The 56,575-nt window shown below is 71.5% G+C and carries 56 protein-coding genes (2 of these 56 only partly in view); 13 read left to right on the forward strand and 43 right to left on the reverse strand.

Annotation, left to right across the window (positions count from 1 at the left end; genetic code table 11):
- The 9 genes from ftsX to EDF21_RS03690 form a co-directional block, all read right to left on the reverse strand.
- On the reverse strand, positions 1–396 hold the 5' portion of the coding sequence (gene ftsX / locus EDF21_RS03650; protein WP_123570322.1) for a permease-like cell division protein FtsX. Its footprint begins 519 nt before the window's first position; 396 of the gene's 915 nt are visible here — the first part of the coding sequence; its start codon is at positions 394–396; the stop codon falls past the left edge of the window.
- The gene (gene ftsE / locus EDF21_RS03655) at positions 393–1,136 is read right to left on the reverse strand and encodes a cell division ATP-binding protein FtsE (protein ID WP_043593759.1); all 744 of its coding nucleotides are present in this window, start codon (positions 1,134–1,136) and stop codon (positions 393–395) included. Before ftsE ends, ftsX begins: the two co-directional genes overlap by 4 nt.
- A 103-nt stretch (positions 1,137–1,239) precedes the next feature.
- Complete coding sequence (gene prfB, locus EDF21_RS03660; protein WP_056046106.1) at positions 1,240–2,349, reverse strand: peptide chain release factor 2; 1,110 nt, start codon at positions 2,347–2,349, stop codon at positions 1,240–1,242.
- 70 nt (positions 2,350–2,419) lie between these two features.
- The gene (locus EDF21_RS03665; RefSeq protein WP_123570323.1) at positions 2,420–3,022 is read right to left on the reverse strand and encodes a hypothetical protein; all 603 of its coding nucleotides are present in this window, start codon (positions 3,020–3,022) and stop codon (positions 2,420–2,422) included.
- Between the two features lie 66 nt (positions 3,023–3,088).
- Positions 3,089–4,915: a choice-of-anchor G family protein gene (locus tag EDF21_RS03670; protein ID WP_123570324.1), complete on the reverse strand. Its 1,827-nt coding sequence runs from the start codon at positions 4,913–4,915 to the stop codon at positions 3,089–3,091.
- Positions 4,912–5,895, reverse strand: a complete 984-nt coding sequence (locus EDF21_RS03675; RefSeq protein WP_123570325.1) for a hypothetical protein — start codon at positions 5,893–5,895, stop codon at positions 4,912–4,914. Before EDF21_RS03675 ends, EDF21_RS03670 begins: the two co-directional genes overlap by 4 nt.
- An 8-nt stretch (positions 5,896–5,903) precedes the next feature.
- Positions 5,904–6,512 (reverse strand): signal peptidase I, encoded by a 609-nt coding sequence (locus EDF21_RS03680; RefSeq protein WP_148053623.1) that lies wholly within the window; start codon positions 6,510–6,512, stop codon positions 5,904–5,906.
- Between the two features lie 11 nt (positions 6,513–6,523).
- Complete coding sequence (locus tag EDF21_RS03685) at positions 6,524–7,279, reverse strand: acyl-CoA dehydrogenase (protein WP_199736204.1); 756 nt, start codon at positions 7,277–7,279, stop codon at positions 6,524–6,526.
- A gap of 228 nt (positions 7,280–7,507) precedes the next feature.
- Positions 7,508–8,674, reverse strand: coding sequence for a cysteine desulfurase family protein (locus tag EDF21_RS03690; protein ID WP_056046118.1), 1,167 nt, complete (start codon positions 8,672–8,674; stop codon positions 7,508–7,510).
- Positions 8,675–8,752: 78 nt separating this feature from the next.
- Here EDF21_RS03690 and glgX point away from each other — a divergent pair, with 78 nt between their 5' ends.
- The 3 genes from glgX (at position 8,753) to EDF21_RS03705 (ending at position 12,085) form a co-directional block, all read left to right on the forward strand.
- Complete coding sequence (gene glgX / locus EDF21_RS03695) at positions 8,753–10,798, forward strand: glycogen debranching protein GlgX (protein ID WP_123570327.1); 2,046 nt, start codon at positions 8,753–8,755, stop codon at positions 10,796–10,798.
- A complete protein-coding gene (gene ybaK, locus EDF21_RS03700) occupies positions 10,795–11,298 on the forward strand; it encodes a Cys-tRNA(Pro) deacylase (RefSeq protein WP_056046122.1) in 504 nt (167 codons plus the stop codon). The genes glgX and ybaK overlap by 4 nt, the downstream gene beginning before the upstream one ends.
- 145 nt (positions 11,299–11,443) lie before the next feature.
- Complete coding sequence (locus tag EDF21_RS03705; protein WP_123570328.1) at positions 11,444–12,085, forward strand: DUF1294 domain-containing protein; 642 nt, start codon at positions 11,444–11,446, stop codon at positions 12,083–12,085.
- Positions 12,086–12,095: 10 nt separating this feature from the next.
- On the opposite strand, the gene EDF21_RS03710 is transcribed toward EDF21_RS03705, so the two are convergent.
- Genes EDF21_RS03710 through EDF21_RS03720 form a run of 3 tightly spaced genes read right to left on the reverse strand, consistent with a single transcriptional unit; the run spans position 12,096 to position 16,303 of the window.
- Complete coding sequence (locus tag EDF21_RS03710) at positions 12,096–14,213, reverse strand: ABC transporter ATP-binding protein (RefSeq protein ID WP_123570329.1); 2,118 nt, start codon at positions 14,211–14,213, stop codon at positions 12,096–12,098.
- Entirely contained in the window at positions 14,210–15,307 is a 1,098-nt protein-coding gene (locus EDF21_RS03715) for an ABC transporter permease (RefSeq protein WP_123570330.1), read from the reverse strand. The genes EDF21_RS03710 and EDF21_RS03715 overlap by 4 nt, the downstream gene beginning before the upstream one ends.
- A gap of 9 nt (positions 15,308–15,316) precedes the next feature.
- Positions 15,317–16,303: an ABC transporter permease gene (locus EDF21_RS03720; RefSeq protein WP_056046129.1), complete on the reverse strand. Its 987-nt coding sequence runs from the start codon at positions 16,301–16,303 to the stop codon at positions 15,317–15,319.
- Positions 16,304–16,522: 219 nt separating this feature from the next.
- Here EDF21_RS03720 and EDF21_RS03725 point away from each other — a divergent pair, with 219 nt between their 5' ends.
- A complete protein-coding gene (locus tag EDF21_RS03725; RefSeq protein ID WP_158612847.1) occupies positions 16,523–18,196 on the forward strand; it encodes an ABC transporter family substrate-binding protein in 1,674 nt (557 codons plus the stop codon).
- A 30-nt stretch (positions 18,197–18,226) separates the two neighbouring features.
- Here EDF21_RS03725 and EDF21_RS03730 read toward each other — a convergent pair whose 3' ends face one another.
- From EDF21_RS03730 to EDF21_RS03750, 5 genes are all read right to left on the reverse strand, one after another.
- Positions 18,227–18,832 (reverse strand): signal peptidase I, encoded by a 606-nt coding sequence (locus EDF21_RS03730; RefSeq protein WP_233568348.1) that lies wholly within the window; start codon positions 18,830–18,832, stop codon positions 18,227–18,229.
- Complete coding sequence (locus EDF21_RS03735; RefSeq protein ID WP_123570332.1) at positions 18,829–19,737, reverse strand: hypothetical protein; 909 nt, start codon at positions 19,735–19,737, stop codon at positions 18,829–18,831. Before EDF21_RS03735 ends, EDF21_RS03730 begins: the two co-directional genes overlap by 4 nt.
- Positions 19,728–20,687: a hypothetical protein gene (locus EDF21_RS03740; protein ID WP_123570333.1), complete on the reverse strand. Its 960-nt coding sequence runs from the start codon at positions 20,685–20,687 to the stop codon at positions 19,728–19,730. The genes EDF21_RS03735 and EDF21_RS03740 overlap by 10 nt, the downstream gene beginning before the upstream one ends.
- Positions 20,684–21,283 (reverse strand): TasA family protein, encoded by a 600-nt coding sequence (locus EDF21_RS03745; protein ID WP_158612848.1) that lies wholly within the window; start codon positions 21,281–21,283, stop codon positions 20,684–20,686. The genes EDF21_RS03740 and EDF21_RS03745 overlap by 4 nt, the downstream gene beginning before the upstream one ends.
- Positions 21,284–21,436: 153 nt before the next feature.
- On the reverse strand, positions 21,437–22,015 hold the full coding sequence (locus EDF21_RS03750) for an alternate-type signal peptide domain-containing protein (RefSeq protein ID WP_123570335.1): 579 nt from the start codon (positions 22,013–22,015) through the stop codon (positions 21,437–21,439).
- A gap of 401 nt (positions 22,016–22,416) precedes the next feature.
- Here EDF21_RS03750 and EDF21_RS03755 point away from each other — a divergent pair, with 401 nt between their 5' ends.
- Together EDF21_RS03755 and glgB are read left to right on the forward strand one after the other, a co-directional pair.
- Positions 22,417–24,417, forward strand: coding sequence for an alpha-1,4-glucan--maltose-1-phosphate maltosyltransferase (locus tag EDF21_RS03755; RefSeq protein WP_233568349.1), 2,001 nt, complete (start codon positions 22,417–22,419; stop codon positions 24,415–24,417).
- A gap of 10 nt (positions 24,418–24,427) precedes the next feature.
- A complete protein-coding gene (gene glgB, locus EDF21_RS03760) occupies positions 24,428–26,608 on the forward strand; it encodes a 1,4-alpha-glucan branching protein GlgB (protein ID WP_123570336.1) in 2,181 nt (726 codons plus the stop codon).
- 78 nt (positions 26,609–26,686) lie between these two features.
- Here the strand turns inward: glgB and EDF21_RS03765 are convergent, their stop codons facing one another.
- A complete protein-coding gene (locus EDF21_RS03765) occupies positions 26,687–27,694 on the reverse strand; it encodes a tetratricopeptide repeat protein (RefSeq protein ID WP_123570337.1) in 1,008 nt (335 codons plus the stop codon).
- Complete coding sequence (locus EDF21_RS03770; protein WP_123570338.1) at positions 27,691–29,493, reverse strand: hypothetical protein; 1,803 nt, start codon at positions 29,491–29,493, stop codon at positions 27,691–27,693. The genes EDF21_RS03765 and EDF21_RS03770 overlap by 4 nt, the downstream gene beginning before the upstream one ends.
- Before the next feature lie 241 nt (positions 29,494–29,734).
- On the opposite strand from EDF21_RS03770, the gene EDF21_RS03775 reads away from it, so the two are divergent.
- Both EDF21_RS03775 and EDF21_RS03780 read left to right on the forward strand, forming a co-directional pair.
- A complete protein-coding gene (locus EDF21_RS03775) occupies positions 29,735–31,618 on the forward strand; it encodes a hypothetical protein (protein ID WP_148053624.1) in 1,884 nt (627 codons plus the stop codon).
- Positions 31,619–31,691: 73 nt separating this feature from the next.
- Positions 31,692–32,750 carry an AI-2E family transporter gene (locus EDF21_RS03780; protein WP_123570340.1) on the forward strand — a complete coding sequence of 353 codons (1,059 nt, stop codon included), beginning with the start codon at positions 31,692–31,694 and terminating at the stop codon, positions 32,748–32,750.
- 67 nt (positions 32,751–32,817) lie between these two features.
- Here the strand turns inward: EDF21_RS03780 and EDF21_RS03785 are convergent, their stop codons facing one another.
- The 10 genes from EDF21_RS03785 to EDF21_RS03830 form a co-directional block, all read right to left on the reverse strand.
- Positions 32,818–33,561, reverse strand: a complete 744-nt coding sequence (locus EDF21_RS03785) for an alpha/beta hydrolase (RefSeq protein ID WP_233568350.1) — start codon at positions 33,559–33,561, stop codon at positions 32,818–32,820.
- Positions 33,558–33,857 (reverse strand): hypothetical protein, encoded by a 300-nt coding sequence (locus EDF21_RS03790; RefSeq protein ID WP_056046157.1) that lies wholly within the window; start codon positions 33,855–33,857, stop codon positions 33,558–33,560. Before EDF21_RS03790 ends, EDF21_RS03785 begins: the two co-directional genes overlap by 4 nt.
- A 48-nt stretch (positions 33,858–33,905) precedes the next feature.
- Positions 33,906–34,526, reverse strand: coding sequence for a lytic transglycosylase domain-containing protein (locus EDF21_RS03795; protein WP_233568351.1), 621 nt, complete (start codon positions 34,524–34,526; stop codon positions 33,906–33,908).
- Positions 34,527–34,828: 302 nt separating this feature from the next.
- On the reverse strand, positions 34,829–35,383 hold the full coding sequence (locus tag EDF21_RS03800) for a DivIVA domain-containing protein (protein WP_056047652.1): 555 nt from the start codon (positions 35,381–35,383) through the stop codon (positions 34,829–34,831).
- Positions 35,384–35,446: 63 nt separating this feature from the next.
- On the reverse strand, positions 35,447–36,445 hold the full coding sequence (locus EDF21_RS03805) for a phosphatidate cytidylyltransferase (RefSeq protein ID WP_123570341.1): 999 nt from the start codon (positions 36,443–36,445) through the stop codon (positions 35,447–35,449).
- The gene (frr, locus tag EDF21_RS03810; protein ID WP_054145670.1) at positions 36,445–36,963 is read right to left on the reverse strand and encodes a ribosome recycling factor; all 519 of its coding nucleotides are present in this window, start codon (positions 36,961–36,963) and stop codon (positions 36,445–36,447) included. The genes EDF21_RS03805 and frr overlap by 1 nt, the downstream gene beginning before the upstream one ends.
- Positions 36,964–37,040: 77 nt before the next feature.
- Positions 37,041–37,760: a UMP kinase gene (pyrH, locus tag EDF21_RS03815; protein WP_056046162.1), complete on the reverse strand. Its 720-nt coding sequence runs from the start codon at positions 37,758–37,760 to the stop codon at positions 37,041–37,043.
- 151 nt (positions 37,761–37,911) lie between these two features.
- The gene (gene tsf / locus EDF21_RS03820) at positions 37,912–38,739 is read right to left on the reverse strand and encodes a translation elongation factor Ts (protein WP_123570342.1); all 828 of its coding nucleotides are present in this window, start codon (positions 38,737–38,739) and stop codon (positions 37,912–37,914) included.
- Positions 38,740–38,783: 44 nt separating this feature from the next.
- A complete protein-coding gene (gene rpsB, locus EDF21_RS03825) occupies positions 38,784–39,731 on the reverse strand; it encodes a 30S ribosomal protein S2 (RefSeq protein ID WP_123570343.1) in 948 nt (315 codons plus the stop codon).
- A gap of 356 nt (positions 39,732–40,087) precedes the next feature.
- Positions 40,088–41,536: a sugar porter family MFS transporter gene (locus tag EDF21_RS03830; protein WP_056046168.1), complete on the reverse strand. Its 1,449-nt coding sequence runs from the start codon at positions 41,534–41,536 to the stop codon at positions 40,088–40,090.
- Positions 41,537–41,669: 133 nt separating this feature from the next.
- On the opposite strand from EDF21_RS03830, the gene EDF21_RS03835 reads away from it, so the two are divergent.
- Entirely contained in the window at positions 41,670–42,230 is a 561-nt protein-coding gene (locus EDF21_RS03835; protein ID WP_158612849.1) for a murein hydrolase activator EnvC, read from the forward strand.
- Positions 42,231–42,353: 123 nt separating this feature from the next.
- Here EDF21_RS03835 and EDF21_RS03840 read toward each other — a convergent pair whose 3' ends face one another.
- The 9 genes from EDF21_RS03840 to EDF21_RS03880 all read right to left on the reverse strand — a co-directional run bounded on the left by EDF21_RS03840 (position 42,354) and on the right by EDF21_RS03880 (position 49,549).
- A complete protein-coding gene (locus tag EDF21_RS03840) occupies positions 42,354–43,268 on the reverse strand; it encodes a tyrosine recombinase XerC (protein ID WP_123570345.1) in 915 nt (304 codons plus the stop codon).
- A gap of 50 nt (positions 43,269–43,318) precedes the next feature.
- The gene (gene dprA / locus EDF21_RS03845; RefSeq protein ID WP_199736206.1) at positions 43,319–44,581 is read right to left on the reverse strand and encodes a DNA-processing protein DprA; all 1,263 of its coding nucleotides are present in this window, start codon (positions 44,579–44,581) and stop codon (positions 43,319–43,321) included.
- Positions 44,578–46,107, reverse strand: coding sequence for a YifB family Mg chelatase-like AAA ATPase (locus EDF21_RS03850; protein ID WP_123570346.1), 1,530 nt, complete (start codon positions 46,105–46,107; stop codon positions 44,578–44,580). The genes dprA and EDF21_RS03850 overlap by 4 nt, the downstream gene beginning before the upstream one ends.
- Entirely contained in the window at positions 46,104–46,469 is a 366-nt protein-coding gene (locus tag EDF21_RS03855; RefSeq protein WP_123570347.1) for a YraN family protein, read from the reverse strand. The genes EDF21_RS03850 and EDF21_RS03855 overlap by 4 nt, the downstream gene beginning before the upstream one ends.
- 153 nt (positions 46,470–46,622) lie before the next feature.
- Complete coding sequence (locus EDF21_RS03860; protein ID WP_056046179.1) at positions 46,623–46,946, reverse strand: DUF2469 domain-containing protein; 324 nt, start codon at positions 46,944–46,946, stop codon at positions 46,623–46,625.
- Positions 46,947–47,019: 73 nt separating this feature from the next.
- A complete protein-coding gene (locus EDF21_RS03865; RefSeq protein ID WP_123570348.1) occupies positions 47,020–47,658 on the reverse strand; it encodes a ribonuclease HII in 639 nt (212 codons plus the stop codon).
- Positions 47,655–48,404, reverse strand: a complete 750-nt coding sequence (lepB, locus tag EDF21_RS03870; protein WP_123570349.1) for a signal peptidase I — start codon at positions 48,402–48,404, stop codon at positions 47,655–47,657. The genes EDF21_RS03865 and lepB overlap by 4 nt, the downstream gene beginning before the upstream one ends.
- A 67-nt stretch (positions 48,405–48,471) precedes the next feature.
- Positions 48,472–48,819, reverse strand: coding sequence for a 50S ribosomal protein L19 (rplS, locus tag EDF21_RS03875; RefSeq protein ID WP_043596315.1), 348 nt, complete (start codon positions 48,817–48,819; stop codon positions 48,472–48,474).
- 160 nt (positions 48,820–48,979) lie between these two features.
- Positions 48,980–49,549: a hypothetical protein gene (locus tag EDF21_RS03880; RefSeq protein ID WP_056046186.1), complete on the reverse strand. Its 570-nt coding sequence runs from the start codon at positions 49,547–49,549 to the stop codon at positions 48,980–48,982.
- 38 nt (positions 49,550–49,587) lie between these two features.
- Between EDF21_RS03880 and map the strand changes: the two genes are divergently transcribed.
- Positions 49,588–50,358 carry a type I methionyl aminopeptidase gene (map, locus tag EDF21_RS03885; RefSeq protein WP_123570350.1) on the forward strand — a complete coding sequence of 257 codons (771 nt, stop codon included), beginning with the start codon at positions 49,588–49,590 and terminating at the stop codon, positions 50,356–50,358.
- A 76-nt stretch (positions 50,359–50,434) separates the two neighbouring features.
- On the opposite strand, the gene trmD is transcribed toward map, so the two are convergent.
- From trmD to rpsP, 4 genes are read right to left on the reverse strand one after another with little or no spacing between them, the layout of a single operon-like run.
- The gene (gene trmD / locus EDF21_RS03890) at positions 50,435–51,127 is read right to left on the reverse strand and encodes a tRNA (guanosine(37)-N1)-methyltransferase TrmD (protein ID WP_054145618.1); all 693 of its coding nucleotides are present in this window, start codon (positions 51,125–51,127) and stop codon (positions 50,435–50,437) included.
- A 3-nt stretch (positions 51,128–51,130) separates the two neighbouring features.
- Positions 51,131–51,778 carry a ribosome maturation factor RimM gene (gene rimM / locus EDF21_RS03895; RefSeq protein WP_233568352.1) on the reverse strand — a complete coding sequence of 216 codons (648 nt, stop codon included), beginning with the start codon at positions 51,776–51,778 and terminating at the stop codon, positions 51,131–51,133.
- A 4-nt stretch (positions 51,779–51,782) separates the two neighbouring features.
- Positions 51,783–52,019 (reverse strand): RNA-binding protein, encoded by a 237-nt coding sequence (locus tag EDF21_RS03900; protein WP_043596309.1) that lies wholly within the window; start codon positions 52,017–52,019, stop codon positions 51,783–51,785.
- 3 nt (positions 52,020–52,022) lie between these two features.
- Positions 52,023–52,439 (reverse strand): 30S ribosomal protein S16, encoded by a 417-nt coding sequence (rpsP, locus tag EDF21_RS03905; protein ID WP_123570351.1) that lies wholly within the window; start codon positions 52,437–52,439, stop codon positions 52,023–52,025.
- Between the two features lie 303 nt (positions 52,440–52,742).
- Here rpsP and EDF21_RS03910 point away from each other — a divergent pair, with 303 nt between their 5' ends.
- Positions 52,743–53,888 (forward strand): glutamate--cysteine ligase, encoded by a 1,146-nt coding sequence (locus EDF21_RS03910; protein ID WP_123570352.1) that lies wholly within the window; start codon positions 52,743–52,745, stop codon positions 53,886–53,888.
- A gap of 91 nt (positions 53,889–53,979) precedes the next feature.
- On the opposite strand, the gene ffh is transcribed toward EDF21_RS03910, so the two are convergent.
- Positions 53,980–55,551, reverse strand: a complete 1,572-nt coding sequence (gene ffh / locus EDF21_RS03915; RefSeq protein WP_123570353.1) for a signal recognition particle protein — start codon at positions 55,549–55,551, stop codon at positions 53,980–53,982.
- A 104-nt stretch (positions 55,552–55,655) separates the two neighbouring features.
- Between ffh and lipB the strand changes: the two genes are divergently transcribed.
- The gene (gene lipB, locus EDF21_RS03920; protein ID WP_123570354.1) at positions 55,656–56,339 is read left to right on the forward strand and encodes a lipoyl(octanoyl) transferase LipB; all 684 of its coding nucleotides are present in this window, start codon (positions 55,656–55,658) and stop codon (positions 56,337–56,339) included.
- Positions 56,336–56,575, forward strand: the beginning of a protein-coding gene (gene lipA / locus EDF21_RS03925; protein ID WP_123570355.1) for a lipoyl synthase. The gene runs 747 nt beyond the window's last position; 240 of the gene's 987 nt are visible here — the first part of the coding sequence; the start codon lies at positions 56,336–56,338; its stop codon lies off the right edge, out of view. Before lipB ends, lipA begins: the two co-directional genes overlap by 4 nt.

Genomic DNA, 56,575 nt, shown 5'->3' on the forward strand with positions numbered 1-56,575 from the left:
GTTGAGGTAGGCCGGCTGCACGAACTCGGTGGCCGGGCTGTCGGCGAACTGCTGCTTGAAGCGGTCGTAGGCCTGGGTCTGGTCCTCGAAGTAGAACTTGTCGACGTAGGGCGTCAGGACGTCGCTGTCGAGCTGGGCGCGGACGCCGCCGATCTGGTCCTTGGTCGCCATCGCCCCGGTGCAGTTGCCGGTCGTGTCGGTGTCGGTGCAGAGGTAGACGGCGACCTGGGCCTTGTCGTACCAGTAGCCCTTCATCTGCGTGATCTGCATCTGCAGCAGGGCCGCGGTGCCGACGAAGGTCAGCGAGATGAACGTGACGAGCACGACGGAGATGACCATCGAGGCGTTGCGACGGAGGCCGCTGCCGACCTCGCTCATGACGAGTCCGAGTCTCATGCGTCGGCCCCTCTCGTGCTGAGGTCCTCGACCCCGATGGCCTGGATGGGCACCGCCTGGGTCTGGTAGCCGCCGTGACGCTCGTCGCGGAGGATGTTGCCCGCGCTGAGCTCGATCACCCGTCGTTGCATCTGGTCGACGATGCCCGCGTCGTGGGTCGCCATGATGACCGTCGTGCCGCCGGCGTTGATGCGCTCGAGCAGGGTCATGATGCCGGCGCTGGTCGACGGGTCGAGGTTGCCGGTGGGCTCGTCGGCCAGCAGGATCGCCGGCTTGTTGACGATCGCACGGGCGATGGCGACGCGCTGCTGCTCGCCGCCCGAGAGCTCGTGCGGCAGACGGTGCTGCTTGCCGACCAGCCCGACCATCTTGAGGACGTCGGGCACGGCCTCCTGGATGAAGCCCTTGCTCTTGCCGATGACCTGGAGGCTGAACGCGACGTTGTCGAACACGTTCTTCTGCGGCAGCAGCCGGAAGTCCTGGAACACGACGCCGAGGTTGCGCCGGAAGTACGGCACCTTGCGGCTCGAGAGCGTGCCCAGACGCTGCCCGAGGACGTGGATCTGGCCCTGGGACGGCTTCTCTTCCTTCAGCACGAGCCGCAGGAAGCTCGACTTGCCGGAGCCGCTCGCCCCGACGAGGAACACGAACTCGCCCTTGAGGATCTCGAGGGTGACGGCGTTCAGCGCGGGCCGGGGGTTGCCGACGTAGACCTTGGTGACTTCATCAAACCGAATCATGACGGGGATCACCCTAAGTGCGGCCGGCGACGATCGTCGCAGCGACTCGCTGCGGCGGGGCGGCTATGGATGTGCTGGGAGCCGCCGGGCGGGCGACGCCCGGTCAGTCCTGGTCGTCGCGCTTGCGCCAGCGGATGCCCGCCGAGATGAAGCCGTCGAGATCGCCGTCGAAGACGTTCGAGGGGTTGTTGACCTCGTGCTCGCTGCGCAGGTCTTTGACCATCTGGTAGGGCGCCAGCACGTAGCTGCGGATCTGGTCGCCCCAGCTGGCGGTGATGTTGCCCGCCAGCTCTTTCTTCTTGGCGTTCTCGGCTTCTTTCTGCAGCAGCAGGAGGCGCGACTGCAGCACGCGCATGGCGGCGGCGCGGTTCTGGATCTGGCTCTTCTCGTTCTGCATCGAGACGACGGTGCCGGTCGGGATGTGCGTCAGCCGCACGGCCGAGTCGGTCGTGTTGACGCTCTGACCGCCGGGGCCCGAGGACCGGAAGACGTCGACGCGGATGTCGTTCTCGGGGATGTCTATCGACTCGGTCTCTTCCATCAGCGGGATGACCTCGACCGCGGCGAAGCTGGTCTGGCGCTTGCCGGCGGCGCCGAAGGGGCTCATGCGCACGAGCCGGTGCGTGCCGGCCTCGACGCTGAGCGTGCCGAAGGCGTAGGGGGCGTCGATCTCGAAGGTGGCGCTCTTGATGCCGGCCTCTTCGGCGTAGCTGGTGTCCATGACGGTGGCGGACATGCCGTGCTTCTCGGCGTAGCGCAGGTACATGCGCAGCAGCATCTCGGCGAAGTCGGCGGCGTCGACCCCGCCGGCCCCGGCGCGGATCGTGATGACGGCCGGGCGCGGGTCGTACTCGCCGTCGAGCAGCGTCTGCACCTCGAGGACGTCCATCATCTTCTGCAGGGCCCTGAGCTCGGCCTGGGCCTCGTCGGCGCTCTCTTGGTCGTCGCCGTCGTTCGCCATCTCGACGAGCACCTCGAGGTCGTCGAGCCGCGCCTCGGTGGTCTCGAGCTTCTCGAGCTCGGACTGCCGGTGGCTGAGGGCGCTGGTGACCTTCTGGGCGTTGTCGGTGTCGTCCCACAGGTCGGGGGCCGAGGCCTGTTCGCTGAGTTCGGCGATCTCGGCGACGAGACGGTCTTGCCCGATCACCGCACGGATGTCTTCGAACGTGGCCCGGAGGGCGGCAATCTGCTCAGAGAAATCCAGTGCGATCATGGTCCCCGAGCTTACCCGGCCCGCGTGGGCCGGGCCTGCCCGTGCCCCGCTCCGATCGCTCGCCCGCTCGTCAGCGCCGGGCGACGCCCGCTTCCCTCAGGGCCACGTCGGCGAGGCGGCGGACGACCGCGGCATCCCCCGCGCGCCAGGCGGCCACCGGGTCGGGAGACACGGCGAGGGCGGCCTTCGCGTCGCGGCCGGTGAGTGCCCGCAACGCGAGCAGGTCCTCGCCGCCCGGCAGGGCGAGCAGCGCACGGACCGAGGAGGCGCGGCGCACGAACGCGATCCGCCCGCGCAGCCAGACCCACAGAACCACGAGGCTCGGCACCCCGGCGACGACGAGTCCTGCGACCAGCGCGGCCCGGGCCACGCCGTCCTGCTGCTGCCGTCCGGCGTCGGCGAGGGATTCTCCGGCCCCGCTGGCCCCGTCGAACGGGGCGCTGGCCGCACCGCCCACCAGGGGCAGCCCTTCCAGCGCGCGCGACGCGTCCTGCATGGTGCCCTGGAAGCCGGCCCCCGCCTCCTCGAGTTGCCTCCCGAGGTCGGCGAAGGTGCCGATGAAGGTCGCGATGCTCACCCCGAGCACGACGAAGAGGACGACGAGGCCGACGGCCACGACGTCTCCGGTCACCTGGCGGGTCCGGACGAGGGGCGAGGCCGAGTAGAGCTGCATGGCCCCAGTCTGACGCGAGGCGGCCCGCGAGGCGCGACCCGCGCCTCCTCGGGTCGGAGACGACGACTACCGGGGCACGGTGCTGACGGGTCCCACCCGCGAGGTCGCGAGGTCGAGCGAGGTGACCGTCGTCGCTCCGGCCGACAGGGCCACCCGCAACGCCCCCACCTGGTAGGGGACGGTCGTCCACTTGTCGGGCGGGACGCCGGTCACGACGCCGCCCGGGTAGCCGGCCTGGTCGGGGCGCAGGTTCACCCTCAGCGACAGGACGGACGGCAGGCGCGTGGTCAGGGTGCCGAGCGCCGTGAGCACCGGGGCGAGCGTGGTCGAGAGGGTGCTGCCGAGGGTGGTGACCGGGGTGACGAGCGTGGAGCGGACGAGCGTGGCCACCGACGCGAGCAGCGACCCGGCCGAGCCCGTCAACGCGGCGAGCAGCGGGTTCAGCACGTTGCCGAGCAGGGTGGAGAGCGCCCCGCTCAGCACCCGCGTGGTGACCACCGCCGTCGCGGTGGACGGGGACGCGAGCAACTGGCCGAGCGTTCCCCCCATCGCGACGTCGACGGCGAGCACGTCGACGGGGACGCCGAGCACCGTCGCCCGCAACGTCACCGTCAACGCCACCGACAGCTGCGCCGCCGACACCGCGGACTGCAGCGCCGCCACGACCCGTTGGGTCAGGCCGTCGAGCATCGACCCGACCGTGGTCGTGATCGAGGCCATCGCCGCCGCGCTCAGCACGAGTTCGGTGTTCGGGGCGAGCCCGTTCAGCCCGCCGGGCTGGCCGACCAGCGTGGCCAGGTCGACCGACACCACACCGGTCGACGGGGTGATGGTGACCGTGCCGTCCGTGCTGGTGACCGACCCCGCGAGCACCGGGTCCACCGCCGACTGCAGGGCCAGGCCGGTGAGGGTGACCGAACCCGTGACCCCGCCCAGGCTCAGCAGGTTCGTGAGGCCGTTCACGGTGGCGAGCACGCCGTCCCGGACGGTCCTCGAGATCGTGCCGTTGACGCCCGTCAGGCCGGCGGCGGCCGTGTTCAGGCTCGTGACCGTGCTCGACACCTGACCCGACAGTCCCGCCACCGCCGGGCTGTGCAGCTCGAGGGCGAGACCGGCGATGCCGTAGTCGCGGGTCACCCCCGTCACGCTGCCGTCGCCCCAGATGCGGCTCTCGAGCGCTCGGCAGCCGTCGAGGGTCGCCGTGGACGCCACCGCGCCCACGGTCAGGTCGGCCCGGTCGAGGGCGGTCGAGGCGGGCAGCACCGAGGTGAGGCCGATGCGGGCGGGACCGGGCAGTGACGAGGCGGGGGTCGTCGGCGTCACGCCGAGCCCGCCCGAGTCGCTCACCAGACCCGCGGCGGCGGCCGCCGTGCCGGTCGGGGCGACCCGCGTGAACTGGTTGAGGGCTCCGGCCGACCCCGCCGGCAGGTTCGTGCCGAGCCCGGTCAGGTCGAGGCCGACGAGACCCGACCCCGCGCTCGCCGACAGGGGATTGCGGAACGTCGTCGTGCCTCCCGCGTCCGTGGTCGGGGCGGGCGACGCCGGCACCGCGGTGACGACGCCGGAGCGGGTGCGCGTCAGGTCCGCCCCACGCACGGCCGCGACGGTGTCGAGGTCGGTGCCGGCCAGGCTGCCGCGCACGAACCGGCTGGACGCGGCGGCGGCGTACCCGGTGTCGGTGCCGCAGGTGAACCTCGTGGTGCCGACGAGCCCGTACGTGCGCTCGGAGTCGGTCCAGGCGGCGGTCGTCACGGGCGGCGGGGGCACGATGACGGCACCCACGACGGCGACGACGGCCGCCACGGCGACGACGGCCCGTCGCGCGGTGAGCGCCGCGACGAGGCGGGCGACACCCGTGGGGCGACGGCGACGGCGGCCGTGCGTGCCGGTCACGACGTCACCGCCCGGCGTCGTCCGCGGAGGTGCAGCGAGAGGCCGACGACCAGGGCACCGGCACCCGCGATGGCCGGGCCGGACGAGAGGCCGCCGGTGAAGGCGAGCGCCCGCGGGGCGTCCACGCCGCTGAGGGTCACGTCGACGGGGCGCCCGTCGCCGGCGGAGTCGATGACGGGGGCGACGCCGCCGGGGCCGGTGCCGGTGCCGCCGGTGCCGGGCGCCGCCGGGTCCGCCCCGCCCGGGCCGGGACCGGCCGGGTCGCCGGGCACGGCGGTCGTGACGGTCGGCTCGGGCTCGGGCTCGGGCTCGGGCTCGGCTGGGAGGGTCGCGACGGGGTCCAGCGCCGTCGCCGTGATGCCGACGCCGACCCGGGCGCTCCGGCCCATGGACGAGGCGTCGTCGCCGCGCCCACCGGCGAGACCGAGGCTGACGAGCACGAAGACCCGGCCCGAGCCCCCGACCGAGCGCACCGGCCACGAGGGACTGCCGTCGACGAACGCGGAGGCGCGGGTCGGGGCGGTCACGGTCCGTGCCCCGGTCGCGCAGAGCGGCGTCGTCTCGACCCGCTGCCACTCGACGTCGCAGGTCTCGACCCCCAGCGTGAATCCGGCCTCGTCGTCGACGAGCGACCCCGAGCTGACGAGCTCGAGGCCGAGTGCCACCCGGTCGCCGGTCGTGACGTCGGTCGCGATCTGCCAGCGGCCCGGGGCCGCGGGCGCGATGTCCTCGGTGCCGGTCAGTTCGTCGGCCAGCACGAGGTGGCCGTCGAGGCCGGTCTCGGGCACGGGTTCGAGGGCACGGGCGGTGCCGGCCTGGACGGTGAGGGCCCCGCCGAGCACGAACGCGGCCGTCCCCACGACGGCCAGGAGCGTCGTCGCGGCGCGGTGCCCGCGGGTCGTGGGTCCGCGGTGCGCACCGCGGCCGTGGTGCTCGCCGCTCGGCCCGCCGGGCGCGCCGCCACTCGACTCCCCGTCCACGGTCGTCCTCACCCTCGGCGGACGGCGCCGCGTCGCGTCGGCCAGAAGGCCAGCACGACGGCGGCACCGACGACGGCGACCGCGAGCCCGCGGGCCGGCGGGGTCGACATCGTCGTCAAGACGAAGCCGAGGCCCGGGGCCGAGGCGACGACGATCCGGGCGTCGCGCACGACGTAGGGGTCGCGGTCGTCCGAGTCGTTGGCGTCGCCCCGCAGCACGAGGGAGCGAGCGGCGGCGTCGCCGGGCACGGCGGTGGTCGAGACCACCCGGTGGGTCACGGGGACGTCGAAGCCGGATCGGGGCACCGTGACCACGTCGCCGGGCCGCACGTCGGCCGCCGCGATCGCCCGGGTGACGACGGCGCCGCCCGCGGGCACGGTGGGACTCATCGAGCCGGTCAGGACGACCACGAGCGAGAGGCCGAGGACCGTCGAGACGGCGAGCCAGAGGAGGCAGACCGCGCCGACGAGGCCGACCACCGACAGCAGGAGCGTGCTGACGACGTCGACCGGTCGGCGGCGGGGGCGTCGGCGACGGCGCTCACGGCGATCCGCCCGGCGCGGCTCGACCTCGGGGCCCCGACGTTCCGCCCGGGGCCGGGTCACGGTGTCGACCACCGGTCGGCCCGTCACTCGACGCTGGTCGAGGCGAACTCCCACGCCGGGGCGGCGGTACGGCCCTGGAGCGTCGAGCTCGCCGACGTGGCGGCACTCGCCGGCAGGGTCACCTCGAAGCAGTAGAACTGCGTGGTGCCGGACGCGGCGGCGAGTCGTTGGGTGGCCGTGGCGCCCGTCGTCGAGAGCGAACCCGTGGCGATGGTCGTCGGCGCGGTGAACGCGGCGGCGGTGCAGGTCGGCGCGGCACCCCCGGCCGTGACCTCGACGGTCGCGACGCGGACGGTCAGGGCGCTGAAGAGCGCTCCCCCGGCATCGGCCACGGTCACGCCGGTGGCGGGCACCGCGGCCCGGACCTGCACGTCGGCGGGGACGCTCGTCGTGGCCGTCGTCCGCAGGGCCACGCCCGAGTAGACGCTCTCGCCCGGGCTCAGGGTCTGCGCGCCCGGCGTGAAGACCGTGCCGCGACCCGGTGCGGTCTCGTAGTCGGAGAAGCTCGCCGTGTAGGGCGAGGTGACGCTCTGCTGCACCTCGAACGTGCCGGTGCCGATGCCGGGGCCGCCCGTGCCGTCCCCGGCGTAGACCCACTCGCTGTCGGTCCAGGCCGCGACGGTGTAGCCGAGTCCGCCGACGACCAGCGCACCGCCTGCGGCGAGCGCCGCGACCTTGCGGAGGCGACGAGGTCTCGGCGCCGACCGGTCGTGCGTCGCGACGTCGTCGCGCGGGACCTCGCCGTGAGGGGTGTCGGAGGCAGAGCGGTGCTGCGACATGGTGGTGCTCCTGATCCGCGTCGCCTGGTGGGGGCGGCGCTCGGGGTGGTGCGATGGACGCCCGTGGTGAGCGGGCGGCGGGCCGGGATGCGGCGGCGGCGCGGGGTGGTGGGGCCCGGCCGGTGAGGCGTGCTCACGTGTGTTGGGGTCGAGTACACCACCCCCGCGCGGGGGCGACAACCCACCCGTTCGGGGGTCGTGGCCGGGGTGCCCTGCCCGGCGGCCGGATCAGCGGGCGCCGAGCACCGGGGCGCGGTCGGCGTAACCGGCCGTCGTGGCGCGCGCGACGGCGGTCGGGAGCGCCGCGAGCAGCGCGTCGACGTCGGCCTCGGTGCTCGTGTGGCCGATCGTCATGCGGAGCGCACCGCGGGCCGCGTCCGCCGGCAGGCCCATGCCGAGCAGCACGTGCGACGGTTCGGGGATGCCCGCCTGGCAGGCCGATCCGGTCGAGACGCTGACCCCGGCGGCGTCGAGCAGGAACAGCAACGAGTCGCCCTCGCACCCGTCGAAGGTGAAGTGGGCGTTGCCGGGCAGCCGGTCGACGGGGTCGCCCCGCAGCACGGCCCCGGGCACCGACGCCAGCACCCCGGCGATCAGCCGGTCCCGCAGCGGCTCGTAGGCCCCGTGCGGCTGCTCGGCCGCCACGGCGAAGGCGACCGCGGCCGGGGCGTCCTGCGTTCCCGAGCGCACCTGTCGCTGCTGTCCGCCCCCGTGGATCAGGGGGACGACGGTCGCCGACCGCGACAGCACGAGCGCTCCGATGCCGATGGGCCCGCCGATCTTGTGGGCGCTGACGCTGAGCGCCGCGAGCCCGGAGGCCGCGAAGTCGATCGGCACCTGCCCGTAGGCCGCGACGGCGTCCGAGTGCACCGGCACCCCGTGGGCGGCGGCGAGCGCCACGACCTCGTCGACGGGCTGCATCGTGCCGACCTCGTTGTTGGCCCAGAGCAGGCTGACCAGGGCGACGTCGTCGTGCTCGTCGAGGGCCGCGGCGAGGGCGTCGACGCGCAGCCGGCCCTGCTCGTCGAGCGGCAGCCAGGTGACGACGGCGCCCTCGTACCGTTCGAGCCACTCGACGGTGTCGACGGTGGCGTGGTGCTCGCCGGCGGGGACGAGGAGGCGCGGCCGCGGTCGGTCGGACTGCCTCGCCCACCACAGTCCCTTGATCGCGAGGTTGACCGCCTCGGTGCCGCCCGAGGTGAAGACGATCTCGATCGGGTCGCAGCCGAGGGTCGCGGCCACGCGCTCGCGGGCCTCTTCGAGGACGCGCTTGGCGTTCTGGCCGGCCGAGTGGATGGACGACGGGTTGCCGACCGTGCCGAGCGCCTCGGCGTAGGCGGCGATCGCCGCCGGGTGCATCGGCGTGGTGGCCGCGTGGTCGAGGTAGACGCTCATGTTCGGGTCCTCAGGCTGGGTGGGGCGGTGACGCTCGATCATTTCGGGGCCGACACGCGCCTCCTCTACTGTAAACGCGTGACCGACCCCGACCCCCTGCGCGATCTCGGCATCCGTTCCGGCCCCGACGGGCCGACGCTGCGCGTCTGGTCCGCGTCGGCGTCCCGGGTCGACGTCGTGATCGACGACGCCCCGCACGACCGTGTCGTCCCGATGGTCCGCGACGAACACGACGTGTGGAGCGCCACCGACGGCGCCCTCACCCCCGGGCGGCGGTACTGGTTGCGGGCGGACGGCCCCGCCGGGGGCGGCAACGCCTTCGACCCCTCGCTCGAGCTGCTCGACCCCTACGCGCGCGGGCTCGGTCGCACCGGACGCGGCACGTGGCAGTCGGCCGTCGTCGACGAGTCGTTCGACTGGGGTGGGGTGTCCAAGCCCCGCACGCCGCTCGACCGGGTGGTGGTCTACGAGGCGCACGTCCGCGGCCTCACCCGCCTGGCCCCCTTCGTGCCCGAAGAGCTGCGCGGCAGCTACGCCGGCCTCGCCGCCGAGTCGACCATCGCCTACCTGACCGGCCTCGGCGTGACGGCGGTGCAGCTGTTGCCCGTGCACCAGCACGTCGACGAGCAGCGCCTCGTCGCGCAGGGCATCGAGAACTACTGGGGCTACAACACCCTCGGCTACTTCGCCCCGCACGCCGCCTACGCCAGCCGCGACGCGCAGCTCGCCGGCGCCTCGGCGATCCTCCGCGAGTTCAAGGGCATGGTGCGCCTGCTGCACGAGGCCGGCATCGAGGTCTACCTCGACGTGGTCTACAACCACACGGCCGAAGAGGGCGAGGTCGGCGGCCCGGTCACGAGCCTGCGCGGTCTCGACGGCTCCGGCTACTACCGACACGACGCCGAGGGTCGACCCGTCGACGTGACGGGGTGCGGCAACTCGCTCGACACGAGCACGCCGGCCGCCTCGCGGCTCGTCCTCGACTCCCTGCGGTACTGGGCCGACGAGGTGCAGATCGACGGCTTCCGCTTCGACCTCGCCGCCACGCTCGGACGCGGTGCGGACCACGTCTTCGACCCCGACCACCCGCTGCTGAGCGCGATCGTGGACGATCCGGCGCTCGAGGGCGTCAAGATGATCGCCGAGCCGTGGGACGTCGGCATGGGCGGCTGGCAGACCGGCGCCTTCCCCGACGGCTGGATCGAGTGGAACGACCGGTTCCGCAACCGGGCCCGCGACTTCTGGCTGACCGACATCGCCGCCGCCCGGTCGCAGGGCGCACCCCCGTCCGGGCTCGGCAGCTTCGCGTCGAAGCTCAGCGGGTCGAGCAACATCTATGCCCACGAGCGCGGTCCGCTGTCGGGCGTCAACTTCGTCACGGCGCACGACGGCTTCACCCTGCTCGACCTCGTCTCGTACGACGGCAAGCACAACCTCAGCAACGGCGAGGACAACCGCGACGGCACCGACGACAACCGCTCGTTCAACCACGGCGTCGAGGGCGACAGCGTCAACCCCTGGATCTCGGACGCCCGCCGCCGCTCGATGCGCAACCTGCTCGCCACCCTCTTCGTGTCGGCCGGGATCCCCATGCTGACCGCCGGCGACGAACGCGGCCGCACCCAGCACGGCAACAACAACGCCTACTGCACCGACAGCGAGCTCACCTGGGTCGACTGGTCCGACGAACCCTGGCACCGGGACCTGCGCGACGACGTCGCCACGCTCTCCCGGCTGCGAGCCGAGAACCCCGCCTTGCGCCCGTCGCGGTTCGGCCTCGACGGCGCCTGCACGCTCAGCGCCAACGAGATGTCGTGGCACTCGGCCTCGGGCGACGAGATGCGTCCCGAGGAGTGGAACGACCCCGCCGTCCGCACAATGCAGTACCTCGCGACCTCGACGCCCGAGCACGAGGCGCCCAACACGGTCCTCGTCGTGGTGCACGGGGCCGAGGCCGCCGTCTCGGTGACGCTCCCCCGACACCACGGGGTGACGGCGTACGAGGCCCTGTGGTCGAGCGACGACCGCAGCCTGCCGCAGGCGACGGCCCCCGGTGACGACCTGCTCGTCTCGGGGCCGACCGTGGTGGTGTTCCGCGCCACGACGACCGAGGTGGCCTCGTGACCAGCAAGGCGTCCGGAGGGGCGCGCGGCCCCGCCACGCCGGCCACCGTCGCGCTCACCACGGCCGGCATCCCCTTCACGGCCCACACCTACGAACACCACGACACGGCGACGAACTTCGGCGAGGAGGCCGCCGCCGAGCTCGGCCTCTCGGCGGAACGCGTCTTCAAGACCCTCGTGGTCGACGCCGAGGGCACCCTCGTGGTGGGCGTCGTCCCCGTCTCGGGTCGCCTCGACCTCAAGGCGCTCGCGGCCGCCGTCGGGGCCAAGAAGGCCTCGCTGGCCGACCCCGCCCTGGTCGAACGCCGCACGGGCTACGTCGTGGGCGGCATCAGCCCCCTCGGACAGCGGACCGCCGCGACGACCGTGGTCGACGCGAGCGCCGCCTCCTTCGCCTCGGTCTTCGTCAGCGGCGGGAGGCGCGGGTTCGACATCGAGATCGCACCCGACGACCTCGTGCGCGCCACCGGCGGCTCCTACGCGGCGATCCGTCGCGACTGACCCGCGCCGCGCCTCCTCGGATTTGCGGCCACGCCGCCACGCCGCCACGAAGTAAACAATCCGCCACGCGAAAACGTGGCGGGATGTCGACCTCGTGGCGGGATGGCCGAATGCGGCACGGGCGACGCGGGATAGGGTCGGGCGCATGACCGGCAGCCCGGCCCGGGTCGAGGGCACGCTCACCTCGTGGGACGACGACCGCGGCTTCGGGTTCCTCACCCCGGCCTCGGGACGCGGCCGGGCGTTCGTCCACATCACGGCGTTCAGCCGCGGCACGGCCCGACCCCGGGTCGGTGACGCCTACTCGTACGAGGTCGACCGCCACGGCGACCGGGGGCCGGCCGCCGTGCGGGTGTCCGCCGTCGGATCGACCTGGACGGCGCCCCGGGGACGAGCCCCGCGCCCGACACGGGCCGGCCGGGTCGCCCTGGTCATCGGGCTGCTGCTCGTCGTGGCCGTCGCGGTCGTGGTGGGCGTCGTCCCCTCCACCGGGCCGTCCGCCCGGATCGACGGGGCACTCCCCTGGCTCGTCGCCACGGCCGTCGCCCTCGGCCTGGTGACGGCGGCGGTCTACGCGGTCGACAAGTCCGCCGCCCGTCGAGGACGTCGCCGCGTGCCCGAACGCGTCCTGCTGCTGCTCGGCCTGCTCGGGGGCTGGCCCGGGGCCCTCGCCGCGCAACAACTGCTGCGGCACAAGACGAGCAAGCGGTCGTTCCAGCTCGCCTTCTGGGGCACGGTCGCCGTGAACGTGGCGGTCGTCACCGCGGCCTCCGCGCTCGTCGGCTAGCGTCCGAGCCTCAGACCAGCTGCTTCTCGCGGGCGAAGTGGCACGCCGCCGTGTGGTCGGCACCGTCGCGTCCGTGCGGCAGCATCGCGGGGACCTCGTCCTCGCAGCGCGACCGCTGGGCCTCGGGCAGCATCGCGTAGAGCGGGCAGCGGCTGCGGAACCGGCAGCCGGTCTGCTTGACGGTCGGCGTGGGCGGGTCACCCGGCAGCACGATGTGCTCGCGTGCCCGCTCCTTGACGGGGTCGGGCACCGGCACGGCCGACAGCAGTGCCTGCGTGTACGGGTGCAGCGGGTGCTCGAACACCTCGTCGACCGGTCCCGTCTCGACGGTGCGGCCGAGGTACATCACCGTGACGCGGTCGGCCACGTGACGGATGACCGAGAGGTCGTGCGACACGAAGAGGTACGACAGGTCGAGCTTCGCCTTGAGCTCGGCCAGCAGGTTCAGCACGCCGGCCTGGATCGACACGTCCAGCGCCGACACCGGCTCGTCGAGCACGATGAGCTTCGGATCGGCGGCGAGCGCCCGCGCGATCGAGATGCGCTGCCGCTGGCCACCCGAGAACTCGTGGGGGTAGCGCGTCGCGGCGGCGGGCTCGAGCCCGACGAGGCGCATCAGCTCGGGCACCCGACGCGACACCTCGTCGCGGGGCCGACCGATCGCGAGCAACGGCTCGGCGATGATGTCGCTGACCGGCTGCCTCGGGTCGAGGCTGGCCATCGGGTCCTGGAAGACCATGGACACGGCACCGCGCAGCCTCTTCACCGTCGACCCGTCGAGCTTTCGGTCGAGGGCCGTGCCGAGCAGCTCGATGGTGCCGGCCTCGGGCACCCGGAGGTCCATGATCTCGTGCAGCGTCGTGCTCTTGCCCGAGCCTGACTCGCCGACCAGGCCGAGGGTCTCGCCCTCGCGCACGTCGAGGTCGACCCCGTCGACCGCCCAGACGCTGCCCACGCGTCGCTTGAAGACCGACCCCTTGGTGAGCGGGAACGTCTTGACGAGCCCGTCGACGTGCAGCACCCGGTCCCGCTCCGCCCGCGGGACGGCAGCGAGGCCCGAGGTCTCCACGGGCGGCAGGTCGTAGACGTCCTCGGGGTCGGTGCCCTCCCCCACCAGCTGGTCGGCGTGCAGGCAGGCCGCGCGGTGACCCGCCTCGACCGCCGGAGCCTGCTCGAGCGCGGGCTCGTCGACCCGGCACTCGGCCGTCGCCAGGGGGCACCGCGCCGCGAACGGGCAGCCCGGCGCCAGCGACAACAGCGACGGCGGCGTGCCGGGGATCGGCACGAGCGGCTGGTCCGACCGCTGGTCGAGGCGCGGCAGCGCGCCGATGAGACCCACGGTGTAGGGCATGCGCGGGTGGGCGAAGAGGTCGTCGGCCGTCGCCGTCTCGACGACGCGGCCGGCGTACATCACGGCGATGCGGTCGGCGAACCCGGCGATGACGCCGAGGTCGTGGCTGACGAACAGCAGCGCGGCCCCGGTCTCGCGCTGCGCCGTGCGCAGCACCGAGATGACCTGGGCCTGGATCGTCACGTCGAGGGCCGTGGTCGGCTCGTCGGCGAGGATGACGTCGGGGTCGTTGGCGATCGCCATGGCGATCATCGCGCGCTGCCGCATGCCACCCGAGAACTCGTGCGGGAACGAGTCGACGCGTCGCTCCGGCTCGGGGATGCCCACGAGCCCCAGCAACTCGATCGCCCGCTCACGAGCCTGCTTCTTCGTGCCGCCGCGGTGGATCAGGACCGTCTCGGCGATCTGCTGACCGACCGTGTACACCGGGGTGAACGCCGAGAGCGGGTCCTGGAAGACCATCGCGATCCGTTTGCCGCGGATCGCCGACATCGCCTTGTCGCCGCGGCCGAGCAGTTCTTCGCCGTCGAGCGTGATCGACCCCGTCACCTTGGCCGTGGCGGGCAGCAGGCCGAGCACGGCCAGGCTCGTGACCGACTTGCCCGAGCCCGACTCGCCCACGATGCCGAGCACCTCGCCGCGGCGCAGCGTCAGGTCGACGCCGCGGACGGCGCGCACGTCGCCGTCCGGGGTCGGGAAGGTCACGGTGAGGTCGTGCACCTCGAGCACCGGAGCCGAGGAGGCGCGGGTGCGGTCGACCGGTTCGGTGAGCGTCATGCGCGCTCCCCCTTCTCGTCGTTCGTACGGGTCGGCGCCGGTGAGCCGACGTCGGCCCCGGGGGCGGGGTTCGCGGCCTCGGAGACGCCGCCGGTGCGTCCGAGCGGCACCGCGCCTCCTCGGCTCTCGGCCGTCCGCCCGCGGGTGGGACGGCGACGACCGGTGCGCCCGGCCGTCGAGGTCGGGTCGAGCGCGTCCCGCAGCCCGTCACCCAGCAGGTTGCTGGCGAGGGCGAAGACGATCAGCGCACCGGCCGCGAAGAAGAACAGCCACGGCTTGGTGGTCGCCGCGCTCTGGTTCTGGGCGATCAGCGTGCCGAGCGAGACGTCGGGCGGCTGCACGCCGAAGCCGAAGTACGACAGCCCGGACTCGGTGAGCACCGCTGCCCCGATGGCGATGGTGGCGTCGATCACGAGGAACGAGGCCACGTTCGGCAGGATGTGCCGCACGATGATGGTGAAGTGGCCGATGCCCATGTACCGGGCGGCCCGGATGAACTCGCGCTCCTTGATGCTGAGGGTGAGCGAGCGCACCACGCGGGCCGTGATCATCCAGCCGAACAGGGCGAGCAGGGCCACCAGGATCAACCAGCCGTACTGCTTGAGGCGCGGCGACAGGATCGCGATGATCAGGAACGACGGCAGCACGAGCAGCAGGTCGACGAAGACCATCACGGCCCGGTCGATCCAGCCGCCGAAGTAGCCGGCCATCGCGCCGAGCATGCCCGCGATCACCGTCGAGAACAGGGCGACCAGCAGGCCGATCAGCAGCGACTTCTGCAGGCCGCGCGCGGTCTGTGCGAAGACGTCCTGGCCGATGTTGTTCGTGCCGAACCAGTGCGCCCCGGTCGGCGGCGACGACAGGGCCGTGTAGTCGATGTAGTTGTAGGCGTACGGCGAGACGAGCGGGCCGACGAAGGCGAAGACGAAGAGCAGCACGATCGTCACGAGCCCGACGGTGGCCCCGCGGTTGGCGAACAGGCGACGGAAGGTCAGCGCGAAGCGGTTCGTCGACGTGGCGGCGACCTCTTCTCGCGACTCGGGCACGACGGCGTCGGACGGCCCCTCGAGCAGGTCGGGTGTGAACCGGGTCATGGGGCGGCCCTACTTCTGCGCTCGGACGCGCGGGTCGAGCACCGCGTTGAGCACGTCCGACACGAAGCCGGCGAGCAGCACGACGACGGCGCTGTAGAGGGTGTAGGTGACGACGACGTTGATGTCGTTGGCCTGGACGGCGTCGATGAACCAGGCGCCGAGGCCGTTCCAGGCGAAGATCTTCTCGGTGAAGGTCGCACCGGTCAGCACCCCGAGGAACGCGAAGGCGAACAGCGTCGTCATCGGGATGAGCGCGGTGCGCAGCCCGTGCTTGAAGATCGCCGGCCGACGTCGCAGGCCCTTGGCCCGGGCGGTGCGGATGTAGTCGGCCTGCAGCACGTCGAGCATCGTCGCCCGTTGGTACCGGCTGTAGACGGCGATCAGGCCGACGCCGATCGAGATGGTGGGCAGCAGCAGGTGGGCGATGCGGTCCCAGGCGATCGTGCCGAGCCCGCCGGTCAGGTTGGGCGTCGCCTCGCCCGTGAAGGTGATCAGCTGGTACCCCAGGACGTCGTTGAGCTTCGTCGCCCCGATCTTGAGCAGCACCGCCGTGAGGAACACCGGCGTCGAGATCAGGACGAACGACAGCACCGACGACACGCGGTCCGAGAACGCGTACTGCCGGATGGCGTTCCAGGTGCCGACCACGACGGCCAGCACGATGCCGAGGATCGATCCCACCAGCAGGAGGCGCAGGCTGACGCCCAGCCTCGGCCCGAACTCCTGCGCCACCGGCTTGTCCTGGATGGTCTGCCCGAGGTCGCCCGTGAGGGCGCCGCCGACCCAGTGCACATAGCGCTCGCCGAGAGGGTCCTTGTCGTTGACCCCGATCGAGCTGAGCTTCGCGTCGACGATCTCGGTGGACGGACGCGGGTTGCGGTCGGCGTAGACGGAGCGCGGGTTGAGGGTCGCCGAGGCGAGGAAGTAGGTGAGCGACGTCGCGATGAAGACCAGGGCGACGTAGTACACCAGCCGGCGGGCGAGGAATCGAGCCATGGCAGATCACACTAGACGTACCCCGCGGCCCGACCAGCTGGCCAGGTTTCGAGCGTGTAACAAATTCACATGAAAGTTTGCGTGGATTCAAGGCGTCCGTACATTTGGGCACACGCGGTCAGCTCTCGGGAGGTGTCGCGACGCGTGCCCACACGAGTCGGCGACGATGCAGCATCCCGTCTGATCAGCACTTTTCACCACCCTTCAGTTCGGAGTGCCATGAAGATCACGAAGAAGCTCGGCCTCGCGGCCGGCCTCGTCAGCATCGCTCTCGTCGTCACGGCGTGCAGCGGTGGCGGCGGCAACGACGGCGACGGAGCCGCGAAGAACGGCCAGTTGTCCCCCGACGGCGACATCAACGCCACGGCGGCGGCCGACGTCGAGCAGGGCGGGACGCTGACCCTGCCGCTCAGCCAACTGCCCTCGCAGTGGAACTACGGCCAGCTCGACGGCGCCCTGGCCGACGCCTCGCTGATCGAGAGCGCCGTGCTGCCCCAGCCGTTCCGCATCGACGAGAAGGGCGTCGCGCAGATCGACGAGAACCTCGTCACGAGTGCCGAGGCCACCAGCGAGGACCCGCTGGTCGTGACCTACGACATCAACCCCGACGCGGTGTGGAACGACGGCACCCCGATCACGGTCGCCGACTTCCAGGCCTGGAAGACCGCACTCGACGGCTCGAACCCCGAGTACCTCGTCGGCAGCACCCTCGGCCCCGACCGCATGGCCTCCGTCGAGGCGGGCTCGAGCGACAAGCAGGTCGTCGTGACCTACGCCGAGCCGTTCTCAGACTGGAAGAGCATGTTCGCGCCGCTCTACCCGGCAAGCCTCTACAACGACCCGAACGCCTTCAACACGGCCTACGTCGACACCCTGCCCGTCTCAGGCGGCCCCTACAAGGTCGAGAAGATCGACACGACCGCCCAGACGGTCACGATCGTGCCCAACGAGACCTGGTGGGGCGACGCGCCGAAGCTGGACTCGGTGGTCTTCCGCGCCCTCGACAGCGACGCCGACGTCGACGCCTACCTGAACGGTGAGATCGACTTCGTCACGGGCAACTCGTCGGAGCGCTACGACCGCCTGAAGGACGCGAAGGACACCGACATCCGGGCGGCACCGTCGGCTCGCTACACGCACGTCGACTTCAGCACGAAGGGCGTGCTCGCCGACGAGAAGATCCGTCAGGCGATCCAGCACGCGGTCGACCGCGAGGCGCTCGGCAAGGTCATCACGGGCACCCTGCCCTACGAGCTGACCACGCTGAACAACCACCTGTTCCTCAGCACCGACGGCGCCTACCAGGACAACGCGAAGGAGACCGGAAACTACGACGTCGACGAGGCGAAGAAGATCCTGGCCGACGACGGGTGGGAGCTGAACGGAGACGTGCTCGAGAAGGACGGGAAGCAGCTCGAGATCGCCGTGACGATCCCGTCCGGCACGCCCATCTCGCAGCAGCTGTCCGAGGTCATGCAGAGCCAGCTCGCCGCGGTCGGCATCAAGCTGACGATCAACGCCGTCAGCGTCGACTCGTTCTTCGAGGACAACGTCACCCCGGGCAACTACGACATGACGATCTTCGTCTGGGCCGGTACCGGCTACCAGGCGTCCGGCGTCAGCATCTACAACTCGGACGAGCAGGGCCAGAACTACGGTCGCGTCTCGAGCCCCGAGATCGACGACCTGCTCAGCCAGGCCGTCGCCGAGGGCGATCCCGAGAAGGCCGCCGACCTGTACAACCAGGCCGACGAGAAGATCTGGGAGATCGGGCACTCGATGCCGATCATCCAGGCGCCGTACATCTCGTTCCAGAGCCCCAAGCTCGCGAACTTCGGCGCCCGCGCCGGTGCCAGCGACGTGGACTGGACGGTCGTCGGCTTCACGAAGTAGACGCCTCCCCCGGGCCCGTCCGGCCCCCGCTCAGCGCGGGGCCGGGCGGGCCTTCCGCGTCCCCGCCCGCCGTCGCTGCGCCTCCACGAGGCCGGCGGCCAGCGAGTAGCCCGCGTAGCCGAGCAGCGCGATCGCCAGCAGCGGCACGATCCACGACCGGGCGTCGCCGTTCACGACCTGGTTGACGAAGCCGAGCCACGGCACCGAGTACCACAGCGTGCCGCGGACCTGTTCGGGCAGCACGAGCGCCTCGTCGGGTTCGGAGTTGTTGTCGCCCTGGGTGACGAACGCCGTGCCGCCGTCCGACGACGACACGATCTCGGTCACCCGGTGGCTGATCACCTCGGGGCGGCCGCTCTCGATCTGGTAGGTCACGACGTCACCGATCCGGATCTCGTCGGTCGGGGTCGGCTTCACCACGATCAGCGTGCCCGGGGGCAGCCGCGGCTCCATCGAACTGGTCAACACGGTCAGGGGCGTCGCCCCCGCGACCTTCGGCACGACGACCAACACGGTCGCGAGGCCGAGCACGAGCACGAACAGCCCCGCACTGAGGCCGAGGCCGAGAGCGTGCAGCAGCCCCTTTTCGCGCACAGCGGCGCGGCGGCCGCTCACGGCGGCGCGGCGGCCACTCACGGCTGCTCCCCCGAGGGGTCGACCTCGTCCGGGCGACGGCGCCCGACCGCCACGAACGCGCCCGACAGCACCGCGATCGCCGCGATCAGCAGCGGCAGCCAGCTGCCCCGCAAGGGCTCCGGCACGAAGTCGTCGAGCACGTCCAGGGAGTGGACGGGCAGCTCGGTGTCCGCGCCCGACCCGTCGGCGGCCCCGCCCGAGGCGCCGTCGCCGACGGAGGGCGCCGTCTCGTCGGCCGCACCGGCCGAGGAAGCGCGGGTCGCCACCGCCTCGATCGTCGCGCTCGAGGCACGGTCGCCTCCCGCGCCTCCTGTGCTCGTCTCGGCGGGGTCCGCCGCGCCGGCGGTCCCGGCCGACGCGCAGCCCGCCGGCACGGCCGACCCGGCCAGCCCCGTGAGCGTGACGAGCACGGCGAAGTCCAGGGTCTGGTCACCGGTGCCCGCGGCGGCGGAGGCGTCGAGGTCGACCGAGACGGTGACCGGGGCCTCCTGCCCGGCGGCGAGGCGGACCGGCGCGAGCACGGGGGTGCACCCGTCTCCGGACAGGGTGACGGGCGGCAGGTCGCCGACGTCGAGGTCGGAGTGCGAACGGACCGTGACCGCCTCGGCGAACGCGGGCGACGAGGTCGTGACGTCGACGAGGCGGGCGCTGAGCACGGCGGGCTCGCTCGAGAGGTTCTTGACGAAGAAGGTGCCCGTCGTGCCTGCCCCGGGGACGAGCCGCAGCCCGTCGCCGAAGAGAGCGGAGTCGAGGCGACCCTGCCAGTGTCGGCCGTCGTCGCTCACCATGAGGCGAGGCGCGGTCGAGGCCGTGGCGGGAGCCGCGGCCGAGACGACGCCGGGGCCCAGGACGACCGCCGCGACGGCGACGACGACCGCGACCGCCCGACCGCCGGTCACCCGCACTGGATGTTCCTCGTGCCGTACTGGTCGTAGACCACCGTGACCGTGCCGACGGCCATGAGGTCGGTCGGCTGCCCGTCGACCATCACGCGGATGTCGACGTGGATCGGGCCGTCGCCGAAGGGGTCCCTGGGCAGGTTGTCGCGGGTGAACGCGAAGTGCGGGTAGTCGCCGGTCCGCTCGTCGTTCGAGATCCGGGTGCCGCCGACGAAGGTCGCGTACCGGGTCGCGGTCGCCCGGGTCGACGGGTCGAAGTCGAGCCAGGCGTAGGCCTCGCCGTCGGTGCGGCAGACCGCCGTCTGCGGGGGGACGATCGTGTTGTTCTGGACGATCCGGCGGTCCTGCGGCGTGGCGGCCCACGACCCGGAGGCGAGCGACACCGTGAGGACCGGGTTCACGCGCCCGGTGGGAGAGGACGTCGCGATCGAGGTGCGGAGGCACCAGGTCGCGGCGGCCTTGCTCGCCAACGTCCCGGTGAGGTTCGGCACGGCGGACCAGGTGCCGCTGACGCTGCCCGGGCCGACGGCGGTCGTCGACGTGCAGGCGGACGCGGCGGTCACCGGCCACGCGACGACGGCGATCGTCGCGGCGAGGGCGGCGGAGCTGCCCGAGCTCAGGCTGCCGCTCGTCGAGTAGGACGCCGCGACCGTCCCCGAGTTCGTGAACGTCCAGGGCGCCGTGAGCGACCTGGTCGATCCGGCGTAGTCGGCCTGCAGGGCGTCGAGGGTGCCGGCCGTGAGGCCGAAGGCGCCGGTCCTGACCTGTTCGGTGACGGTGGCGGACGCCGTCCAGAGGGCGGACGCCGCGCCTCCCGAGGCCAGGACCACGCCGACGATCACGCCCACGACGACGGCGGCCAACGTCGATCGCGTGGTCGTCCGGGGCCGGCGCCCGCTCACGGTGCGGCGCCCGGTCACGGTGCGGCGCCCGGTCACGGTGCGGCGCCCGCTCACGGGGCCACCTGCGTCCCGGTCAGGACGAGCCCGATCGACGAGGTCTGGTTCTGCAGGGTCGCCGGGACGTCCGAGTCGAGTGTCACGACGACGCAGCCGGTGACGGTGACTCCGGCCGGCAACGTGAAGTACCCGCTCCCCGTGTCGAACGCGGCGGGCCGGGCCGAGTAGCCGCCGACGCCGACGACGCAGTCCGCGGCCCTCGCCACGGCGGCGAGCCTGACGGTCAGCTCGCCGGGCAGGGCGGACGCGGACGCCGTGGTGGTCCCGGCCGACACCCGCATGGCCAGGTCGACCGACCCCGTGTTGGTCGCGGTGAACGTCCCCGCGGTCGCGCCGCCGGGGCCGAGCGCGGACGTGTCGAGGGCCTTGACGGCGCCGACCGAGAGGCCCGCCGTCCCCGACCCGACCGTGACGGCCGTCGGCTTGACGGAGGAGTTCCACAGCGCGTAGGTCCCCCCGGTCGCCACGAGGGCGACGGTGACCGCGCCGGCCACGACGGCGGTCGCCGCCCACAGGGAGCGCAGCGCACGGCGGGACGACGAGGCGCGCTCGACCGAGCGGTGACGCGCGCGTCCGCGGGACGGTCCGGTCAACGTCTCACCCCCTGGTGGTCGATCGTGCGATGCGGCGGCCCGTGGGTCCCTGGGCGGGACGGACGGACGGAAGGGGGCGACCGGACCGCGTCGGGTGCGGTCCGGTCGCCGGTGGGTGACGGGGTGCGGTGGCCGTCGGGCCGCCGACACCCGCTACGCGATGGCGCGCTGCTTCAGCGTGAAGGTCAGCTTGCTCAGGTCGAGCGTGCCGCCCTGGCTGGCGGCGTCGGACACCGTCGAGGGCAGCTCGACGACGAAGGTCACGACGGCCGAGGTGCTGCCCGCGGAGACGGGAGCCACGACGTAGCTGCCGGCCGTGCTGCCCGCGGTCACGCCCGAGGGCAGGGTCGTGCCGCCGGCGGCCGTCGAGAGGGCCATCGTGTTGGTCACGTACGGCTTGAGGCTGCCCGTGACCGAGGCCGCGTCGTAGGTCAGGTCGGCGCGCAGGTCGTTGCCCGAGGCGGCGATCGTGATCGGCTGCGTGAACTGCAGCTTGGTGCCCGGGACGATCTTGTAGGCGGCGACCTGGGCGGCCGTGAGGGCCGTGCTGCGACCGTTCGTCACGTCGGTCCAGCTGCCCGCCGACGACTGGGTGAGCGAGAGCGTGCCCGAGGCGACGCTGGCGGCGTTGACCTCGGTGCTGGCGTTCCAGAGGGCGAAGGTCCCGGCGCCGCCGAGGAGGAGGGCGATGCCGGCGGCACCGGCGACGGCACCCGTGACGAGCTTGTTCATGTCGGTCCTGTTCCGCGCGCCGTGGCGCGCTCGAGCACCGCCGTGCGCCGTCGGTCGGGTCGACTTCGGGGTGGCGCACGGCGCTGCAGGGGCTGTCGGCTCCGGGTCGGGCGGCCGATCGGTGTCGTCGGGCGCCGGGCTCTCGAGGAGTTCGGGTTCTTCGGGCGGGCAGGCCGCGACGACAGGATCGACATTACGCGGTCCCCCAAAGTGCCGACAGGGGATTCATGCCGATGCATGCACCCAGTTGGGGTGACAAAACGGACCGGAGTGTCTGTCGGCGACAGGGCGGACACGTTTTTGTACCCCGAAACGCCTCTACCGCACCCCGATCCACGACCGTCGGCCCTGCGGGGCCCCGGGCCGGGACCGGGCGGGCCAGACCGGGTACGGTCGACAACGTGGCGACAGCATACGAACCCAGAGTCGGGCGGATCCCCATCACGGGCCTCACCCCGACGACCCCCGACCGAGTGTTCCCGACGAAGGCCTTCTCCGGCGAGGTGGTCACCTTCGGGGCGACCGTCTTCCGCGAGGGTCACGACCTGATCGGGGCCGACCTCGTCACGATCGACCCCGAGGGCGCCGAGACCCGGCACCGGATGGTCGCCGGCATCCCCGGCACCGACCGATGGACGGCCCAGGTGCAGCTCGAGGTCGAGGGCGACTGGTCCTGGCAGGTCGAGGCCTACACCGACGACTGGGCCACGTGGCTGCACGCGGCCGAGATCAAGGTGCCGGCCGGTCTCGACGTCGAGGTCACGTTCGCCCTCGGCAGTCGACTGCTGACCGAGGCCGTCGAGAACCACCCCGACACGACCCTGATCCGCGACGCGGCCAAGGCCCTCGCGAACCCCGCCCTCTCCCCCGCCTCGCGACTCCGCGTCGCCACCGATCCGCGCCTCGCCGCGGTCCTCCTGGTGACGCCGCTCGCGAGCCTCGTCACGCGCAGCGCCCCCGAGGCGCTCCGCGTCGAACGCAGCCGCGCCGGCCTCGGCAGCTGGTACGAGTTCTTCCCCCGCAGCGAGGGCGCCCGCAAGCAGGCCGACGGCACCTGGAAGAGCGGCACGTTCCGCACCGCGGCCCGCCGCCTGCCCTCGATCGCCCGCATGGGCTTCGATGTCGTGTACATCCCGCCCGTGCACCCGATCGGGACGACCTTCCGCAAGGGCCCGAACAACACGTTGACCGCGGGGCCGAACGATCCTGGGTCGCCCTACGCGATCGGTTCGCCCGACGGCGGGCACGACGCGGTGCACCCCGACCTCGGCACGGTCGCCGACTTCCGCTGGTTCGTCGACGCGGCGAAGAACGCCGGTCTCGAACTCGCGCTCGACCTGGCCCTGCAGTGCTCGCCCGACCACCCCTGGGTCACCGAGCACCCCGAGTGGTTCACGACCCTGCCCGACGGGACGATCGCCTACGCCGAGAACCCGCCGAAGAAGTACCAGGACATCTACCCCCTGAACTTCGACAACGACTACGAGGGCGTCAGCCGCGAGGTGCTGCGCATCGTCCGTCACTGGATCGAACTCGGCGTCACGATCTTCCGGGTCGACAACCCGCACACGAAGCCCGTGCGCTTCTGGGAGTGGCTGCTGCACGAGATCCGGCAGACGAACCCCGAGGTCGTCTTCCTCTCCGAGGCGTTCACGAAGCCGGCCATGATGCAGGCGTTGGCGCAGGTGGGGTTCCACCAGTCCTACACGTACTTCACCTGGCGCAACGAGAAGTGGGAGCTCGAGGAGTACCTCGACGAGCTGTCGAAGGAGACGAGCGCCTGGCTGCGCCCGAACTTCTTCGTCAACACGCACGACATCCTGACCCCCTACCTGCAGTTCGGCGGTCCCGCGGCCTACAAGATCCGTGCCGCGATCGCCGCGACGGCCTCGCCGACCTGGGGCGTCTACTCGGGCTACGAGCTCTTCGAGGACGTCGCCCGCCCGGGCAGCGAAGAGAACATCGACAACGAGAAGTACGAGTACAAGCCCCGCGACTGGGCCGCCGCCGAAGAGGCGGGGGCATCCCTTGCGCCGTACCTGACGCAGCTCAACCGCATCCGCGCCTCCCACCCGGCCCTGCGCCAGCTGCGCAACCTCGAGATCCACTCGAGCGACGACGAGTCGATCCTCGTGTTCTCGAAGTACCTGTCCCGTGCGCACACCCGCAGCGGACGCGCCGACGGCATCATCGTCGTCGCCAACGTCGACCCGCACTCGGCGCGCGAGACGACCGTCCACCTCGACGTCACGAAGTTCGGCCTGCAGCCCGGTGGCACCTACACCGTCCGCGACCTGATCACCGGTCAGTCGTGGACCTGGGGCGACGACAACTACGTCCGACTGGACGCCTTCGTCGAACCGGTGCACGTCCTCTCCGTCGACCTCAACCGAGCCCCGTAGGAGCGACCCGATGACCACCACTCCCCCGACCGAGCCCGACACCTCCTTCGCCCTGGGCGACGACGAGGTCTTCTCGGCCGCCAACGGCACCCACGGCCACCCGCACGCCGTCCTGGGTGCCCACCCCCGCGGCGGTCGCACCGCCGTCCGCGTCGTCCGACCGCTGGCCGACACCGTCACCGTGACCGGCGCCTCCGGGTCGTCCTTCGCCCTCGAGCACGTGGCCCACGGCCTCTGGCAGGGCGTCACGAACGAGCCCGTGGGCGCCTACACCGTCGAGGCGACCTACGAAGGAGGCGCGGCGTGGGTCTCGGACGACCCCTACCGCTTCACCCCCACCGTCACCGAGTTCGACCTCTACCTCTTCGGAGAGGGGCGCCACGAGCAGCTCTGGAAGATGCTCGGCAGCCACGTCCGCGAGCACGAGGGCGTGACCGGCACCTCCTTCGCCGTCTGGGCGCCGCACGCCCGCGCCGTCCGCGTCAAGGGCGACCTCAACGGCTGGGACGGCGAGCGGCACGCGATGCGCCGCCTCGACGGCAACGGCGTCTGGGAGCTCTTCGTGCCCGGCGTCACGGACGGCATCTACAAGTACGAGGTGCTCACGCCCGACGACGTCTGGGTCGAGCGCGCCGACCCCATGGCGCGCACCTCCGAGGTGCCGCCGCTCACCGGGTCCGTCGTCACGAAGGCCGCCCACGCCTGGGCCGACGACGCCTGGATGACCGCCCGGGCCGAGAACGACGTCCACTCCGGACCGATGAGCGTGTACGAGCTGCACGTCGGCTCCTGGCGGCCGGGCCTGAACTACCGCGAACTCGCCGACCAGCTCATCGAGTACGTCGGCGAGCTCGGGTTCACCCACGTCGAGTTCATGCCGCTCGCCGAGCACCCCTTCGGCGGCTCCTGGGGCTACCAGGTCACCGGTTACTACGCCGTGACCAGCCGCTTCGGCAGCCCGGACGACCTGCGTTACCTGATCGACCGCCTGCACCAGGCCGGGATCGGCGTCATCATGGACTGGGTGCCCGGGCACTTCCCGAAGGACGAGTGGGCCCTCGCGAAGTTCGACGGTCGCGCCGTCTACGAGCACTCCGACCCCCGCCGCGGCGAGCAGCCCGACTGGGGCACGCTGGTCTTCAACTTCGGCGACTCGCAGGTGCGCAACTTCCTCGTCTCGAACGCGCTCTACTGGCTCGAGGAGTTCCACATCGACGGGCTGCGCGTCGACGCCGTCGCCTCGATGCTCTACCTCGACTACAGCCGCAACGAGGGCGAGTGGCTGCCGAACGAGTTCGGCGGGCGCGAGAACCTCGAGGCGATCAGCTTCTTGCAAGAGGCGAACGCGACGGCGTACAAGCGCCACCCCGGCATCGTCATGATCGCCGAAGAGAGCACGAGCTGGCCCGGCGTCACCCGCCCGACCAGCGAGGGCGGCCTGGGCTTCGGCCTCAAGTGGAACATGGGCTGGATGCACGACACCCTCGGCTACGTCGCCGAGGACCCGCTCTACCGCTCGCACCACCACGGCGAGATCACGTTCTCGTTCGTCTACGCGTTCAGCGAGAACTTCATGCTGCCGATCAGCCACGACGAAGTCGTGCACGGCAAGGGGTCCCTGCTCAACAAGATGCCCGGCGACGAGTGGCAGAAGCTCGCCAACGTGCGGGCGTACCTCGCCTACATGTGGGGCCACCCCGGCAAGCAACTGCTCTTCATGGGCAGCGAGTTCGGTCAGCCCGGCGAATGGAGCGAAGAACGAGGGCTCGACTGGTGGATCCTCGATCAGCCCGCCCACCAGGGGCTCCACGGCCTGGTGGCCCGCCTCAACGAGGTCTACCGCCACGAGCCCGCTCTCTGGGCGCACGACTTCGACACCGACGGCTTCGAGTGGATCGACGGCGGTGCGGCGCAGCACAGCGTCGTGGCCTTCATGCGCAAGTCCGGCTCGGGCGAGTCGATCGCCGTCCTGGCGAACTTCTCGGGTGAACCGGTGCACATGCGCTTCGGTCTGCCCGAGGCCGGTCGCTGGGACGAGATCCTCAACACCGACGCCGAGGTCTACGGCGGTTCGGGCGTGGGCAACTTCGGCGGAGTCACCGCCACCGACGAGCCCTGGGCCGGTCGCCCCGCGGCCGCCGACGTCCAGCTGCCGCCGCTCGGGGTCGTCTGGCTGAAGCTGCGCCGCTGATCCGACGTCGGCACACGACGGAACCCCCGCGCCCCTTCCGGGTCGCGGGGGTTCCGTCGTCCGTGCAGGAGGCGCGGCTCAGTACAGCAGCATGGCCAGACGACGACGGGCGGTCGCCACCCGGGGGTCGTCCACCCCGACGATCTCGAAGTACTCGAGCAGGCGCGCCCGGGCCGCGTCACGGCCGTGGGGGTCGAGCGACGGGAACACGGTCAGCACGCGGTCGAAGGCGTCGTCGATGTGCCCCCCGCTGAGGTCGAGGTCGGCCACGTCGAGCTGGGCGTCGAGATCGGTGGGGGCGGCCGCGGCCGCCGCACGGACGTCGGACAGCGACGCACCCTGCAGTCGCTCGAGCAGCGAGACCTGGGCGAGGCCCGCCACGGCGAGCTGGTCACGAGGGTCCTGCGCGATCGCGGTCTTGTAGGCCGTGATCGCCGCGGCGTAGTCGCCCCGGTCGATCGCGTCGTAGGCGTCCTGGTGGTGCGGAGGCAGCGGTTCCGGCTCGGGCTCGACCTCGTCGGCCTCGCCCACCGGGGCGCCGTCGACGACCGCCGTGCCGGTCACGCCGTTCTGCGCGGCCAGCTCGAGCACCTGCTCGAAGACGTCGCGGACCTGGGCCTCGGGCAGGGCCCCCACGAAGAGCTGGACGGGACGACCGCCGATCACGGCGGCGACCGCCGGGATCGACTGCGCCTGGAAGGCCTGCGTCAGCTGGGGGTTGGCGTCGACGTCGACCTTCACGAGCAGCAGGCGGCCGGCGTACTCGCCGACCAGCTTGTCGAGGACGGGCGACAGCTGCTTGCACGGGCCGCACCACTCCGCCCACAGGTCGACGATCACGGGGACGGTGTTGCTGATCTCGAGGACCTGCGTGAAGGTGGCGTCGGTCGCGTCGAGCACGAGGCCCGGCACCGCGACCTGACCGGTGGACGGGGCCGGGACGCCACCCGCGCCTCCTGCGGGCGCACCGTCGACGGGCGCCCCGGCGGACGGACCCGCCGGGGCGGGGGCCGGCGGGCGGTTGACGAGCGACGAGAGGTCGACGGCGCCGCGGAGACCGGCGGGGACGGGAGGGAGGTTGGTCATGGCAGCTCCTTGGCAGAGGTGAGGGCCTGGCTGAAACCGAGCAGGACGATGGGGTCGTCGCTGCCGACGGGCGGGACGGAGAACAAGAGCTCGACACCGTAGGTCGCCTCGATGCCCTTCGACGACTCGTCGAGCCCCAGCAGGGTCTTGACGGTGCCCTCGGGGTTGACCTTGGCACCCGTGGCCGTCGGCTTGACGGTCTCGATCTCGTTCAACGCGACCGAGACGATGGCACCGGCGTCGTTCGTGGCGAAGGCGACGGGGGTCTCGTCGTCGGCCTGGGACGTGTAGTCGATGGACGCCGTGGTGGGCAGGGCCGCACGCTTCGCGTCCTTGTAGGCCTTGCCGATCTTCTCACGCAGCGTGTCGCCCTCGGTCTGGAACTGGGCGGCGTACTGGCTCTCGTCGCCGTTGCGAAGGATGTCGCCGTAGGCCTCGGCCAGCTGGTCGGGCTGCAGCGTGAGCAGCTTGACGTCGGGCGAGAGCCGGGCGGCGCCGATCGAGGCGGGTGCGACGGTCAACGGGGTCTGCGTCTGCAGGCTGACCGCGTACTCGACCTTGTACGGGTCGCGGGCGCTCTCTTGCTCGAGGGTGAGGGCGACGGGCGCCACGCTCGCGTCGGCGTCCTGCACGACGACGAACGCCGAGCGCGGCCAGGAGTCGGCCTGCTGCGGCAGCGTCAGCGTGACGGTGCCCGTGGGGATCGCCAGGGGCGCGGCGGCGGCGGCGTCCTTGGAACGGATGGTGTAGTTCGCCTGACGCTGCTCGAGGGCCGGACCCGTGAAACGGGTGGCCGCGAGGTCGGCGTTCAGCGAGGCGTCGGCCTCGGTCGCCGTGGCCGAGATGCGTTCGACGATGCGCTTCGCCTGGGCGACGCTGATCACCGGGGGCTGCAGCGCGTTGCCCTGGTCGCCGGAGTCCGTGCCGTCGGTCGAGGTGGGCGTCGGGGTCGGCGTGGACGAGTCGGAACCCGCCGCCGGCGCCTGCTGCGGCCAGTAGTCGGCGGTGCACGCCGACAGGGCGAGCGAGGAGACCAGCACGATCGGCGCCACGGCGGCGAACCGACGGATGCCGCGGGCACGACCGCGGCCGGGCGCCAGGGTCTCGGTGCCGGCGGCGTCGAGCGCCTTGACCGCCTTGCGACCGGCCCGACGCGACAGGCGGGGTCGTTTCCCGTCACCCGAGCGCCGACGGGGGCCGCGCGTCCGGCGGTGGTGCAGGATCGCCCAGACGTACAGGCCGATGCCGATCAGCAGGACCACGAGCCCACCGACGATCAGCGGCCCGGCCAGGGGCGTCGCGGTCGAGAGCGGCCAGGTGATGCGGACGTCGGACGGGGCGGGCTGAGTGCCGTCCGAGACGATGACGAGGGAGACGTCGTCAGGCGCGTCGAGCGAGAAGGTGAGGTCGTTGCCCGCGAACTGGTCGAACCAGAGGTCGGAGTCCGTCGGGTCGGGCACCTCGGTGGTGTCGCCCGCGACCGTGCGGCTGACGAGCCGACCGGACGCCTCGTCGTACTCGACCTCGTTGTAGCTGGCGTCGCCGACCCACCCGAGGACGTCCGACGTGCGGCCGTAGGCGGCGAAGGCGGTGTCGCCGCCCGACACCGAGACCGTCTGACGCCCGTCGCGGCCGTGCAGCGCCGAGGCCGGGACGACCGTGACGGTCGCGTCGGAGTCGGCGGTGTCGACCTGGGACGACACGCTCGGCGGCGGTGCGAAGACGGTGCGCTGGGCGAAGCCCAACGCCACCATCACCGCCGCCAGGACGACGACGACGACTGCGACGATGAAACGCACGTTTCTCTCCCTCCGAGCCACCATCCCGGTCGGGGCGCCAGGAACCGTCGTGGTCGACGACGGGCCTCGCACGAGCCTGGCCAGGGGGCCGGGCGCGGCAGCAGAATTTAAGACGGCTCAGCGTATCCGACGAGGCTGAGAGGCACCTAACCCGTGGATCGGGGTCCGTCGAGGGCCTCCCACTAGCATCGTGTCGCGGGCCGCGCTCCCCTGGTCCGAACCCTGCATCGAAGGAGACACCGTGGCTGCTGACGAAGCCGATTTCGGCATCGAACTCCGGGGCTACCGCAAGGACGAGGTCGACCGCGTGCTCGGCGACCTGCGGCGGGAGCTCATCAAGGCCAACGCCGACCGGGCCGACCGGGCGAGCGAGGTCGCGTTCCTCCAGCAGCGGGTGGACGAGATCCGTGCCGAGCTCGAAGAGGCCGGCACCCCCACGTACTCCGGTCTCGGCAGCAAGCTCGAGCAGACCCTGCGTCTGGCCGAACAGCAGTCCACCCTGGTGATCAGCCAGGCCGACATCGACGCCGAGGCCCTGCGCTCGTCCTCGACGGCCGAGGCGAAGCGCCTGCTGGACGACGCGAGCGAACGGGCCACGTCCGTGCTCGACGACGCCCGGGGCCGCGCCGCGGCGCAGGTCGCCGAGTCCACCGCCGACGCCGACCGTCTGGTGGCACGCGCCAAGGCCGAAGCACGCGACCTGCTGCAAGAGGCCCAGCGCGACGCCATCTCGATCCGCGGCTCGGCCGCCACCGAGGCGGCCCAGAACGTCTCGACGGCTCGACGCGAGGCAGCCGCGCTGCGTGCCGAGGTCGAGCACGAAGTCGCCGAGCAGCGGGCCGCCGTCGCCCGCGACCTCGCCGAGGCCCGCGACGAGGCCGACACCCTCGCCGCCGACACGCGCGAGGCCCGAGCCGTCTTCGAGAGCGACTCCGGGCGACAGCGCGCCGACCTCGAGCGCGAGGGCGTCACCGTCCGCGCCGAGCTGGCCCGACTCGACGAGACCACCCGCGCCGACCTCGACGCCGAGGTCGGCGCCCGCCGCGCCGAACTCGACCGCGAGATCACGGCCGCTCGCGCCGAGCTGGCCGACGACGTCGCGGCCCAGCGCGCCGAACTCGAACGCGACGTCGCCGCGGCCCGTGCCGAGCTCGCCCACGAGGTCGCCGAGACCCGCGCGCTCCTCGCCCGCGACGTCGACGCCACCCGTGCCGACCTCACCGACGAGGTCGAATCCACCCGGGTCGAGCTCGAGCGCGAGATCGCGACCGGTCGTGACCGCCTCGCGGCTGAGATCGCACAGGCCCGTGCCGAACTCGAGAAAGAGGTCGGCGACGCCCGCACCGAGCTCGACCGCGAGACCCGGCGCCGCCGCGACGAACTCGACCTCGCCGAGACCACGTCACGCGAACGCATCGCGCGCATCACCGTCGAGACCGACGAGCGCCTCACCCGCGAGAGCGAGGCGCAGGCCGACCGTCTCGCCCGCGAGGACGCCGACCGGCGGGCCGAACTCGCGACCGAGATCGAGCAGGCACGCGCCGAACTCGCCGCCGAGACCGTCGAGGCCCGCGCCGCCCTGGCGGACGAGACCGAGGACCAGCGCGCCCGCCTGGCCGCCGACGACGTCCGGGTCCGCGCCGGGCTCGAGGCCGACCGCGAACGGGCCGTCGCCGACCTGCGCCGCGACGTCGACCAGGGGCGCGCCGACCTCGAGGTCGAGCTGCTGGCCCGTCGCGACGAGGCGGAGGTCGAGCTCACGCAGCGACACCAGCACGCCGTCGCCGAGACCCAGGAGCTGCTCGACGCGGCGGCCGAGCAGCTCGCCGAGGCCACCCGTCGTGCCACCGAGGTCCGGCGCGAGGCCGACGACCTCGAACGCACCGCGCTCGAGTACGCCCGCACCACCCGGACGGACGCCGACGAGACGGCCCACGAGGTGCTCACCAACGCCGACGAACGTTCACGGTCGATCCTGGCCGACGCCCAGCAGCGGGCCGACGACCTCATCGGCGACGCCGAAGAACGCCTGGCCGAGATCACGGCCGAACGCGACGCCGTCGCGGAGTACTTCGAGAACCTGCGTGGCATGATCGGACAAGTCGGCGGCGGTACGTCAGAGTAGGGCGACAGGCCGTGTCGGGCAGTCGGTGCCGCCGTGACCTCGACCGGCCCGTGCCGTCGACAGGAGCCCGCCCGTGAAGATCCACAACCCGTTCCGCATCGGTCTGCTCGCGGGGCTGGGAGTGCTCGTCGCCCTCGTCATCGGGGGCGCCGTCGGGCAGCTCTCGACGATCCTGACCTACGTGGGCGCGGCCTTGTTCATCTCGCTGGGGCTCGACCCGGTCGTCTCGTGGCTCGAGAAGCGCCGGGTGCCCCGGGGCATCGCCATCGTGATCGTCCTCGTGGCCGTGGTGGGCGCCTTCGTGGGCGTCGTCTTCGCGATCGTGCCCGTCATCGTGCAACAGACCACGAGCCTCATCCAGGCGCTGACGTCGTACCTGCAGAGCGTCACCACCCAGCAGTTCGTCGACAACCTGCAAGAACTCGTCCCCCAGAACGTCTTCGACGTGCAGGACGCGCTCGACTCCATCGTCGACTTCCTGACCAACCCCGACAACGTCGTCACGATCGGCGGCGGGGTCCTCGCCGTCGGCGTCGCGATCGGCAACGGCCTCTTCGGCACGATCGTCGTGGTCATCCTGACGATCTACTTCACCTCGTCGATCAACAGCGTCAAGCGCGCGCTCTACCAGCTCGTCCCGGCCTCGAAGCGGGCCACGTTCGTCGACATCTCCGAACAGATCAGCCAATCGGTGGGTCGGTACGTCATCGGCCAGTTCACGCTCGCGGCGCTCAACGGCATCCTGAGCTTCGTGTTCCTCACCATCATCGGAGCCCAACAGCCGGCGGTCTTCGCGTTCATCGCGTTCCTGGGGTCGATCATCCCCCTCGTCGGCACCATCAGCGGTTCGGCGATCATCGTGCTGGCGCAGATCGCGCTGTTGCCCCAATCACCGGCCACCTGGGTGACGACAGCCGTCTACTACCTGGTCTACATGCAGGTCGAGGCCTACCTGCTGAGCCCGCGCATCATGCGGCGGGCGGTCCGCGTCCCGGGCGTGATCGTCGTCATCGCGGCCCTCGTCGGTGGCACCCTGCTGGGAGTGCTCGGCGCACTCATCGCCATCCCCGTCGCCGCGTCGATCCTGCTGATCATCCGCGAGGTCTACGTGCCACGCCAGAACCAGCTCTGAGACGCGCCACGCCCCGGTCGCTCCGAGCCCGGCGTGGTGGACAGTCCGCCGTCCGGCGGAGGCACCGTCAGGAGGCGCGGGGCGGCCAGGTGGACGGCAGCGGCAGGGCACCGGGCGCGACCTGACGGACGATCTCGGTCAGCACGCGACTGGTCTGCTTCTCGCCGACCCAGAGGTGCTTGCCTCCCTCGACGGCGACCACCTCGGCCTCGGGAACGAGGGCGAAGCGACGTCGCGCCTCGTCGGGACGCAGGTAGTCGTCGAACTCGGGCACGACGGCCACCACGGGCCGCCCGGAGTCGTGCCACGCCCCGAGTTCGGCGTCGGACGTGCGGTGCAGTGGTGGGGACAGCAGCACGACGCCGGCCACCTCGACGTCGAGGCCGTGCTTCAAGGCGACTTCGGTGCCGAACGACCAACCCACCAACCACGGGGTGGGCAGACCGCGATCGCCCACGAAGGCCACGGCGGCGGCGAGGTCGGCCGCTTCGGCCACCCCCTCGCCGAACTCACCCTCGGACCGACCTCGCGGAGACGACACCCCGCGGAAGTTGAACCTGAGCACGGCGAGGTCGGCCAGGGCCGGAAGACGGGCCGCGGCCTTCCTGATGACATGGGAGTCCATGAACCCGCCGGCGGTGGGCAGAGGGTGCAGCGCGACGATCGTGCCGACGGGCTCGCGGTCCGCCGGGAGGCTCAGCTCGCCCACCAGGGTCAGACCGTCGCCGGTGTGCAGTTCGACGTCCTCGCGGCGCGCGGGCAGCAGGACGCCCCCGCGGATCTCGAGAGGGTCGGCGTCGGGGGTCGTCACGAGATCCTCCAGCAGTGGGTGTGCCAATGGCGGCGGGCCGCCAGGTCGTCCTCGGCACCGAACAGCCCGTCGGCACGCCAGGCCACGACGTGCGGCGTCGCGGGAGCGATGCCCAAGGAGCAGCCGGGGCAGACGTACTCTTTGACGGCCGACGTCGCCGAGACCGACTGGACGTTGAACGAACGCCCGTGTTTGGTCTCGACCGTCAAGCCGCCGAACGACGCTCGGGTGACGTCGTAGGCCTCGTCGGCGTCACGCCGGTCGCGCGAGCGACGGGAGCGGTTGCTGCGGGGCATGACGACCAGCGTAGCAACGGCCCCCGAGGTCGAGGGCCGTGCGACGGATCAGTACCAGTTGTTGGCGACGGAATGGGCCCAGGCGCCACAGGGGTTGCCGTAGCGGCCGCCGATGTAGTTCAGCCCCCACGTGATCTGCGTGGCAGGGTTGGTCTGCCAGTCGGCACCGACGGAGCCCATCTTGCTACCCGGCAGGGCCTGGGGAATGCCGTAGGCACCACTCGACCGGTTGGACGCGTAGACGTTCCAGCTCGACTCTTTCTGCCACAGCGACACCAGGCAGTCGTACTGGTCGGAACCCCAGCCGCGAGCGGCCACGAGTTCGGCGGCGACGGCCTTGGCGCTGCCCGGGTCGGGGGTACCCGCCACGGGAGCAGACGACGACTTCTTGGCAGAGCCGGACGTCGCACCCGACGGGGCCTCGGGCTTCTCGGTCTCGGCCACCACGACGGGCGGGGGCGGCGGCGGCACGTACTCGGTCACGCCGTAGGCGTCCCGGTCGGCGACGGTCACGGCGGCACCGGCGACCGTGAGGGTCTGACCGGGGGCCGTCAGCACCGACGCAGCGCCCGGAACGGTCGTCGCGGCCTCGGCACCGGCCAAGGGGTTGACGAGCGAGGCCGACACGAAGGCGAACGACGCGCAGAAGCCGACGAGGGGCAGGGCCACCCGTCGAGGGAATCCAGGACGACGAGCGGCCGGTACGGCATCGCGGACGGGACCGGTGAACGCGAGGGAGCCGGCTGCCGGGCGTCGCACGACGCTCTGCGAGGCCGGCACGCGGACGCGCCGGCGGGTCGAGGGTCGTTCGACCGCGGCCGGGTGCTCTCGTCGAGAGGGACCGGGGGTCGGATTCGCTGCGTGCCTGCCCATGAGTCCGTCCAGGGTAACCGATGGGACGCCGGAGGGCCAGGGACGACCCGTCAGCGTGTCGGAGGCTCGGGGGAAGTGGAGAGGCCCGGCCGTGACCGTCAGCGGACGGCGAGCATGACGTCGACCACCGTGTCGAGCACCAGGTCGACCTGGCTCTCGCGGTAACCGCCGCGCTTCGCCCGGAAGACCGAAGCCCGGACGTCGTCGATGCTGAGGGGGCGGCCGTCGGTGAAGTAGCCGTGCAGCCGCCGGGTGAGGCGGTCGACGTCTCGCGGGTGGTAGCCGGTCGTGAGGATGCCCACCCTGTCGAAGCGGTGGCCCTGCGGTCGCTCGAGACGGGCCACGATGTCTTCCGCCCCGGAGCGCGCGGTCGAGAACCAGGTCGACTCGGCGCCCGACGAGACGGCCCGTTCGCGCTCCCGACTGGCGAAGGCGTCCTCGAGACGTTCGAGCGCGGCGTCGACGTGTGCCGTCGAGTACCCGTTCTTGGTCAACCCGAAGGCCGTGCGTCGGATGCGGGCGGAGTCGATGCCGAGGCCGGTCTCGCCGGCGTAGGCCTTCCGGGCCTCGACCAGGAACGCGTCGACCTCGTCGACGTCGTAACCCCGCTTGCCCTTGGGAACGATCGGGAATGTGCTGCTCACGGCCACCATCATGCCGTATGGGCCGATGGCAAGCCGCTGGACGCGCGGCCGGTCAGTACCGGCGGACGGGCGTCACGCGAAGAGGAGGTACAGGGCGTAGGCCGCGGCGGCCGAGGGCAACGTGCTGTCGAGCCGGTCGAGGAACCCGCCGTGCCCGGGAAGCCAGGTGCTGATGTCTTTGATGCCCAGGTCGCGCTTGATGAGGGATTCGGACAGATCGCCGATGGTGGCGGTCACGATGATGACGCCACCGAAGACGAGACCGAACCACCACGGCTCGTCGAGCAGGAAGACCGACAACAGCACGGCCGCGATGAGGCTGGCGGCCACCGAACCGGCGAAGCCCTCCCAGGTCTTCTTGGGACTGATGCGGGGCGCCATCGGGTGCTTGCCGAAGTTCAGGCCGGTCGCGTAGGCACCGGTGTCGACCGCGATCACGACGATGAGAGCCGACAGGGTCCACCACTGGCCGTCGGGTCGAGCAGCCATGAGGGCCATGAAGCTGCCGAGGAACGAGCAGTAGATCTGGACGAACGCACCGGCACCGAGATCACGACCCAGCGCGGAGGCGCCGGCTCGGTGCGACGGACGGGCCGTCTCGACGAGGCGCCACACGGAGACGACGACGATGCCGCCCACCAGAGCGGCCCACTGGCCGCCGGCTCCGCCGAAGAAGGCCGCGGGGACCACGGCCACGCCGGCGAGGACGCTCGGGAGGCGGGGCACGTCGCGCCCGGCGAAGCGCAGGGCACTGGCGAGTTCGAAGCACAACGAACCGATCAGGGCCGCCGCCACGATGATGAAGAACGCCTTGACGAAGATCAGGCTCAACAAGACCGCGGCCCCGAGCAGGACACCCACGGCGATGGCGGCCGGCAGGTTGCGACCGGTGCGCGCCGTCAACTTCTCGTTGCGCGAGTCGAGGCGCGCCTTGCCTGCCCGCAGTTGGTTCTCGATGTCGTGGCGGGCCGCTTGCGCTCGAGCGTCGAAGTCGGCCCGGCGACTACCGAGAGTGCTCTTCTGAGCCGGTGACGAGTCGTCGGGGCCGGCGCCGTCGGGTCGCTGTCTCATCAGACCTCGAGCAGCTCCGCTTCTTTCTTCTTCAACGCGTCGTCGATGGAGTCGATGTACCCCTTGGTGATCGACTCGAGCTCTTTCTCGGCACGAGCGACCTCGTCGTCGCCGACCTCGGTCTTCTGAGCGTCGAGCGCCTCCTTGGACTTGCGACGGACGTTGCGAACCTGCACCTTGGCGTCCTCGCCCTTGCTGCGCACGAGCTTGACGAACTCCTTGCGACGCTCTTGCGTCAGCTCGGGGATGGTGACGCGGACGATCGTGCCGTCGTTCGTCGGGTTGGCCCCCAGGTTCGGGAAGGTCGCGATGGCCTTCTCGATCTCTTTGAGGGCCGTCTTGTCGTAGGGGGTGACGATCATGGTGCGCGCCTCGGGCACCTGCAGCGAGGCGAGCTGGGCCAGCGGGGTCGGGGTCCCGTAGTAGTCGATCGGGATCTTCTGGAACAGAGCCGGGTTGATGCGGCCGGTGCGCACCGTCCCGAAGTCGTTCTTGGCGGCGTCGAGCGCCTTGTCCATCTTCTCGCGCGTCTCGGTGAGTACGTCGTTGATCGCCACTGGTGCTCCTTGTTCGGTTCGCGGTCGAGTTTAGTCGTCTAGTTGCTGACGATTGTTCCGATGCGTTCGCCGCGGATGGCGCGGGCGATGTTGCCCTCGCCTTCCATGCCGAACACGTGCATGGGCATGCCGTTGTCCATGCAGAGACTGAAGGCGGTCGAGTCGACGACCTTGAGCCCCTGCATCAGCGCCTCTTGGTACGTGAGCTGGTCGAGCTTGACCGCCGACGGGTCGTGTCGGGGGTCGGCCGAGTAGACGCCGTCCACGCCGTTCTTGGCGACGAGCACCTCGGAGGCCCCGATCTCGAGGGCTCGCTGGGCCGAGACGGTGTCGGTCGAGAAGTACGGCAGGCCGGCGCCGGCACCGAAGATGACGACGCGCCCCTTCTCGAGGTGCCGCTCGGCGCGACGGGGGATGTACGGCTCGGCGACCTGGGTCATCGCGATGGCGGACTGGACGCGGGTCGCAGCGCCGGCCTGCTCGAGGAAGTCCTGGAGGGCGAGGGCGTTCATGACGGTGCCGAGCATGCCCATGTAGTCGGCCCTTCCCCGGTCCATGCCGCGCTGACTGAGTTCGGCACCGCGGAAGAAGTTGCCGCCACCGACGACGATGGCGATCTCGACGTCGGTCGCCGCGTCGGCGATCTCACGGGCGATGGAGCCGACCACGTCGGGGTTCACGCCGAGCTGGCCGCCGCCGAAGGCCTCACCCGAGAGCTTCAGCAGGACGCGTCGTCGTCCGGTGGTTTCCGATGTCATGCGAGTCTCCGTCTCGTCGTGGCCGTAGCCAGGTTAGCGAGTTCGGGCTGGTCGCCGTCCGTCGCCGATGATGCACCCGACGTCGTCACCTCGGCCGGGCATGGGAACGGGGTCCGAGACACGTTCGTCTCGGACCCCGTCACGGTGCTGTCTAGGCGCCGACCTTGATGCGGGCGAAGCCCGTGATCGTCAGTCCGGCCTCGGCGACCACCTTGGCGACGGACAACTTGTTGTCCTTCGCGTAGGCCTGGTCGAGCAGGGCGATCTCCTTGAAGAAGCCGGTGAGGCGTCCCTCGATGATCTTGGGCAGGGCCGCTTCCGGCTTGCCCTCGTTCTTCGCGGTCTCCTCGACGATGGCTCGCTCCTTGTCGACCTGCTCGGTCGGCACGTCGTCGCGCGACAGGTACGACGGCGCGGCGAAGGCGATGTGCTGAGCGATCGACCGAGCGGTCTCGGCGTCGTCACCCGTGTAGCCCACGACCACGCCGACCTGCGGGGGCAGGTCCTTCGAGGTCTTGTGCAGGTAGATGGCGAACTGCTCGCCCTCGATGCGGTTGACGGTGCGCAGTTCGACCTTCTCGCCCATGAGCGCGGCCTCGTCGTTGACGAAGGCCTCGACGGTCTGGCCGCCGATCGCGGCGGCGTTGCCCTCGGCGGCACTGGAGGCTCCGCCCGCGTGCACCGCCTCGAGGACCTGGTCGGCCAGGGCGACGAACTTCTCGTTCTTCGCGACGAAGTCGGTCTCGCTGGCGAGCTCGATCAGCGTGGCGTACCCCGAACCGGGCTTGGCGGCGACGAGACCCGCGGTGGTCTGACGGCCCTCGCGCTTGGCGACGCCCTTCAGTCCCTTGACGCGGAGGATCTCGACGGCCTTCTCGATGTCGCCGTCGGCTTCTTCGAGGGCGTTCTTGCTGTCGACCATGCCCGCGCCGAGGCGGTCACGGAGGATCTTGACGTCAGCGATGGTGTAGTTGGCCATGTGTCTGACTTCCTTTCGTGGAGTCGGAAGGGTGAAGGAGAGGACTACTTCGAGTCGGCGTCGGCCGGCTCGGCCGCGGTGGCCTCGGTCGCCTCGGCGACGGGCTCGACGACCGGCTCGCCCAGGGGCTTCGCGGCGACCTGTGCGTCGGCGTCGTTCTCCTCGACGGGGGCCTCGGCGACGGGGGCCTCGGCAGCAGGTGCCTCGGCGGCGGCGACGGCGGCCTTGGCCTCGCCCTGCGCGAGCAGCTCGGCCTCCCATTCGGCCATGGGCTCGACGGGCTGGTCGGCGTCCTCGGGCTTCTGGTGACGCTGCACCAGCCCCTCGGCGGCAGCGTCCGCGACGATGCGCGTCAGCAGGCCGACGGAACGGATGGCGTCGTCGTTGCCCGGGATCGGGAAGTTGATCTCGTCGGGGTCGCAGTTCGTGTCGAGGATGCCGATGACCGGGATGCCCAGCTTCTTGGCCTCGTCGATCGCGAGGTGCTCTTTCTTGGTGTCGACGACCCAGAGGGCGGACGGCGTCTTGGTGAGGTTGCGGATTCCGCCGAGCGTCTTGTGGAGCTTGTCGAGCTCACGCTTCTTGATCAGCAGTTCTTTCTTGGTGAAGCCCTGCGTGGTGTCGTCGAAGTCGATGTCCTCGAGCTCTTTCATGCGGGCGAGGCGCTTCGAGACCGTCTGGAAGTTGGTCAGGAGGCCACCGAGCCAACGCTGGTTGACGAAGGGCTGGCCGACGCGGTTCGCCTGCTCGGCGATGGAGCCCTGGGCCTGCTTCTTCGTGCCGACGAAGAGGATGGTGCCACCGTGCGCGACGGTCTCCTTGACGAAGTCGTACGCCTTGTCGATGTAGCCGAGCGACTGCTGCAGGTCGATGATGTGGATGCCCGAGCGCTCGGCGAGGATGAAGCGCTTCACCTTCGGGTTCCAGCGACGGGTCTGGTGTCCGAAGTGGACGCCGCTGTCGAGCAGCTGGCGGATGGTGACGACGGCCATGGTCGTTCTCCTTGTTTCTGGGCACACCCGCGGGTGTGCCTGCTTGTCGGTTGTCGGGCGACCGGTCGGTCGCCACTGCCTGGTGCCCGGGCACACGTCCGCCGAGCCCACCCTGAGGCGGTTCGGACCGAATGGACGTGGAGGCCGGGAGCGGCGCGAGGCGACCAGGTCGCCTCGACGTCGGTGCGTCCGGGGACGCACAGGGCACGCGAAGTCAGCCTGCTGAGCAGGCTGCATCGCTCATGTTAGCACCACCACGGGCCCGGTGAGGTGGAGGTCGACCCCGGGCGGGGACCCCGACGTGCACGAACGTCCCGCCCAGGATCTGGACGGGACGTTCGTGGATCGTGTCGGACTCAGGCCTTCGCCGATCGCCCCGCATCGGCCTGGACGGCCGAGGTGCCCATCTCCTCGAGCGAGCGCCCCTTCGTCTCGGGGATCTTCGCCAGCACGAAGAAGAACGACACGAGCGCGAAGAACGCGAAGATGCCGTACGACAGCGTGAGGCTGAGGGCGGCGAGGGTGGGGAACGACACCGTCACGATGAAGTTGGCGATCCAGTTGGCCATGCTGCCCACGCCGAGTGCCGTGGCACGGATGCTGTTGGGGAACATCTCGCCGAGCAGCACCCACATGAGCGGGCCCCACGTGGCACCGAACGACACGACGAAGAGGTTGGCCGCGACGAGGGCCACGGGGCCCCAGGCGCCGGGCAGCGACGGGTCGCCGCTCGCCGAGGTGGTCGCCTGGCTGAAGGCCAGGGCGGTGACGGCGAGGCTGACGAACATGCCGATGGAGCCGGTGAGCAGCATGGGCCGACGGCCGACCTTGTCGACGAGCCCGATCGCGATGAACGTGACCGCGACGTTGACGACCGCGGTGATGGTCGAGATGAGGAACGAGTCCTCTTCCTGGAAGCCGACGGCCTGCCAGAGGGTGGTCGAGTAGTAGAAGATCACGTTGATGCCGACGAACTGCTGCAGCACGGCGAGGATGATCCCGACCCAGACGATGGGCTGGAGGCCGAAGCGGGTGCCGCGGATCGACGATTTCTTCTCGAGTTCTGCCTCGGTGCGGATCGAGTCCGTGATCTCTTTCAGGCTCGTCTCGACCGTCTCGGCCGGGACGATCGTCTGGAGGACCTTCTTGGCCTCGGCCTCGCGCCCGTCACCGGCGAGGTACCGCGGCGACTCGGGCAGACGCCAGGCCAGGATGCCGTAGACGACCGACGGGACGATTCCTACCAGGAACATCCAGCGCCACGCGGCGAGGCCGAAGAGCGACGGCTCGGATGCGCCACCCGCCGTGACCGCGAAGAGCTGGTCAGACAGCAGGGCGGCGAAGATGCCGAGGGTGATGGCGAGTTGCTGGAACGACGCCAGGCGACCGCGGATCGCCTTGGGCGACACCTCGCTGATGTAGGCGGGCGCGATGACCGACGCGATGCCGATGCCGAGGCCGCCGATGACGCGCCAGAGGACGAGGTCCCAGACGGCGAAGGCCGCGGCCGCACCGATCGAGCTGATCAGGAACAGACCGGCACCGATCAGCATCACCTTGATGCGACCCATCTTGTCGGCGAGGCGGCCGGCGACGTAGGCACCGATGGCACAACCGATCAGGGCCGAGGCGACCGCGAAGCCCGAGGCGAACTCGGTGAGACCGAACTCGTCGGTGATCGACTGGACCGCGCCGTTGATGACGGACGAGTCGAAACCGAACAGGAACCCGCCGATGGCCGCCGCCACGGCCAGCGCGGTCACCCGCCTGTTCAAGCTCTTCGTCGTTGCAGTGGTGTTCGACACCTGTACTCCTTCACGGCTCGAGGAGCAGGGCTCGTGGCCACGACTCCCCCACAAACGATGTGCACGGGGTGTTCGTGCACGGGTGAACCTTACGCCTCGCCGAGAAAGCTTGCGCAACCGGCAAGGTGCCGGTATGCGCTCTCACCTGCGGCCGACGACGCGGCTTCTCGTCACCCTCACGACGGCGGCCCTCGTCACGGTCCTCGCCGGGTCGCTCTCGGTCACGCCCGCGGTCGCGAACCCCCGGACAGCGAACCCCCGGGCAGCGAGCGCAGGAGGCGCGGTGTGGGCCTGGCCGGTCGCCTCGCCCCATCCGGTGGTCCGGCCCTTCGTCGGGCCGCCGAACCCGTGGTCGCCGGGGCACCGCGGCCTCGACGTCGGGACGGTCGAGGGCTCGGTCGTGACGGCCCCGGACGACGGCGTCGTGCACTTCGCCGGGGTCGTGGTGGACCGGCCGGTGCTGTCGATCGCCCACCCGGGTGGGGTGCTGAGCAGCTTCGAACCGGTGGTGGCCGGTGTCTCGAAGGGCGACGCCGTCACGCGGGGGCAGACCGTCGGTGTGCTCGAGCGAGGGCACTGCCCCGACCGACCGTGCCTGCACCTGGGGGCGCGGATCGACGGCGAGTACGTCTCGCCCCTGGTGTTCCTGGGCGGGATCGAGCCGTCGGTGCTGCTGCCGACGACGCCCCGCTGAGCACCGCCCGGCACCGGCCGGCACCGGCCGGCACCGGCCGGCACCGGCCGGGCCGACGACCGCAGCACGGTCGGGTGCCCGGAGTGTCCACGGGCGTCGTGCGCGTCGTCGGGCGGAGCGTCGTCAGGCCCTGGGGTGCGCCGACCGGTAGCTGTCGCGCAGCCGGTCGGTCGAGACGTGCGTGTAGATCTGCGTGGTGCCGAGGCTCGCATGACCGAGCAGCTCCTGGACGGCCCTGAGGTCGGCCCCTCCGTCGAGCAGATGGGTGGCGGCCGTGTGCCTCAACGCGTGCGGCCCCGCCGGCCCGCCGCCCGGGAGGTCGGCGAGCAGCCCGGCGACCAGTCGGTAGACGGCCCTCGTGCCGAGCCGCCCCCCAGTCGACGCCACGAAGAAGGCGGCGTCCGTGACCGGGGTGACGAGCGTCGGGCGGGCGAGGTCGACGTACCGCCCCAGGGCCTCGGCCGCCGGCACCCCGAACGGCACGACGCGCTGCTTCGCCCCCTTGCCGGTCACCCGCACGGTCAGCCGTTCGAGGTCCACGTCGCCGAGGTCCGCCCCGACGAGCTCCGACACGCGCAGGCCCGCGCCGTAGAGCAGTTCGACGACCGCGAGGTCCCGGCGTGCCCCGGGGTCGCCCGTGTCCGCCCGGACGGCGAGGGACGCCAACAGGCCGTCGACCTGCTCGCGCGTGAGGACGCGCGGCAGGCGACTCTCGGGCTTCGGCGCACGCAGTCGGGCACCGACGTCGACCGGTGTGCGGTCGGTCTCGTCGAGCCACCGGGTGAAGGCCCGGACGCTCGCCGACCGCCGGGCGAGGGTGGCCCGGGCGAGCCCGGCCTGCGTGCCCTGCCAGAGCCAGTCGCGAAGCAGGTCGAGGTCGAGGTCGCCCACCTCACCCGGGCGACCGAGCCGGTTCTCGGCGAAGGCGACGAGGGAGTCGAGGTCGGCCGCGTACGACCGCACCGTGTGGTCGCTGAGCCCCCGGCCGTCGTGCAGGTGGTCGGCGAACCGTTCGACCTCGCCCAGGAGGCGCGTCACGGCAGCGCCCGCCCCTCGCGTCTCGACCCCGGCTCGTGCATGCCGACAGGCTAACCATCGCGGCGCCCCCTCACCCGTCGCCACCCCGAGCCGGAGCGCCGGGCCGCACCCGACAGGTCGAGCTCGGCGAGCACGTCGCGGACCGTCTCGAGCGACAGCCCGCTCGCGACGGCCAGTTCGTCGGTCTCGCGGGTCGCCGTCGTGCTGAGGGCGTCCAGCACCCGCATCGTCTCGGGGTCGAGCCGTCGGCCCTCGTACGAGGCGACGACGAGGTCGGTCGACACCCCCGCGAGTGCGAGGACCTCGTCGGCACCCGTCACGCACTCGGCCAGACCGGACCGGATCAGGGCGTGGCAGCCGACCGACGACGGCGAGGTGACCGGGCCGGGCACGGCCCCGACCGGACGACCGAGCGACTGCGCGTGGGCGGCCGTGTTCAGCGACCCCGAGCGGCCGCCGGCCTCGACCACGACGGTCGCGGCCGTCAACGCCGCGATCAGCCTGTTGCGTTGCAGGAACCGCCACCGCGACGGCTTGCCACCGCACGGAGCCTCGGAGATCACCAGACCCGTCTCGATGACGCGTCGCAGCAGGGCGTCGTGACCGGCCGGGTAGAGGTGGTCGACTCCCCCGGCCATGACGGCCACCGTCGTCGCCGAGGCGGCCAGGGCCGCCCGGTGGGCGGCACCGTCGATGCCGTAGGCGGCACCCGAGACGACCGCGAGACCCCGGTCGGCCACGCCGCCGGCGAGCTCGGCCGACACCTGCTCGCCGTAGGCCGTCGCCGCCCGCGAGCCGACGATCGCGATGCTCGAGGTCGGCGCCGGAACGGACGCCGGACCTCGTGCCCAGAGGGCCACGGGAGCGTGATGGCCGAGGTCGTCGAGGGCCTCGGGCCACAGCGGGGTGCCCGGCACGAGCAGCCTCGATCCCACCACGGTCGCCGTGCGGAACGACCGGAGGATCACGCTGGTCTCGAGACGGGGCCGCCATCTCGTGAGCGCCCGTCCGAGGTCGAGCCGCTCCACGTCGTCGCGGGTGGCCCCTGCCTCGACCAGGGCCCCAGCGAGCAGACCCGCGCGGGGGTCGTCGTGACCGACCGCCGCTTCGAGCACGAGGCGGAGCCCCACGGTCGGTCCGAGCAGTGACCGGACGACGCCACCCACCGCGTCACCCGGTTCGACCACACCTGTCCAGGCGCCCAGGGCGAACGCCTCGAGGGTCTGTGCCTCGCTGAACTCGTGGGCGCCGGGCAGGAGGGGCCGGACGAGGTCGGCCAGCTCGGCGGGGGTCGCCCGGAGCAGGTCGCTCACAGCGACTGCCGCATGCTCAGGGCCCGGACCACGTGACGGCGGACGGGGGCGGGTTCGTCGTCGAGGTCGGCGAGGGTCCAGGCGACCCGCAGCACGCGGTCGTAACCCCTCATCGTCAGGGCACCGGTCTCGAGCGCCCGGTCGACGGGCTGTGAGTCCGCCGCGGCCAGGCGGTTCGCCGGATCACGCAGCCAGGTTCCTGGGACCTCGCCGGACGACCGCCAGGGTGTTCCCTCGAGCCGGCGGGCGGCACGGCCGCGCGCCCGGTCGACGCGTTCGCGGGCCTGGCGTGTCGTCGTCGGGACGACGTCGGCCGAGGCTCGGAACTGAGACGAGCTGATGCGGGCCACCCGCAACTGCAGGTCGATGCGGTCGACGAGAGGCCCGGAGAGCTTGCCCAGGTAGCGACGCCGCTGGTGCGGGGAACAACTGCAGTCGGAGTCGCGAGAGCCGTATTGCCCGCACGGACAGGGGTTCGCCGCCGCGACCAGTTGGAACCTCGCGGGGAAACGCGCCACCGCCCGTGACCTGTGGACGACGGTCTCGCCCGACTCGAGGGGCTGGCGAAGACAGTCGAGGACCGTCTGTCGGAACTCGGGCGCCTCGTCGAGGAACAGCACGCCCCGGGTCGCCCTCGACGCGGCGCCGGGCCTGATGACCCCGCTGCCCCCGCCGACCAGGGCCGCCGCGCTGCAGGTGTGGTGGGGCGCCTCGAACGGCGGCCTCCGGTCGAGATCGCCCGTGACGGCGACCCCGGCCAACGAACGGATCGACGCGACCTCGAGGGCCGAATCGGCGTCGAGGTCGGGCAACAGACCGGGCAGACGGGCCGCCAGCATGCTCTTGCCTGCGCCGGGCGGCCCCACCATGAGGAGGTGGTGGCCGCCGGCCGCGGCGACGACGAGCGCCTCGACGGCGTCGACGTTGCCGATGACGTCCGCGAGGTCGAGTTCGGCCGGCACTGCCGGTTCGGTGCGCGATCGCGTGATGGCCTCGACCGGCTCGGGTTCGAGCCCTGCACCGTGCCAGATCGCCGCCTCGCGCAGGCTCGGCACGGCCACCACGCGGATGCCGGGGACGAGGGTGGCCTCGTCCGCGTTGTCGGTCGGCACCATGACGGTGGCGGCCCCTGCCCGGCGCGCACCCAACACGGCGGGCAGGACCCCGTCGACGGGCCTGAGCCGGCCGTCGAGACCGAGCTCGCCCAGGTGGACGACGCCCTCGACGGACTCGGCGGGGACGATTTCGGCTGCGGCCAGGGCCGCGATGGCGATGCCGAGGTCGAAGGACGACCCCTGCTTGGGCAGCGACGCCGGTGACAGGTTGACGGTCAGCTTGCGCGCCGGCAAGGCGCACCCGGAGTTGGTCGCTGCGGACCGGACGCGGTCACGGGCCTCACCCAGCGACGTGTCGGGCAATCCGATGATCACGAACGCCGGCAGCCCGGCACCCATGTCCGCCTCGATCTCGACCAGGGCTCCGTCGACGCCCAGCAGGGCGACCGCCCGCGTCCGCGCCACGCTCATGCTCCGGCCCCGCGGACGTGGTCGATCCGCTCGTGCCCTGCGCACCGCTCCACCGTGATGCCCACGACGTCGATGCGCACCCCCCGGGGCGTCGAGGTGGGATGCGCCTGGCACCAGGCCCCCGCCAGCCGTCGCAGACGCGCCAGCTTGGCCGGCGTCACGGCCTCGAGCGCGTGACCGTAGCCGGTGCCCGATCGCGTCTTGACCTCGACGACGACCACCTCGTCGCCGTCCAGGGCGACCACGTCGATCTCGCCTTCGCGGCACCGCCAGTTGCGCTCGACGACCCGCATGCCCTGCGCCTCGACGTACTCGGCCGCGACGTCTTCGCCGCGCCGACCCAATTCGTCCTTCTTCGCCATGTCTGACCTCCTGCCAGCAGGCTGGCGGAGGCGCACCCCTCGGAGGGCGGGCGGAGCATCGACTGGGGACACCACCGACCCGGCCGCGGCTGGGGACGAGCCGAGTCGAGAGGCATCGCGTCCCGCTCCAGGAGGTCGCGTGGCGACGGATGACTACTCGTCGAGTGCGAGTTCTTTCGGGAGCTCGAGGTCGCGGCTCGTGAGCTCTTCGACGTTGACGTCCTTGAAGGTGAGCACCCGGACCGACTTGACGAAGCGGTCGGAGCGGTAGACGTCCCAGACCCAGACGTCGGTCATCGACAGTTCGAAGTAGAAGTCGTGCTCGGTGTCACGCCGGACCAGGTCGACCTCGTTGGCCAGGTAGAAACGCCGCTCGGTCTCGACCACGTAGCGGAACTGCGACACCACGTCGCGGTACTCGCGGTAGAGCGCGAGCTCGACCTCGCGGTCGTAGTCTTCGAAATCGTCCTCGTCCATCGGAGTCGAGCTTACGCGGCCCTCGGGGCAGCGGTCGCCGTCGTCCCTCTGCTCCCGGCGTAGGTGCTCGAGGTCAGTGCAGCCAGGTGAGGCGGTGCAGCGGCGACGGACCCAATTCGGACAGGGCCCCGTAGTGCGCCGACGAGCCGTAGCCCTTGTTGCCGGCCCAGGCGTAGCCCGGGTGGACGCCGTCGGCCTCGATCATCAGCCGGTCGCGTTCGACCTTGGCGATGACCGACGCCGCCGCCACCGACGCGCAGTCGCGGTCGGCCTTGACCCTGGTCGTGATGCGCGGAGGGGTGGCGAGCTGGGGTGACAGGTAGTCGTGGTTGCCGTCGAGCACCACCACGGACTGCATGATGCCGACACCGGCGTGGTGCAGCGCCGTGAGGGCACGCTTGCCCGCGAGCCCGAGGGCGACGACGATGCCCAGCCGGTCGACCTCGTGCGCTTCGGCGAAGCCCACCGCGTGATGGGACACCCACGACGTCGCCAGCGGGTAGAGGGCCTCGCGTCGCTTCTCGGACAGGAGCTTCGAGTCGCGCAGACCCGCGGGGACGTCGAGGCACTCGACGTGGACCGCCCCGAGCCCGACCGCGACCGGCCCGGCGATGGCGCCCCGACCGACCTCGTCGCAGCCGATCACCCAGGTCGCGCCGGCGGCGTGCAGCTCTCGTTCGTAGTCGAGGGTGGGGTCGACGACGGGGCTCATTCGCCCTCTCGCTCGGTGCCGCGGAAGACGTCGGGGTAGTCGCCGAGCCACGTCCAGCGCTCGGTGGGCCAGCTGATGACGAAGGCGCGTCCGACGACGTCGCTCATCGGGACGAACCCCTTGCTCGGGGTGGCGCCGTTGTAGCGGCTGTCCTTCGAGTTGTAGCGGTTGTCGCCCATCACCCAGAGGGAGTCGGCGGGCACCGTGACCGAGAAGTCGTCGGCCGAGACCCGGGTCTCGCCCGGGGGCAGGTTCACGTAGGGCTCGTCGAGGGGGACGCCGTTGACCGACATCTGGCCGAAGTCGTTGCAGCACTCGACGGTGTCGCCCGGCAGGCCGATGACCCGCTTGATCAGGTGGTCGTTGCTGTCTTGTGCGCCGAGCCCGACCAGCGTGAGGAACCACGAGAAGCCGTCGGACACCGGGTTGCCGGTGGCCGTGCTGATGGGAGCCGTGCCGTCGAGCCAGCCGCCCGGGTCCGTGAAGACGACCACGTCGCCCCGCTTGACGTCGACGAGGTCGGGCACCAGCTCGTTGACGATGATGCGGTCGTTGATCTGGAGCGTCTGCTCCATCGACCCGGAGGGGATGTAGAACGACCGGATCAGGAACGTCTTGATCAGAAACGAGATCAGGAGGGCCGCCAGGAAGATGACGAGCACGTCGCGCACGAAGGTGCCGATGCCGCGCTTTCCGCCGTCGTCGCGTCGAGGACGCAGGGCGCGCCTCACTGTGTCATTCGTCATTTAACCACCCGAGCTCCCCGCCATCTTAGATGGCGAGGAGCTCGCGTGATGTCGCTGAGGGGCGTGACTAGTTGTCGCGCTTCTCCTTGATCTTGGCCTTCTTGCCACGCAGTTCGCGCAGGTAGTAGAGCTTGGCGCGACGGACGGCACCGCGGCTGACGACCTCGATGTGGTCGATGACCGGGGAGTGCACCGGGAAGGTACGCTCGACGCCGACCTGGAAGCTCACCTTGCGGACCGTGAAGGTCTCGCGGATGCCCTCGTTCTGCTTGCCGATGACGACACCCTGGAAGACCTGGACGCGCGAGCGCGTGCCTTCGATGATGTTGACGTGCACCTTGACGGTGTCGCCGGCGCGGAAGTCGGGGACGTCCGAGCGGAGGTTGGCGGAGTCAACCGCGTCGAGGATGTGCATTGTCGTTCGCTCTCTGCAACCGCCACAGGTCGACTGCGTGTCTGGGGCGCGTCACGCGCCCGTCATGATGAAGAAGGTGTGCTCTGGATCGGCAGACTCCCCTGTGGCAGAGTCGTGCGCAGGCACAAGCGCCTATTGTGCCACAGCGCGGGCACCCGTGTCAGCCTCGCGGCGTGATGGTGATGACGGGGCCGTCGTCGCCGTAGCCGGGCCGACGCCCCGCGGCGGCCCCGGTGCCCGACGCGACCCGCTCGAGATCGGCGAGCGACGTGGCCATGCGGGCCCGCGCCTCCTTCACGAACTGCCAGAGGGCGCAGGCGAACAGGCCCACGCCCGCCGCGATCGTCACGACGGCGCAGAGCGCGAACAGGGCGGTCGAGAGGTCGAGGGACGAGACCCCGCCGGCGACCTGCGTGAAGGCCGACGCGGACGCGGACTCGGCGGAGCTGTCGACGATGAAGAACCCCAGGCCGAGCTGGCCGAGCCAGGACAGGGCTAGCAGACCCGCGTCGGCCCACGACACGGCCTTCGCCCGCCGGACGCTGCGGCGGCCCACCACCACGCCGGTGGCCACCGCCTGCCCGACGAAGAGCAGGGGAACGAGCAGCAACTGGCCGACGAACTGCAGGCCCAGCGGGACGCCGAAGAACGCCCGACCCAGCAGCACCCAGAGCGGCAACACGAAGACGGCCACCCAGAGGAGGCGGTAGAAGATCCTGCGCGTCGTCATGCGGTCGAGGCTACGAGGGCTTCGTGAAGAATGGCTGCATGATCGAACTGCGCACTCCCGACGAGATCGAACGCATGCGACCCGCCGGAGCCTTCGTCGCCCGCGTGCTCGAGGCGACCCGTGCGGCCGCGCGACCCGGCGTCGACCTGCTCGACCTCGACGCGCTCGCGCACCGCATGATCCGCGAGGCGGGGGCCGAGAGCTGCTACGTCGACTACCACCCGTCGTTCGGGGCGAGCCCGTTCGGCAAGGTGATCTGCACGTCGGTCAACGACGCGGCCCTTCACGGCCTGCCGCATCGCTACCGACTGCGCGACGGAGACCTGCTCAGCCTCGACTTCGCCGCCTCGGTGGACGGTTGGGTCGCCGACTCGGCCGTGTCGTTCGTCGTCGGCGAGCAGGCGTCGCCCGAGGACCTCCGCCTGATCGAGACGTGCGAGGTGGCCCTCGACGCCGGCATCGCGGCCTTGAGGCCGGGCGCCAAGCTCGGCGACGTCTCGGCCGCGATCGGACAGGTCGCTCGCGGGGCGGGTTACGGCGTCAACCTGCAGTTCGGCGGCCACGGGGTCGGACGCACCATGCACGGCGACCCCCACGTGCCGAACGACGGACGTGCGGGGCGCGGGTGGCCCGTTCGACCGGGCCTCGTCGTCGCGATCGAGCCGTGGCTGATGCGCGGCACGGACGCGATCGTGACCGACGCCGACGGCTGGACGCTCCGCAGCGTCGACGGCTCGCGGGCCGCGCACGTCGAGCACACCGTCGCCGTCACCGAGGACGGGCCTCTCGTGCTCACCGCGCGCGGATGACCCGGACGGGCCGTCCACGGCGGGCCCTCCTCGGCGGGTCGAGCCGGGACGCCCGGAGCGCGCTGGCTCGGCCCGATCAGTCGAGCAGGTCGGGCCGTACCCGGCGGGTTCGTTCGAGCTGCTGCTCGCGACGCCAGGTCGCGATCGCCGCGTGGTTGCCGCTCAGCAGCACCGGAGGCACGTCGAGACCCCGCCAGGACGCCGGCTTGGTGTAGCTGGGGTACTCGAGCAGGCCGTCTTCGTGGCTCTCTTCGGTGAGGCTCTCGGGGTTGCCCACGACGCCCGGGACGAGACGACCGATGGCCTCGATCATCGCCGTGACGGCGACCTCGCCACCGTTCAGCACGTAGTCGCCCAGGCTGATCTCGCGCACCGTCGCCCGGGTGGCGGCGTGCTCGACGACGCGCTGGTCGATGCCCTCGTACCGGCCGCAGGTGAAGACCAGGTGCGGAGCGAACGCGAGCTCGCGAGCCGTGGCCTGGGTGAAGGGCGTGCCGGCCGGCGACGGGACGATCATGATCGTGTCGTCGGGCGTGGACGTCTCGCCGAAGACGTGGTCGAGCGCCTCGCCCCAGGGCTCGGGCCGCATGACCATGCCGGCCCCGCCACCGTAGGGGGTGTCGTCGACGGTGCGGTGCCGGTCGTGCGTGAAGTCACGCAGGTCGTGCACCTCGACGTCGAGCAGCTTCTGCTGCCGCGCCTTGCCGAGCAGCGAGATGTCGAGCACCCCGAAGAACTCGGGGAAGATCGACACGATGTCGATGCGCACGGGTCAGCGCTCGTCGTCGGGAGCGGACTCGCCGTCGGAGGCCGGCTCGTCGACACCGTCGGCGACCGACCGGTCGACGTCGTCGGAGGCCGGCTCGTCGTCGGTGTCGTCGGCCAGCTCTTCGAAGAGCCCCTGCGGCGGGGTCACGACGACCACGCCGCCCTCGACGTCGACCTTCGGCACGAGGGCCGAGACGAACGGGACGAGGACTTCGCCCGACGCGGTGTCGACCGCGAGCAGGTCTTGGGCCGGCAGGTGGTCGACCCGGGCCACGGTGCCCACGACGACGCCGTCACGCTCGACGCGGAGGCCGACCAACTGGTGGTCGTACCAGGCGTCGGCCTCGTGGGGCAGTTCGTCGGCGTCCTGGTCGACCCAGAGGATCGCCTTGACGAGCGACTCGGCCGCCGTGCGGTCGTCGACCCCGTCGAAGAAGCCCACCGGGTGGCTGTTGTACCAGCGCAGCTCGGTGAGGGTGAGGGTCTTGTCGTGCCAGGCGCTGTCGGCGGGCACCTGGAGGCGGAACACGGCACCCGGCACGAAGCGTTGCTCGGGGGTGTCGGTGAAGAGTTCGAGCTTGAGGGCGCCCTTGAGGCCGTGGGCCTTGGTCAGGCGCCCCACCCGGAGTTCGGTCTTGCGGTCGGACGGCACGGTTCTAGAGATCGCCGTCGACGACGTCGACCCGGACCCGCTTGCCGTCGGCCAGCGCGGTGATCAGGGTCCGGAGGGCCTTGGCGGTGCGACCGGCACGGCCGATGACGCGACCGAGGTCGTCCGCGTGGACGTGCACCTCGAGGACGTCGCCTCGTGGGGAGTTCTTCTCCACGACCTGCACCTCGTCCGGGTGATCGACGATCCCCCGGACGAGGTGTTCGAGTGCAGGTGCGAGCACCGACTACGCCTCGGTGGTCTCGGCGTCGTCGCTGGACTCGGCGGGAGCCTCGGCCTTGGCCGCGGGCTTCTCGGTCTTGGGCACGAGGACCGGCTTCTTCTTCTCGTCGGCGACGAAGGCCTCTTTCGGAGCCTTGGTCTTGACGGTGCTGACGGCGTCGGCGTCGCCCTTGAACTTGCCCCAGTCGCCCGTGAGCTTCAGCAGAGCGGCGACTTGCTCGGTCGGCTGAGCGCCGACGCCGAGCCAGTACTGCGCACGCTCGGACTCGACCTCGATGAACGAGGGCTCCTCGGTGGGGTGGTACTTGCCGATCTCTTCGATGACGCGACCGTCACGCTTGGTGCGCGAGTCGGCGACGACGATGCGGTAGTAGGGGGCGCGGATCTTGCCCATGCGCTTGAGACGGATCTTGACAGCCACAATTCTCCTGTGTGATGTGATGTGGGCGAGTTGCCAGCCGTGAGCGTGGGGGCACACTCGGCTCGAAAGCTCTGATGGGAGTCGAACGTCGTCTGATTAGAGGGTCGGACGACAGAAGACTCGACCTCCCATTGTTGCAGACGAAAGGCCATCTGCACGAATTGCGTCGCATCGTGTCCGACACCGCGCCTCCTCGGCGTCACCGGACGTCACGGGCGGCGCAGGCCGGCCCGCCGGACGGCCCCGACCGGCACCCGACTGGCAGGATGGAACCGCCCTGACGCCCACGGGAAGGCCACGCGGATGCGCATCGATTTCACGACCTCAGAGCGGTCGACCCTCGGCGTCGAGTGGGAACTCGCCCTCGTCGACCACGAGTCGGGAGAACTGGCGCCGCACGCCCCGGCGATCCTCGCCGACCTGGCCCACGTCAACGACGGCGGTCCGGAACGGTTGACCACCGAACTGCTCACCAACACGGTCGAGGTCGTCACGGGCGTGCACCGCCGGGTCGCCGACGCCGTCGACGACCTCCGGGGCACGATCGACCTGGTCCGGGGCCCGGCCTCCGTGCTCGGCGCCGACCTCATGTGCGCCGGGACGCATCCCTACAGCCGCTACGCCGACCAGGAGGTGACGCCCGACAAGGAGCGTTACGCCACCCTGATCGACCGGACGCGGTGGTGGGGCCGCCAGATGATGATCTGGGGCGTCCACGTCCACGTCGGCATCGACGACCAGGACAAGGTGCTGCCCATCCTCAACGGCATGCTCACCTACCTGCCGCACTTCCAGGCGCTGACGGCGTCGAGCCCGTTCTGGGTCGGCGAGGAGACCGGGTACGCCTCGAACCGCGCCCTGATGTTCCAGCAGCTCCCGACGGCGGGCTTGCCGCCCCAGTTCGCGACCTGGTCCGAGTACGAGGCCATGGTCGCCGACATGACCCACACCGGCGTGATCGACGACCACAGCGAGTTGCGCTGGGACCTCCGCCCCTCACCGAAGTGGGGCACCCTCGAGACGCGCGTCTTCGACGGCATCGCGACGACCGACGAGCTCGCCGCCGTGACGGCACTGGTGCAGTGCCTCGTCGACGACATGTCCGAGCGACTCGACCGCGGCGAGACCCTGACGAGCATGCAGCCGTGGTTCGTCCGCGAGAACAAGTGGCGCGCCGCCCGCTACGGCATGGACGCCATCGTGATCCAGAACGCGGCCGGCGACGAACGACTGGTGACGGACGACCTGCGCGAACTCGTGACGTCGCTCGAGCCGGCGGCCGAACGCCTCGGCTGCCTCGACGAACTGCACTCGCTCGCGACGATCACCGACCGCGGGGCCAGCTACCAACGCCAGCTCACCGTCGCCGCCGCGCACGGGGGCGACCTGCGCCCCGTCGTGGCGTCGCTGGTCCGCGAGTTCGACGAAGGGCTGTCCGCAGCCGAATGACCAGCCGCCTGCGGCGCGACGGGCACACGACGACGCCCGCCCCGCATCAGGCGGGGCGGGCGTCGAGGACCGACAGGAGGCGCGGGTCGGCTCAGCCGCGCCCGAGCATCTTCTGCAGCGACGCGAGTTCTTCGGGCGAGGGCGCCGCGCCACCCGCGGCGGCCCCGCCGCCGCCGAGCCCGAAGCCCGAGCCGCCGGGAGCCGAGGACGCCGGCCTGGCACCCGTGGTGAGGGCGGCGTTCTGTGCGGCACGCTTGGCCGGGTTGCCGGCCTTGGAGCCCTTCTTCTTGGGCTGAGCCTTCTTGCCGGCGTACGAGGCCCCGGGGATCGGCCCCATGCCGGGCACCTGGGGCACGCCGCCCTTGGCGACGGTCTTCATCATCTTCGACGCCTGCTCGAAGCGCTGGACGAGCTGGTTGACGTCGGTGACCGTCATGCCCGAACCGCGGGCGATGCGGAGGCGACGCGAGCCGTTGAGCAGCTTGGGCATCGCTCGCTCTTGCTTGGTCATCGACTGGATGATCGCCTCGGTGCGGACGATCTCGCGTTCGTCGAAGTTCTCGAGTTGCTCGCGCATGCCCTTGGCACCCGGCAGCATGCCGAGCATGCCCTTGATCGAACCCATCTTGCGCAGCTGCTGCATCTGCGTGAGAAAGTCGTCGAGCGTGAAGGAGTCGGTCGCGATCTTCTGCGCGACCGCCATCGCCTCTTCTTCGTCGAAGGCCTGCTGGGCCTGCTCGATCAGCGAGAGGATGTCGCCGAGGTCGAGGATGCGGCTCGCCATGCGGTCGGGGTGGAACGGCTCGAAGTCGTCGAGCGACTCACCCGTCGAGGCGAACATGATGGGGCGGCCGGTGACCGAGGCCACGCTGAGTGCGGCACCACCGCGGGCGTCTCCGTCGAGCTTGGAGAGCACGACGCCGGTGAAGTCCACACCGTCCTGGAAGGCCTTGGCGGTCGCGACGGCGTCCTGACCGATCATCGCGTCGATGACGAAGAGCACCTCGTCGGGATCGACCGCCTTGCGGATGTTCGCGGCCTGCTTCATGAGCTCGGCGTCGACGCCGAGACGGCCGGCCGTGTCGACGATGACGGTGTCGTACTGCTTGTCGCGGGCGTACTTGATGGCCTGCTTCGCGACCTTGACGGGGTCGCCGACGCCGTTGCCCGGCTCGGGCGCGAAGACGTGGGCACCGGCCTGCTCACCGACGACCTGCAGCTGCGTCACCGCGTTGGGGCGCTGGAGGTCGGCCGCCACGAGCATGGGCGTGTGGCCGTCCTTCGCGAGCCACTTGGCCAGCTTGCCCGCGAGGGTCGTCTTGCCGGCACCCTGGAGGCCCGCGAGCATGATCACGGTCGGCGGGTTCTTCGCGAACTCGAGCCGGCGCTGCTGACCACCGAGGATCTGCACCAGTTCTTCGTTGACGATCTGGACGACCTGCTGCGCCGGGTTCAGCGCCTTGCTGACCTCGTCGCCGAGGGCGCGGTCGCGGACCGTGTTCGTGAAGGCCTTGACGACGTCGAACGCGACGTCGGCGTCGAGCAGGGCACGACGGATCTCACGCACGGTGCCGTCGACGTCGGCGGGGCTCAGCTTGCCCTTGTTGCGGAGGTTCTTGAACGTTTCCGCGAGGCGGTCGGAGAGGGTTCCAAAAGTGGCCATGGTGCGCCCATCTTAACCGACCGTCGGCCTCCTGTGCTGCGTGGCCGCGCCTCCTCGGCCCGTCGTTGTTGTACCGAGTGCATCAATGGGCCTAGCCTCGGGGTGTGACCACGACGCGACGCACGGGCCTCACGGGCCCGCCACTCGACTACGACGAGGGCCTGCGCCTGCAGCGCGAGCTGCACGCCGACGTCGTGGCCGGCCGACTGGACTCGGCCCTCGTCCTCTGCCAGCACCCGTCGGTGTACACGGCGGGCACGCGGACGCAGCCCGCCGACCTGCCGCGCGACGGCTCCCCCGTGACCCGGGTGGACCGCGGCGGACGCATCACGTGGCACGGCCCCGGCCAGCTCGTGGCGTACCCGATCGTCCGCCTGCCCGAACCGCTGGACGTCGTCGCCCACGTCCGGGCGCTCGAGGCGTGCCTGATCGCCGTGTGCTCGGGCGTCGGGGTGTCGGCCGTCCGCGTCGAGGGGCGCAGCGGCGCCTGGGTGCGCGGACCGCTCGGCGACGAGAAGGTCGCGGCGGTCGGCGTGCGGGTCGCCGAGGGAGTGACGATGCACGGCGTCGCCCTCAACTGCGACGCCGACCTGTCGCCGTACGCCGGGATCGTGCCCTGCGGCATCAGCGACGCCGGCGTGACCAGCCTGACCCGCGCCTCCGGGAGGCGCGTGGCCGTGACCGACGTCGCGGACGCCCTCGAGACCTCCCTGACCGCCTACCTGACCAGCCTCGAGACCGTCGGCCGCGTGCCGGCCCGACCCGACCCCGTGGGAGCCCACCGATGACGACGACCGCCCCCGAGGGACGACGCCTGCTGCGCGTCGAGGCCCGCAACGCCGAGACCCCGATCGAGAAGAAGCCGACCTGGATCAGGACGACCGCGAGGCAGGGCCCCGAGTACCGCGCCCTGACCGAGCTCGTGGCCGACAAGAAACTGCACACGGTCTGCCAGGAGGCCGGCTGCCCGAACATCTTCGAGTGCTGGGAGGACCGGGAGGCCACGTTCCTGATCGGCGGCTCG

It is taken from the genome of Frigoribacterium sp. PhB118 (genome assembly GCF_003751725.1).
Taxonomy (GTDB): domain Bacteria; phylum Actinomycetota; class Actinomycetes; order Actinomycetales; family Microbacteriaceae; genus Frigoribacterium.

What these genes read in the sequence shown, in the direction of transcription:
- EDF21_RS03750 (WP_123570335.1), bottom strand. Translation starts at nt 22,015, where the DNA reads ATGAACAAGCTCGTCACGGGTGCCGTCGCCGGTGCCGCCGGCATCGCC.
- rpsB (WP_123570343.1), bottom strand. Translation starts at nt 39,731, where the DNA reads ATGGCCGTCGTCACCATCCGCCAGCTGCTCGACAGCGGCGTCCACTTC.
- EDF21_RS03855 (WP_123570347.1), bottom strand. Translation starts at nt 46,469, where the DNA reads ATGGCGAAGAAGGACGAATTGGGTCGGCGCGGCGAAGACGTCGCGGCC.
- map (WP_123570350.1), top strand. Translation starts at nt 49,588, where the DNA reads ATGATCGAACTGCGCACTCCCGACGAGATCGAACGCATGCGACCCGCC.
- EDF21_RS03705 (WP_123570328.1), top strand. Translation starts at nt 11,444, where the DNA reads ATGACCGGCAGCCCGGCCCGGGTCGAGGGCACGCTCACCTCGTGGGAC.
- EDF21_RS03725 (WP_158612847.1), top strand. Translation starts at nt 16,523, where the DNA reads ATGAAGATCACGAAGAAGCTCGGCCTCGCGGCCGGCCTCGTCAGCATC.
- EDF21_RS03710 (WP_123570329.1), bottom strand. Translation starts at nt 14,213, where the DNA reads ATGACGCTCACCGAACCGGTCGACCGCACCCGCGCCTCCTCGGCTCCG.
- EDF21_RS03690 (WP_056046118.1), bottom strand. Translation starts at nt 8,674, where the DNA reads ATGAGCGTCTACCTCGACCACGCGGCCACCACGCCGATGCACCCGGCG.
- EDF21_RS03715 (WP_123570330.1), bottom strand. Translation starts at nt 15,307, where the DNA reads ATGACCCGGTTCACACCCGACCTGCTCGAGGGGCCGTCCGACGCCGTC.
- ffh (WP_123570353.1), bottom strand. Translation starts at nt 55,551, where the DNA reads ATGGCCACTTTTGGAACCCTCTCCGACCGCCTCGCGGAAACGTTCAAG.
- EDF21_RS03865 (WP_123570348.1), bottom strand. Translation starts at nt 47,658, where the DNA reads ATGAGCCCCGTCGTCGACCCCACCCTCGACTACGAACGAGAGCTGCAC.
- EDF21_RS03850 (WP_123570346.1), bottom strand. Translation starts at nt 46,107, where the DNA reads ATGAGCGTGGCGCGGACGCGGGCGGTCGCCCTGCTGGGCGTCGACGGA.
- rplS (WP_043596315.1), bottom strand. Translation starts at nt 48,819, where the DNA reads ATGCACATCCTCGACGCGGTTGACTCCGCCAACCTCCGCTCGGACGTC.
- EDF21_RS03860 (WP_056046179.1), bottom strand. Translation starts at nt 46,946, where the DNA reads ATGGACGAGGACGATTTCGAAGACTACGACCGCGAGGTCGAGCTCGCG.
- lepB (WP_123570349.1), bottom strand. Translation starts at nt 48,404, where the DNA reads ATGACGAATGACACAGTGAGGCGCGCCCTGCGTCCTCGACGCGACGAC.
- EDF21_RS03665 (WP_123570323.1), bottom strand. Translation starts at nt 3,022, where the DNA reads ATGCAGCTCTACTCGGCCTCGCCCCTCGTCCGGACCCGCCAGGTGACC.
- EDF21_RS03805 (WP_123570341.1), bottom strand. Translation starts at nt 36,445, where the DNA reads ATGAGACAGCGACCCGACGGCGCCGGCCCCGACGACTCGTCACCGGCT.
- EDF21_RS03790 (WP_056046157.1), bottom strand. Translation starts at nt 33,857, where the DNA reads ATGCCCCGCAGCAACCGCTCCCGTCGCTCGCGCGACCGGCGTGACGCC.
- prfB (WP_056046106.1), bottom strand. Translation starts at nt 2,349, where the DNA reads ATGATCGCACTGGATTTCTCTGAGCAGATTGCCGCCCTCCGGGCCACG.
- tsf (WP_123570342.1), bottom strand. Translation starts at nt 38,739, where the DNA reads ATGGCCAACTACACCATCGCTGACGTCAAGATCCTCCGTGACCGCCTC.
- EDF21_RS03720 (WP_056046129.1), bottom strand. Translation starts at nt 16,303, where the DNA reads ATGGCTCGATTCCTCGCCCGCCGGCTGGTGTACTACGTCGCCCTGGTC.
- ftsE (WP_043593759.1), bottom strand. Translation starts at nt 1,136, where the DNA reads ATGATTCGGTTTGATGAAGTCACCAAGGTCTACGTCGGCAACCCCCGG.
- EDF21_RS03765 (WP_123570337.1), bottom strand. Translation starts at nt 27,694, where the DNA reads ATGACCAACCTCCCTCCCGTCCCCGCCGGTCTCCGCGGCGCCGTCGAC.
- pyrH (WP_056046162.1), bottom strand. Translation starts at nt 37,760, where the DNA reads ATGACATCGGAAACCACCGGACGACGACGCGTCCTGCTGAAGCTCTCG.
- EDF21_RS03800 (WP_056047652.1), bottom strand. Translation starts at nt 35,383, where the DNA reads ATGGTGGCCGTGAGCAGCACATTCCCGATCGTTCCCAAGGGCAAGCGG.
- EDF21_RS03910 (WP_123570352.1), top strand. Translation starts at nt 52,743, where the DNA reads ATGCGCATCGATTTCACGACCTCAGAGCGGTCGACCCTCGGCGTCGAG.
- glgB (WP_123570336.1), top strand. Translation starts at nt 24,428, where the DNA reads ATGACCACCACTCCCCCGACCGAGCCCGACACCTCCTTCGCCCTGGGC.
- EDF21_RS03835 (WP_158612849.1), top strand. Translation starts at nt 41,670, where the DNA reads ATGCGCTCTCACCTGCGGCCGACGACGCGGCTTCTCGTCACCCTCACG.
- EDF21_RS03685 (WP_199736204.1), bottom strand. Translation starts at nt 7,279, where the DNA reads ATGTCGCAGCACCGCTCTGCCTCCGACACCCCTCACGGCGAGGTCCCG.
- EDF21_RS03880 (WP_056046186.1), bottom strand. Translation starts at nt 49,549, where the DNA reads ATGACGACGCGCAGGATCTTCTACCGCCTCCTCTGGGTGGCCGTCTTC.
- frr (WP_054145670.1), bottom strand. Translation starts at nt 36,963, where the DNA reads ATGGACAAGGCGCTCGACGCCGCCAAGAACGACTTCGGGACGGTGCGC.